The following is a 57,671-nucleotide window of genomic DNA, read 5'->3' on the forward strand; positions in this document are numbered from 1 at the left end:
CCAGATCCAGCTCGTCGAACACATCTGCCGCAATGTCGTCGGTGACGGCGGCGGTGGCGTCGGAAAGCACAACGCGCAGCGACCCAACGCCCTGGCGCACGAGAATAAAGTAATCGTCGTCGATATTGAGCATTCCGACAGCGGCGCGTTCCGAACGCAGATTGCGCAGCGCCTGTGCAGCGTCGGCGAGGGAATCGGTGGCGTCGTCCCCAAGATCGACGACGCGCCAACCGCGCTCCCCCATAGTTACGGCAACCGCGAAGGAGCGGTCGTCATCGGAGGTGTACCCTCCGGAAAAGGTCGTGCTCATAACCCACAACGCTAGTCGCTGTATGTCATGCTTGTCAGGTGAGCAATTTCGAGTCCCCCTCCCCTGCTTCGTCCTCCCTGTCAGCTGCACAACTACCCGCGGTATGCATCCTCGGTTTGGGCCTCATCGGTGGCTCCATGATGCGCGATCTGCGGGCCCATAACGTCGAATGCTTCGGTTGGAATCGCTCGTCTGCAACGGTCGAGGAAGCCACGAAGGAGGGATTCGATGCCAGCACGGATTTTCAGGCCACTCTCGAACGCGCTGAGGCCAGCGGCGCACTCATCGTTATCGGCACCCCCATGACGGTCGTCGGCGCGATGCTGGATGCCATCAACGAGCACGCCCCCAGCTGTGGCATCACGGATGTGGTCTCCGTGAAGGCCGCCGTCGCCGCCGAGGTCGCCGCGCGTGGCATGGAGGAACGCTTCGTCGGCGCGCACCCGATGGCGGGTTCTGCGCAGGCGGGCTGGTCCGCCACGCTCGAAGGGCTTTTCGACGGTGCCCCCTGGGTCATCACCTACGACCTGGCAGCTGCTACCGATGCTGCGGGCGAGCCCGTCCCGGAGCGCTGGATTGAAGTCTTTTCGCAGGTCGCCAACTTGGGAGCAGCTCTTGGCAGTCAACTCATTCCAGCGCTGAGCGATCACCACGATGCCAGCGTCGCCCGCATCTCCCACATGCCACACCTAGCGGCCTACGCAATTGCCGCCGCCGGTGAAGCCGGTGGCCCCCTGGCCATTTCGCTTGCAGCCGGCTCTTTCCGCGACTGCACCCGCGTCGCCGCCGCTGCTCCTGACATGGTCATGTCCTGGTGTGAGAACAACACCGAACCCGTGCTCACCGCGCTTGACGACGTCATCGAGCGCCTCACCGCCGCGCGCACCCAGTTGGCCACCGAGGGAACCGCTATGGACCTGGCCAAAACCGGTCAGATTGCCCGTGTCCGCTACGAGGCTCGCCCTGCTCACCGCCCGATTTTCCGACTGCGCGTCGGCGAGGGCGGCTGGATCAACCAGTTGAAGTTGGCCGAAAGCGTCGGCGGGCAGATAGATGTGTTCTAGTGTGGAACTATGTTTTCCCCCGAGCTGCACACCAGCCTCGCAGGCATCACTGTCGTCAACTTCGCCATTAACGTTCCGGGACCACTGGCCGCTCAGCACTTGGGCCAGCTAGGCGCCCGGGTGATTAAGGTCGAACCACCCACAGGCGACCCGCTCGGTTCCTTCGGCCGCCCTTGGTACGAAGCTATGTCCGCAGGTCACGAGATTATCCAGGCGAATCTGAAGAGCGATGAGGGCCGCGCACAGCTGAGCTCACTGATCGATGAGGCCGATGTGGTCATCACCTCGGTTCGCCCCTCCGCGCTGGAACGCATGGGACTGGCGGGTCTCCACGAGCGCCCGAATGGGCCGGTACATATCGACATTGTCGGTGATACCGAAGCTCCAGAAACGCCTGGCCATGACCTGACCTACCAGGCGGAGGCCGGAACCCTCACGCCTCCGGCCATGCCCCCGGTGCTGTTGGGCGACATTCTGGGCGCACACTTTGCGGTCACCGCTGCCCTTGCCGGGTTGATTAAGCGGGCAGGTGCTGGGGCGGACGTCGTAAAGCAGTCTGGACTGCACTGCCGCATCGGCCTGAAGCAGGCTGGTGAGACCGGTGCCGCGCCGCTGAAGTACGGCATGACGGCGCCCGGCGGACTACTCGGTGGCGGCCTGTGGACGTACGGCCTCTACCCCAGCGCCGATGGCTACGCGGCCGTGGCAGCGCTGGAGCCGCACTTTGCCGCCGCCCTGACCGAGGCCACTGGCGCGAGCAACCGCGAGGAACTCGCAGCCTTCCTCAGCGAGCGCACCAATGCCGAAATAATGCAGTTTGCCAGCGAAAAAGCGCTACCGCTGGCTGCAGTGGAGTAAGCGGAAAGCTAAAGCCCCGCGCCTCGAGGCGCCGGGGGCCTGGAGCCTTACGCGCTCAGCCCCACGGCCTCCGCGGTGAGCTCTACCGAACGCAGTCGGTCAGGAACCTTCAACGACTGATGAGCCACGATTAGCTCATCCGCCGTCGAGTACTCACCGAACTGCGCAATCTGCTCACGCACCTGCGCCACCGTGCCGACTGCCGTATGACGGAACATATTCTGCACCTGGCGCCCCTGCGGAGTATCCATCAGAATCTCCGCCTCATCGTCAGTGAGATGATGCCCACCGCGGCTGAGGAAACGCCTGACCATGTTCCTGCGGGTAGCGAAGTACTGCTGGTGCGCATCCTCTTCGCTTTCCGACGCAATCACATTCATAGCCGCAAAAGCGTACGGCTTATCCAGCTGCTCCGAAGGCTGGAACTGCTCGCGGTAGACCGCAATGGCATCGCGAAGCGCGTCCGGAGCGAAGTGCGAAGCAAATGCATACGGCAAGCCGAGTGCGGCTGCGAGCTGAGCACCAAAGAGAGAGGAGCCCAGAATGTACAGCGGCACATGCGTGCCACGACCCGGGATTGCGTTGATGCCCTTGATCAGCGACTCATCGGAGAGGTAACCGCGCAGCTCCTGCACATCCTGCGGGAAGGAATCGGAAGAGCGCGGGTCACGGCGCAGCGCGCGCATAGTGGCCTGGTCAGTGCCCGGTGCGCGACCCAGCCCAAGCTCGATGCGATCCGGGTACAGGTTCGCGAGAGTTCCGAACTGCTCCGCGACCGTCAGCGGTGCGTGATTCGGCAGCATGACGCCGCCGGAGCCGAGGGTGATGCTCTCAGTTTTTGCAGCCACGGCTGCGATAAGAACGGCCGGCGACGAGGACGCGATGGAGTTCATATTGTGGTGTTCTGCGTACCAAATACGCTGATAACTGGCCTTTTCCGCAGTCTGTGCCAAATCAATGGAGCCTTGCAGGGCGTCAGCGTGGGACTGCCCCGAGGCTACGGTAGCAAGGTCAAGAATGGACTCAGTACGAATCATGGTTCCACTGTAGACCGTTAGGCAGATATTGCGAGTTTGAGATGTTTCGAATACTGAGGCGCTGGGGTTTGGGGTTTGAGGGTTTGGGGTGGCTCGTGGGTGGACGGGCTCATGGGTGCGGGTGGCAGGTGGCGGTTTGCGGGTGGGCGGTGGCCGTTTGCGGGTGCGGGTGGGCGGAAATGCGAACTTCGTGTCGACTTCACTTACGAAAAAGGCACGAATATTCTAGTTCCCTGCTTGATTCTCCGCTCCGCCCCTCACCTGTCAATTCCGCCCCTCACCTGTCGATGAGATATTCACATATCGATGAGCTATAGCCTGGCCACAAGTGAATAGCTCATCGACATGAGCGCAGGCAGAGCCAATACCGCGCGCATAAGTGCCCGAAAACCATCGACAAGTCGGGCAGACAAAAAGACCCGCACTTTATCGGTGCGGGTCTGCTTTGTGCGCCCGAAGGGATTCGAACCCCTAACCTTCTGATCCGTAGTCAGATGCTCTATCCGTTGAGCTACGGGCGCATTTTGTTGTTATTCAGCGGCTCTGGGGTAATTCCCTCGGCCCCTGCAACGAATAGATACTTTACTCATCCTGCGAAGTTTTACAAAATCGCCTGTTCACGCAACCTTTTTGGGCACTTATTCAAGTACATATTCGTTGCACATTAACAACAGGTTTCGTTGCGGTTACCCCGGTCTAACCGACCCCGAGGCCAGCACCGGCGCGGACCGGAGAAACCGAGGAACTACTCGCCGCGGACCCAGCGGACAGCGTTGCCGAAGATGTCCTGCTCACCAATGCCCGGAATGTTGCGCATCAGGCCCTCGCGGAAACGCTCCGGGTGGCCCATCTTGCCCAGGATCCTGCCGTCGGCACTGACAATGCCCTCAATGGCGTAGGAGGAACCGTTCGGGTTGGCTGGCGCTGCCATCGTCGGCACGCCCTCGGCACCACCGTCGGCATCGCCACCAGTATCGACGTACTGGAAAGCGACCTGACCGGCCTCAAACAGTCGGCGAGCCTCGTCCTCGGAAACCACGAAACGGCCCTCACCGTGAGAAACCGGCATGAGGTGGGTCTGGCCCGGCTCGAAACCGCGCAGCCACGGGGAATTCACGGTTGCCACGCGGGTGGTGGCGATGCGGGAAACGTGGCGCAGCTGGCGATTGTGGGCCAGGGTCGGCGAGTCCTCGCGGAGCTGCGCCGGGTCACCATACGGCAGGAAACCGGACTTGACCAGCGCCTGGAAACCGTTACAAATACCGAGCACGAGACCGTTTCCGGCCACGAACTCCTTGACGGCGGCTGCGACATCGTCGGAACGCAGGAACGCGGCGATGAACTTAGCCGATCCGTCCGGCTCATCACCCAGGGAGAAGCCACCGGAGAACGCCAGGATGTCAGCGTCCTTGAGCTTCTCGATGAACGCCTTCGTGTCCTCCGCCAGCATTGCCGGGGTCAGGTTGCGGATCACGTGGAACTCGTAGGTAGCGCCAGCTGCGACGAATGCCTCGGCCATGTCGTATTCGGAGTTGGTACCCGGGAAGACCGGCAGCAGTACGTGGACATCCTTCTTGCCCGGGCTCTGCAGGTCGGTCTCGGTCTCGTTGACCTGGTTGGCGAACTCCGGCAGGGGCTCGCCCTCGTACTCATTGAGCGGGAAGACCTCGCGGTAACCGGACTCCATCGCCTCCAGGGCCTCCGAAACAGTGAAGGACTCCGCACCGAAGCGCAGCGTGCCCGACTCGTCGGTGGCACCGATCTTCACGGCCCCCGCACCAGCCCCCGCACCAGCACCCTCAACAGCCTGACCAGCCGGAACAGCCACAACGATGGAACCCAGCGGAGCCTCCGTCAGCGATACCTCAAGGCCCACGCCATTGCCCACAGCCATGTTGACCAGAGTCGCGGCCAGATCCGCGTTGGTAACAGCCGAGGCCGCAGCCGGACGCAGCTCACGCACAGCGGCAAATAGTTCGTTGAGCTGCTCGTAGTTCGGTTCCCCGGACTCGAGCGGCTTGTGCGCAAACAGGTAGAGGTCGAAGTTACCGGCCGGGATTGCAGCGGATATGGCGTCGGTCTCGTCCATCGCGGCAACTGCGAAGGTCACCAGTGTCGCCGGCACGTGCAGGTCCTCGCCGTAGGTGCCGGACATGGAGTCCTTACCGCCAATGGCCGCAACCTGGAAGCCATCCTGAGCCTCGAGCAGACCGAGCAGAGCCTGCGCAACTTCGCCCCAGCGCTGCGGATCCTGGTCCAGGCGCTGGAAGTACTCCTGCACACTCAGCCAGGCACCGCGCGGATCGCCACCGGCCGCTGCGAGCTTAGCCAGTGCCTCCACGACGGAGTAGGAGCCCATGAGGTACGGGGACTCGTCGGCAAGCGATGGCGAGTAACCCCAAGTCATGACGGACGCGGTGCTCGTGCCGCCATCGACCGGCAGCGTCTGGATCGACGCCTGCTCGTCGGTTTTCTGCGTCGCACCACCGTATGGCATGAGCACGGTGGAGCGGCCGACGGTCGAGTCGAACTGCTCGATCATGCCCTCCTGGGAGCCCGCCGTCGCCGCACGCAGCGACTCCAGCACGCTCGCCGGTGCCTGCTTTACGACGCCGCCCTCCGCAGCAACCATCTCGACGTTCTGGGCACGGTCAGCGCCGTTGGTGTCGATGAACTCACGGGAGAGGTCGAAGACAACCTCGTCGCCCATGAACATGCGCAGCCGACCGGTGTCGGTGATATCTGCCAGCGCGACTGCCTCGATGTTCTCTTCGGCAGCGGCGGCGATGATGAAGTCGGCGTCCTCCGGGCGCACGACCAGCGCCATGCGCTCCTGGGACTCGGAAATTGCAATCTCGCGAGCATTCAGACCGGCGTACTTCAGTGGCACGCGCTCGAGGTGAATGTCAATGGAGTCAGCCAGCTCACCGACCGCAACGGACACGCCACCAGCGCCGAAGTCATTACAGCGGACAATCTTGGTAGCGACATCCTCGCGGCGGAACAGGCGCTGAATCTTGCGCTCGTTGACCGGGTTACCCTTCTGCACCTCGGCGCCGGAGCGGCCCAGCGAGTCCTCATCGTGGGCCTTCGACGAGCCGGTCGCACCGCCGACGCCGTCACGGCCGGTGCGGCCACCGAGCATGATCACCACATCGCCCGGCGCAGGCTCAAGGCGCTTGACGTTGTCTGCCGGGGCAGCGGCGACGACGGCACCGAGTTCCATTCGCTTAGCGACGTATCCCGGGTGGACCAGCTCGCGCACACCAGTGGTGGCCAGACCGATCTGGTTGCCGTAAGAGGAGTAGCCGGCTGCGGCACGAGAGGAAATATCGCGCTGTGGCAGCTTGCCCTCGAGGGTCTGCTCGCGCGGGGTGTTGATGTCACCTGCGCCGGACAGACGCATGGCCTGGTAGACCCAGGAACGGCCTGACAGCGGGTCACGGATCGCGCCGCCGAGACAGGTGGAGGCACCACCGAACGGCTCGATCTCGGTCGGGTGGTTGTGGGTCTCGTTCTTGAACATGAGGAGCCACTTGCGGTCATCGCCCTCGACGTCGACATAGACGGAGCAGGCGTTGATTTCCTCGGAAACTTCCTGGTCATCCATAACGCCCGTGCGACGCAGTTCGCGGCCCATGATGGTGCCCATATCCATCAGGGTGCGTGGCTTGTGAGTGCGGCCGTTGAGTTCACGCAGCTCGTCGTAGCGACGCAGCGCGCGATCCAACTGCGCGGCAAAGCGCGGCTCGTTGTTCTCGATGGAGGTCAGCTCGGTGTTGAAGGTGGTGTGGCGGCAGTGGTCTGACCAGTAGGTATCCAGTGCGGACAGCTCCACCTCGGTCGGAGTGCGGCCCTCGGAGCGGAAGTAGTCCTGGATGGTCTTCAGATCGGCCAGCGACATGGCCATGCCGTCGGCTGCGAGCAGCTCGGCCAGGCCTTCGTCATCCAGCTCTGTGAAGCCCGGGTACTCCTTCAGCGGCTCAATCTCGCCCATGCTCGGACGGCGCAGGACGCTCAGGTTCTTCTCCCCCGACTCGACCGGGTTAATGAGGAAGGAGCGTACGGCGTCATTCACCGGAGAGTCGAAAACATACAGCGTTGCCGAGGTGATCTGCGCGCGGGTTTCCGGGCGGAGTAGACGCAGGGCCTGCTCGGCGGCATCGGCACGCTGGTCGTACTGGCCAGGAAGAGGCTCGACAGCAAGGTAGTTCCCCAGCTCGGCGGGGGCCGGGAGCTCGACCAGCTCGTCGACACGCGAATCAGCAACTACCGACTCACGCAGCGCGACGAGGTCCTCCTCCGTCGCATCGAAAGCATCGTAGAGATAGTAGATTGCCACCTCACCGTCCTGGCCGATCGAGGACAGCAGCGTAGCTTCCTCATTGCGGAACTCGGGCTTACGGCGAACGGCTAGACGGGCGTCCATCAAGGCTCCTATCGAAATACGGGGAGGGCAACCGGGGTCTAAGTCTATTGCAACTGTTCAGGATAGGAAAATGTCCCCCGGTGTGCGAGGCGGCGCGGGGCGGAAGCCCCGATTGACCAAGTACAAGGCCAGGCTAATCGGATTCGGCCAGGCAAAGGCTGCGCGGGGGTGTTGGAGGTACGGCCGTGGCGGCTCAGGGAGGTGGTGAGTCGGGCGGCAGGTCCGCGTTGCTACCTGTTGCTGCGCGTTGCTACCTGTTGCTGCGCGTTGCTGAAGCAAGGGAGCTGGTTCGTTGTCTTATCGATGCATAGTTCACCCATCGATTCGCTATAGCCTGGCCACAAGTGAACAGCGCATCGACAAGTGCACACGTAGCACCCACAGCGCGCGCATAAGTGGCGCAAAACCATCGACAGGTCACGAGAAACCATCGATAAGTGACCGAACCCTGGCCACAAGTGAAGGATCGCGCTGCCCCGCCCCGCAATGCCTCGGCTCGCGCTGCACTGCCAGGTAATAAAAACAAAAAGACCCGCACCTACAAGGTGCGGGTCTACGTGGTGCGCCCGAAGGGATTCGAACCCCTAACCTTCTGATCCGTAGTCAGATGCTCTATCCGTTGAGCTACGGGCGCGTGTGGCGGAGGCGAGAGGATTCGAACCTCCGGCCCGTCGCAAGACAGGCAACTCCTTAGCAGGGAGCCCCATTCGGCCGCTCTGGCACGCCTCCAAAACCACTGGCATCGATCCCGCTTCAGCAAAGCTGTTCGCCATTGCGTTGGCAAGACCAAATAACCGCAGCCAATCCTACAGAACACAAGAATTGAAAAGCAAAACACCCGCGAAGCCACCGAATACGGCACCACAAATAGCGACCACACCTTGGGATTTTGCGGGGATTTTGTACTGCCCAATCCGGACCATGTTCTACAGTTAGGCCTATGACCAACGATGCATCTTCAGTTCAGCCCAAAACCCGTGCCGACCTCGAACAGGTTCCGGCCTATGTTCCGGGCAAGACTGTGCCCGGCGCGCTGAAGATTGCGTCCAATGAAATGACCCAACCGCCGCTACCCTCGGTGGTGGAGGCCATCTCGCAGACCATCTCTGACCCAACTACCAGTCCGAACCGCTACCCGGACATGGGCGCGGTTGACCTGCGCATTAAGCTCGGCGAACACCTGCGCCTGCCCATGGAGCAGGTCGCGGTCGGCTGCGGCTCCTCCGCTCTGTGCCTGCAGCTTGTGCAGGCCACCTGTGCGGATGGGGATGAGGTCGTGTTCCCGTGGCGCAGTTTCGAGGCCTACCCCATTCTCGCTCGCGTCGCCGGGGCTACTCCGGTGCCGGTGCCGCTGGATGCGCAGGGTCGCAATGACCTCTCAGCTATGGCTGCCGCTATCACCGACCGCACACGTCTGGTTTTCGTCTGTAACCCCAACAACCCAACGGGCACGACCGTCACTCGCGAGGCATTTGCGGAGTTTATGGCGCAGGTTCCGGGCGATGTTGTGGTTGCTCTCGACGAGGCCTACATCGAGCTGGTGGACGAGGCCACTCACGCCGCTACCCCGTTGGCTCATGAGCTGCTGGATACCTACCCCAACCTGGTTGGCTTGCGCACATTCTCCAAGGTCTACGGCCTGGCCGGGCTCCGCGTGGGCTACATGTTCGGTCCGGAGAAGCTTGTGGAGGCCGTGAATAAGGTCGCTATCCCCTTCTCCGTAAACACTCTTGCGCAGATCGCCGCGCTCACCTCGCTAGACGCACAGGAAGAGCTCACCGCCCGCATCGCCGAGGTCCGCGCACAGCGCGTCGCTGTCACCGAGGCCATCAACGCCGCCACCGGCCGCGAGACGGTGCTGCCGAACTCGCAGGCCAACTTCATTTGGATTGGTGAGGATCGGATTGCCGATCTCTCTTTGCTTGACGACGTCTCGGTGGCCACCACCACGGATCTCGGTGACTTCTTGGCGCAGCGCAACATTCTCATCCGCTGCTTTGCCGGCGAAGGTGCTCGCATCACCATCACTACCGAGGAAGAGACCTCGCAGCTGCTGGCTGCGCTAGGAATTGAGCACTAGCAGCTATCGCTCAGCTAGCAGGTGCCGGCGCGGCCAGTGGTTGCGCCACCACTGCGCTCAATCGCCTTTGCGATGCGGTCGAGCATCTGCTGGCCGGTCTCATAGGTGCCGTCGTCAGGCTGGGCTGCGATAGCGACACCAACGAAGGTGCCCGGCTTCTTGCCCGGCAGATAGCCGAACTGCCGCACAAGGTAGACGCCTTCATCATCGGGGCCCCAACCGCCCTTGAAGTGGGCACCGCGGATGCGTCCGAGGCCGTAGGACTGCTCGTCGGCAATCTGCCCCATGAGGTCAGCAACCTTTGGGCCCTCCTCGATGCACTGCAAATTGGCGCCGAAAACGGCTTGGTCGCGCAAATCCCACTGCGTCTGTCCGAAGACGGTGTATTGCGCGCGGATGCGGTCAGTGCCCATGACGGTGCGGGTGTCGTGGCCCTCTCGAAGGATTTTATTGGTGGTCTCGCCTGCGGTCGCGTCATCTCCCAGGGAGTACCACATGGACTCAGCCGCGTCGTTGTCGGAAACCGTGATTGCAGATTCCACCTGCGCGTCCACGCCCAATTGGCGCACATAAGCCACTGCGATTGGCACCTTGGAGGTAGACCAGGCCGGACCAGTTTTGAAATCCCCCGTGGAAACCACTTCGGAATCTTTATCCGGCGTTGCCAGAGCGGCGCCGGCCAAACCACCGAATTCCTTTTGCGCGGACTTCACGGCCTCGACAACTTCGCGAGGCATCTCACCGGGCACAACTTTCCCGCCGGAGGATGCGCCTCCGGGGCCGTCGTCAAGCGAATTGGACAGCGTCGGCGAGGGCATCGACGAGTCGGAGTTGGTGCCGATGGTGCAGGCGCTAAGACCGAGCGTGACGACGGCGGTTGCGGCCAGAGCTACTCGGAGACGTTTAGACAATGTGCACCGTCGCATTCGTACCGCCGGTGCAGGTGACAACCTCACCGTTATCGCGGCAGGTCATGGTGTAAGTCTTGCCAGTTGTTGGGCTGCTAGCGGTGACAGTACCGTTGAGCTTCTTCGTAAGTTGGTACTGCTCAACGAAGGAATTGCGCACGTTGGTGGCAAACGGGCAGGTTGTCGTGTTACCTCCGACATTTTCTGCATATACCAAGTTCAAATCACCCGAATCACCCGAGCCGGAGCAGTGGCGCCAACTCGATGGCGGCTGGAATCCCTCAGCGCGACGCTTCTTCTCAGCGGTCGACGACGTGGAGGAATCCTCAGTTCTAGCGGACTGAACCGACTGGGATGAGTTGCTGCCGGCTGAATTCACTCCCTTCGAATCGGAGAAGTAGAAGAAGGCCATTGCGCCGGCGAGGAGGGAAACCGCAACGAGCGCCAGGACAATAACCGCGATGGTCAGCCCCTTATTGTCATTGCTCGGTGCAGCAGCCGGCCCAGCTTGCGGGCCAGGGACATAGGGGGCGGGGCGGTACGGTTCAGGCTGCTGGGACTGTTGATACTGCTGCAGATACTGCGTTTGCCCCTCAGCCTGCTCCCACTGTGCCCCATCCACAGCGCTCCACGCATTTGCCGGCGTATCTGCAGAGGGCTGATCATCTGACGCGTCCGGATTTATGCTCCACTCACCGAACGAGTCGTCCGAGTGGTTGCTCCGATTCGTTGCCATTGTTCGACCTTTTCCCTCAATACCGTCCGCCAGTTTGACGCTGGGTTTGTATTACAGCAAGACCGAGCTTACCGGTTTTGGCAAATTGCCCGTATTGTTTCAGGCCACAACGGTTTCGGGTCCATGTCATGCAGCTTTTCCACCGAGTGCCCCGGGTTGAAGTGGATTTCAGTTCCTGTATTCAACGAACCGTCGGCAATCGCGTCGGCGCCCCCTTGGCGATGGTGTCATTGACCACCAGTTCCTGAGCATGTGCGATACTGCCGAATCCCGCACATGTCCGCGCATGTCATACCTGCGGCCGGAGAGAATGCAGCAATGCGCGCAATACCGCGGTTACGTACGGTACGACTATCCGTCGCTGACCCCACCACATACGCCAATTTTGAAGACAAATGAAGAAACCCCCCAGTAGAACAACTACCGAGGGTTTCCATCTGCGGAAGCAGGGGGATTTGAACCCCCGGAGGTGTGACCCTCGCTGGTTTTCAAGACCAGTGCATTCGGCCGCTCTGCCATACTTCCAACGACAACATCATAACCGCATACCGCCGTGAGGCAGCAAACGCCCTCATAACACCCCTTGCCAGCACCTTTCGCTAGTCTTCTCATCCCAAACCACACCCCAAGCATCCACCTCTACAGACATAACTATTTTTGCTAATTGCAAAAGAGCTTGAAATACCGCGTGCATAACCAGTTTTTGCATTACCTTTGAAGACTATGAAGGCAATCATTCAGACTGATCTTTCCAACCCCCGCGCCCTGGAATGGGCCGATGCTCCGGAACCGACTCTCGAGGATGGGCAGGTGCTGGTCAAGGTCAAGGCCGCTGGAGTAAACCGCGCTGACCTGCTGCAGGCCGCTGGCCACTACCCGCCACCGAAAGGCGTGACCGACACCCTCGGCCTGGAGTGCGCGGGTGTCATTGAAGAGGTCAAGGGCGACTCTCAGGGCTGGAAAGTCGGCGACGAGGTCTGCTGCCTTCTCTCCGGTGGCGCTTACGCCGAAAAGGTCGCAGTCCCGGCCGGCCAGATTCTCCCACTGCCACATGGCTACTCCTTCACCGAGGCCGCATCTATCGTCGAGGTTGCCTGCACGGTGTTCTCGAATGTCGTGATGATTGCCGGCCTAAAGGAAGGCGATCTACTACTGGTTCACGGTGGCGCGGGTGGCATCGGCACTTTCGCTATTCAGATGGCCAAGCAGCTGGGCGCTCGCGTCGCAGTCACCGCCGGGTCGGCGGAGAAGCTGGCTAAGTGCAAAGAGCTCGGCGCCGACATCCTCATCAATTACAAAGAAGAGGACTTCGAGGAAATCGTCACAGCTGAGGGCGGTGCCAATGTCATTCTGGACATCATGGGCGCAAAGTACCTCGACCGAAACGTCAAGGCCCTGGCGAAGGACGGCCACCTGGTCATCATCGGCATGCAGGGCGGCGTAAAGGGCGAGCTCAACATCGGCCGCCTGCTGAGCAAGCGCGGCTCCATTACCGCCACCGGCCTGCGCTACCGCGATCTAGCTGACAAGGCTCGCATCGTCAACGCCACAGAGGACACCATCTGGCCAATGCTTGCCGACGGCACCGTCACCCCTCAAATTCATGAGGTCATGGATATGCGCGACGCGGCCAAGGCCCACGAACTGCTCGACAGTGGCGCGGTCAGCGGCAAGATTGTGCTGACCGTCTAGTTAGCTGACCGCCTAGTTAACCGAGCGAGGCAACTGCGCGCACAAGCTGGTCAATGTCGTGCGGTGTATTGAACGGCTGGAGGCCGACTCTCACGGCACCTCCAGCCTCAGCGATGCCCATGGCCTCCAGCAGTGGCGATTCGTATGCATCAACAATGCTGGTCACCAGGCCATTATCCAGCAGCCTATCCACGACCACCTTCGCCGACACCCCATCGACGAGGAAGCTAACGCGCGGAATGTGCTGTGCTCGCGACACACTCGCGAAAGAATCATCTTCGGTATCCATGCCGATGATGTACACCCGCGGCAGGGTCATCAGCGCCGCAATCAGGCGCTCCGACAACGTCGTCAAGTAGCGAGAAACCTGCGGCATCGCCGTTTCAATGCGGTGCCTACGCGACCCCCTCGCCGTGCTATCCAGCGATGCCAGGTGCAGCACCGATTCCGACACCCCACCGAGCAGTGCCGGCGACACCGGGGAAACCTCAATCCGCTCGACGCCGCGCGCATTCGGCACATAGCTTAACGACGTCATGCGCTCGAACATCTCGGGATCCTTGAACACCAAAGCTGCGACCTCAGGCCCGCCCAGCACGGAGGCGTCAACCAGCATGATGTCGGCGCCCAGCTTGCTCATCGACACGTCGCGGTAGGCAACAATATCCGAGACATCGACCAACACCCAGGCGTTGGAGTGCTCATGCACCCGCCGAGAAATGTCAGCTACCGGCGCAATGGTGCCAACGAATGGATCCGCGGCCGGGACGACAACAAGGCGAGTGCCCTCGTCTACAAGTTCGTCGAACTGCCAGGAGGGCAACGTACCCGAGGACAAGTCAGCCTCAGCAATGCGGACTTGAGCCCCGTAGAGATTGGCTGCCCGGCGTAGTGGTGCGTGTACGACCTGCGAACCGATGCGAGAAATCACCAGGTTAGAGCCGAGCGTCAAGCGTCGACTCATTGCGGAGGTGAACTGCTCCATGAGCACCTCACGCGAAGAACCCAACACCACACCGGCGACCGGACCGCCAGTGAGGTCTGCAAAAGCCCGGCGCGCACTGGCGGTTAGTTCCGCTGCAGCGGGCACCCCCGAGCTGCGCGACTGGCCATGAGCCCCCGCCCCAGTCTCACCTGGAAGGGACTTCTGCGCATTGCGAAATGCAGAAATCATCGCAGCCTGAACACGTTCGGGCACCTGGGTGCGTTGACCCGCATTGAGGTATGTCCACCCGTCGGAAAGCGACGAGTAAGCACCCCTGGTTGTAGGCACATCGAAGGCCATGAAAACCCTTTCCCGGTTTTGAATTCAAGCTGCGATATCTATTTCAGAATTAACCGTGCAATCACCCACGAATCGAGTGTCCATGCCTCGAACCGTGTATCGCTTGCACATCTTAGTTGGAGCCAATTCTATCGAAGCAACCCCCTATAGGATAATCTTTATCCCTTTTTAGTAGTTGCTTAAAATTGGCTGAACTTTTCCTGCCTGTAGCCATGCGCAAGCACTCCCGATGCGTGAATCATATGCACCAGCCGCAGACCATAAAGCAGTTACAGCGGCGATTGTATGTAAGTTTTCCAGAGTCACATAACCAATCACATAACCAGTTGTGAAACCAGCCTCAGAAGCACCACGTAACCACCAATGACAACCATCCCACGCGACCGTCGTTCGCCGTCATGACGTGGAATAATGGCTCGCCCGGCGCTGTCGGTATTCAATCTAATCCGCCCTTGCTAGTAGTTTGGAGACGTGACTAACGCAGAAAATGATTGCCAATCCGCAGACGCAGCCGACCAGTCTGCCGATACTGTGCGCAATGGCTCCGCTCTCCGCACGGAGGAAACCCTCCGCCGCGACATTGCGCGAATGGTTGACGCAACGGGTGAGGCACCGGCTTTCAAGTCGCGTTCCCGTACCATGGGCGCTGCCTGGCGGGATCTGGCTACCGGCTTTGGCCAGCGCGAACTGTGGCTGCAACTGGGCTGGCAGGACATCAAGCAGCGGTACCGTCGCTCCACGCTTGGCCCGCTGTGGATCACCATTGCCACCGGCGCAATGGCCCTGGCTCTCGGCCTGCTGTACTCGCTGCTGTTCCAGCAGGACCTGGCGTTCTTCCTGCCGCACGTGACCGTTGGTCTGATTATCTGGGGCTTCATCTCCGGCTGCGTGCGCGAGGGCGCAACCGTCTTCATTGAAAATGAAGGCCTCATCAAACAGTTGCCCAGTGCGCTGAGTGTTCACGTCTACAGGCTGGTGTGGCGTCAGTTGCTTTTCCTGGCCCACAACATGGTGATCTGGCTGATTCTCGTGCTGGTCTTCCGTCCGGATTTGGGCTGGAACTTCTTCCTGGTCATCCCCGCGATGGCGCTGCTGGTGGTCAACGGTGTGTGGGTGACGATGTTCTTCGGCATCATCGCTACGCGCTACCGCGACGTGGCACCACTGCTGGATTCCCTAATTCAGCTGGTGTTTTACATGACTCCGATTGTGTGGACCACCAAGACACTGGAGGAACAGGGCGGTGCCGTCGCCGAACGCGCACGCATCGCAGAGATCAATCCCCTGTTCCACTACCTGGAAATCATCCGCGCCCCACTGACCGGCCAGCCGGTGGATACCTACCACTGGTGGGTCGTCCTTGCCTGCACCGCAGTTGGCCTGCTGCTGGCACTCGGGGCCATGCGCCTGTGGCGCTCCCGCGTGAGCTACTGGGTTTAGGCCGCAAAGGCCGTCGTAAAGCGAATAGAACTAGCAAGGGATAAGCATGGTCAGCATTGATACTTACAACGCGTGCGTTGACTTCCCCATTTTCGACGCCAAATCGCGGTCGATGAAGAAGGCGTTCCTCGGCGCCGCGGGTGGTGCGATTGGCCGCAATGACTCCAATGTCGTGGTCATTGAGGCGCTGAAGGACATCAACATCCATCTGCGTGAGGGCGACCGCGTCGGCTTGGTAGGCCACAACGGAGCGGGTAAGTCCACGCTGCTGCGACTACTGTCGGGAATCTATGAGCCCACGCGCGGTGCCGCCGATGTGCGCGGGCGTGTGGCTCCGGTGTTCGACCTCGGTGTCGGCATGGACCCGGAGATCTCCGGCCTGGAAAACATCATCATCCGTGGCCTGTTCCTGGGGCAGACGCGCAAGCAGATGAAATCCAAGCTCGACGAAATCGCAGAATTCACCGAACTCGGCGATTACCTGCACATGCCCTTGCGCACTTACTCCACCGGTATGCGCGTGCGTCTGGCGCTCGGTGTGGTCACGTCCATTGAGCCGGAGATTCTGCTTCTCGACGAAGGCATCGGAGCCGTCGACGCCGCATTCATGGCGAAGGCCCGAACGAAGTTGACCGAATTGGTCGACCGCTCCGGTCTGCTGGTGTTTGCGTCGCACTCGAATGAATTCCTGGCGCAGCTGTGTGACACGGCACTGTGGATTGATCACGGTACGGTTCGACAGGCAGGGCTTGTCGACGAAGTGGTCGAAGCCTACGAAGGTAAAGAGGCCGCCGACCAGGTGCGCAACGTGCTCGCGCAGCGCAGGTAGCAGCTTCGCGGGGAGCTGGGCGCGGGTCCATAGTGGCCAAGCGGGCGGCTCGCGAGCAGATTGCGGGCGGAGCGGGTGGTTGGCGAATTGCTCACCCGGAGCAACATGGCAAGATAGACAGCAATAAAAACAGTAATAAACGGTACGTCCCCGATGGAGAACGAAGTGAGCGAAAACTCGGCTGACCACCCAAAGCACGATGAGGCAGCAACGGCCGCAATCGTGGTGACTCACAACCGCATCGAGGACCTGCGTCAATCGCTTCCCATCGTTGCCAGCCAGACCCACATGCCGAAATGGCTCATCATCGTCGACAACGGCAACGACCCGAAGGTCAAGGAGCTCGCTGAGCAGGTGGCGGCGCAGCAGTCGTCGGAAAGCGGATCGGCGCCGGAAATTCACTACCTCGGCTCCAAGACGAACCTGGGCGGCGCTGGTGGTTTCGCACTGGGCATGCTGACTGCGCTGTCGCTGGGCGCGGAGTGGATTTGGTGCGCCGATGATGACGGGCGCCCGGAGGACTCCTACGTGCTGAAGGCGCTGCACAGCTGCGCGCGACGTCACCAGCTCGACGCTGTCTCGCCGGTGGTCTGCGACATTAAGGCCCCGAACAAGCTGGCATTCCCCCTGCGCCGCGGGCTGGTGTGGCGCCGTCATCGCGAAGAGCTTTTCGAAAGCGGCATCAACCCCAAACTCCCGGAAGTACGCGACTCCGAGGGCACGAAGTGGTTCACCAACTTCGCAGATCAGAAGGCTGCGACCGGGCTCGAACTGCCTAGCGACCTCGAGACCATCGACGGCAACCACGACCTCCTGCCCGGCATCGCATCCCTGTTCAACGGCGCGCTGTTTAGCGCCCGCTCGCTGGAACAGCTCGGCGTTCCCGACTACCGCCTATTCATCCGCGGCGACGAGGTCGAATTCCACCGCCGCCTGGTCCGCTCCGGCCTCCGGTTCGGCACATGCTTGACGACGGCCTACCTGCACCCCTCCGGCTCGGGTGAATTTGTGCCCATTCTCGGCGGCAAGATGCACACGCAGTACCCGACCAATGACTTCAAGCGCTACTTCACCTACCGCAACCGCGGCTACCTGATGAGCCAGCCCGGCATGCGCAAGCTCATGCCACAGGAGTTCCTGCGCTTCGGCTGGTTCTTCCTGGTCCAGCGTCGCGATGTCCGCGGCTTCTACCGCTGGTTCAAGCTTTTGAAGCAGGGGCGCGCAGAGAACTTCGAGCGCTTCGATCCGAAGTCGAAGTAGTTCGGGCTGGGGCGCTGGGGAGGGCGCTGGGGCTGCTTGCTGGGGGGCTGGCTGGGGGGCTGGCTGGCGTTGCGGCGCTGGGGCTGGTGGGGCCGAGGTTGCGCTGGCCTGCATATTTGACCTCGCCCGGGTCATCTAGTCCGCATTTCGAGTGCTCAGCTCGCAAAAGCGTTACCTAACCCCTGGTTCCCTTCTACTCCACTGACATATCGATGAGGTATTCACTCATCGATGCGCTACAGCCTGCGCATAAGTGAATAGTCCTACGATAAGTGCGCGGGCCAGGACAACAGCGTGGCCATAAGTCCTGAAATGTCATCGACAAGTGGCGGGAAGTTGGCCATAAGTGAGCACGACGGCCAAAAAGCGTCGATGAGTCTTGAAAACCGTCGATGAGTGAAGTGAAACTGGCTATAAGTCGCTGGAAATCCGAGCCAGCCCGCTCGAAATCGTTCCAAGTCCGGTCAGCACAATTGCGACAGGTCAGCAACTGAACCTAGCTGGAGTCGCGAGAGGTCGGTGCATTTTCCAGAAGCTGCAAACGCTGCTTACGCTGCTGGATTCTGGACTCACGGAGCTGCCGATCTTTATACGGGACAGTGGCTTGACGAAAACGCCCAACTTCGGACGAAAATACCAACCCACCTGCCTGAATGCGCTGCCTCTGCCGAATAGCGAACTGTCGCAAGACCTCCACGCAGTCCCCATTAATGACCTGTGACCATTGGAAGCGGAGTACATCTAAGTGGAGGTTCCTCAGACGCTTCTCACGAGCTTGCTCCTCCAGAAGTACAGTCTCCGTAGCCGCTACCCCACCACCGGAATACTTAGTCAGCCCATCGAACTCAATGATCAAATTCAGATGAGGCACATAGAAATCGACGCGCCCAATGAATCCTTCACTGTCATAGAACTCGACTTGCTGCATGAGCACGCATTTTTCGTCGTAAAGCGTGGCAATTCCTGAGTCGATTATGCATTTCTTTGTGATTGACTCACCGATGGTTTCGCTGTGTTCACTGGCAGTTCCGAGTAGCTCACGGGCACGACGGGTTCCCGGCGAGCGTGGGTAATTTGTGAGGACCGTATGCAATTCTTCGAGCTCACACCACTGCCGTAGTGCGGTGTCAACGATGATTGGCCCGTTTTCGGACTCGGCGGAGCGGCAGATATCGATGACGGTTTTCGGCACATCGGTAACGTAGCGCCCACCAATGCGAACGATGTCTTGTTCGAGAATCTTGCCACCGACATGGCGCAATCCGCCGCCGGGTCGGCGCAGGCCGGAATTGGCAAGCGCGATTGTGGCATTTCGAACAAGCAACGGGATGCCATGCAGCGCAGCGGCTGCTTCGCCTGTGATAACTGTCCCGGAGCCCGGTTTGACCAGTGCCTTTATCTGCAGTTGAAAACGTTCGAATGCTGACAAAGCATTCCAGCGAGAGCAATCAATGTAGGTGCCATACGCCAGCCTGAGCAGGGATTTATCTCGAATATTTGTGCTTTCGACGTGCCCGTGCAGATTATCCAGCTCTGACTTGGCACTGACATATTCACAAGGATGCTTGATTTGCTTCTGCGCAGCGGCCTGAATAAGGCCATCGGAATCGTAAGTCCAGGTAGGCATTGGTTTGGACACACTCCCCGAGGTCGGCTACAGGCATTCACACATTGGAATTAGTGCCTTCATTTATGGCCGACTCCGTGAAAATTGGCAGCAGAAAAGCCGCCGAATTGCCCTTATCTGTGGACAATTTGGCGACTGTGGATAACTGCGTAGAAGCTAATTCAGGCTAATTCCGCGGCGCATTCTCGAGGACGATTCCAGAAGGAACTCCCGGGTCAGATGGCCAGTAGTATTCGTCATCGGCGAAGGTAATTGTTGTGCGCTCACCATCGTTGTGCAGAGCGGGATTAATCACGGCTGTCTTAATCTCGCGCGTATCCGGCCCGCCTTGCCCAGATAGCTTCGCCGTTACCTCGGTCGGTTGATCCAAAACCAAGATGGCATAGGGGCCTTTATCCTGCGCACCAGGATTTGGGTCCTGTCGCTGCTCATAGGCAAGAACCTCCGCTCTGGTCTGAAACACTTTCACGGTTCCCGTGAGCGAATTGGCTCCAGACGTTGTCGCCGAAGAATCCGAGTCCGAAGTCCCGGACGCTCGCGAATGAGACCCCGAATCAGACCCAGACCCCGAGGCCTGCTGCCCCGACGTCGGATTCGGGCCACCATCGTCCCCAACACTGCCGCCAGCACCGTTGTCATCAGCAGCCACGGCATTGCTTTCGCTTGACGACGACACACTGCCCTCGGCAACCCCCGCACCACTATTTCGATCCCTGGAGACCTGGAGGGAAAGGAACAGCGCCAACCCCAGGACAATTAGGACCAACAACACCAATATGGCGATGAGCTGTTTGCGCGTCTTGTCACCTGGGTTAGACGTGGGCGAAGGCATAGTCATGACCGTAAAGCTACTCGCCTTGGAAGAACTTTTCCCAGTTGTCTTCGCTGGTCAAAGATGGCACGGCAGCACGCCACTGCTTCGCCAGGTCGTCCCACTTGGAGGACAGTTCGCGCATGAGGCTGATGGTCTCGGCACGCATGGACTTTTCCTTATCCAGGTCGCGGACCAGGTGACGCACACCGTTCTGGGAAGCATCGGTGACCCAGACATCGTCGAAGGTGGAAATGTGCCACCAGAAGGCGTCCTCGAAGGCCACAGCCACCGGACCCGGGCGCTTCTTGCCCATCTGGGTGTACGCAAGCCGCTTTGCCATCGTCTTGTTTTCGCTGGAGATTTCGTGTGACGGTGGGCGAACCGGAGTCAGACCACCCGGCATCTCGTGCATCGGCAGCAGCTCGGTCTCCGGGAAGTTCTTTCGACCAGCAGAAATGCGTGCGAAGTCGCCCTGCGATGCGTTCTTCAGCACCTCCGGGCCACGCAGCAGGTCACGAACAGCTTCCATCTGCGTCCAGGCCAGGCCGTAGCGCATAGAGACCAGGTTCGAGAGGATTCGTCGTGAAGCGACGTTGACCATGTCCTTCGCGGTGACGTCGCCGTGCATGGTGGCGGCGATGAGGGAGTTGCGCAGGCCGAAGTACTGGGCGGCGTTTTCGATGTCCTTCCAATAGAAATCGGCGTGCCAGACGGCTGCGCCCGGAATGGTGTCGGTCGGGTAACCGGCCTTGGCAGCACGGAAACCGTAGTCGATGTCGTCGTACTGGAAGAACAGCGGCAGCGCCAGGCCAATCTTTTTAATGACCTCGGACGGCACCAGGCAGGTCCACCAGGCGTTGTAGTCAACACCCAGGCGACGCAGCTGGTGGTACTTGCGCACGTCCACGTCGGCGTAACCGAACTTGGGGTCGTTCTCCTCGACGGTCAGCGCCTTCCAGTTGTAGGTCTCGCCGGTGCGGAAGAGACTGGTCGGGTTGAACAGGAAGAGCATCTGCGCGCCGAGCAGCATCGGCTTTTCCGCGCACACGGCCAGAGCGGATAGGCGCAGGGTGGTTTCGGGTTCGGGCCGGATGTCGTCGTCGGTAAGCAGCACCATGCAGTCGCCCGCAGCGGTGGCATCGCGCATGCCGCGGGAGAAACCGCCGGCGCCGCCGAGGTTCGGCTGGTGGACGACGTTCAGGCGCTCGCCGAGGATCTCCTTGGCCCAGATGAAGTCAGCTTCGTCGGCTGGGTGCTGTTCGCCCTGGTCAACGACACGGATGGTGCGAACGCGCTCAAGGGCTGGCAGGTCCTCAGCCAGCGTGGCGACGGTTCGAGCACAGTCAACCGGTCGGTTGTAAGAACAAATGACCAGGTCAGTCGGAATATCACGCTTGATAGCCGACTTGGGCACAACATAGCGGACATCGGAAATCTTTGCGCCTGCGTCCTCGGTGTCGAAGCGCAGGTGAATGGCACCGCCATCGGCGAAGCAGTCCAGCGGGACGGTCAGGCGCACCTCTTCATTGGCAGAACCCGACATCGGCGAGTGTTCACCGGTCCAGTTGCCGTCGGCATCCGAGCCGCCCGCTGCCCAGGAGTCCTCCAAGCGGAGGTGGCCCCCAATATCCTCGGTGTAGGCCAGCACACGCGCGGAACCGACCACGCGCGCGCGGATTTCGACCTGCTTAATTGAGGTCCAGCGCTGCCAGTAAGAGGCTCTGAAGCGACCGAAGTAGGTGTCAGTGCGCACTACGGTGTGGCGACCGAGCGTGATCGAGTTACGGGTGGCCTGCACCGAGCTGTCGTAGGCGCCAACGCCTTCGACTCGGTAGTACAAATCCGGCTCCACCCAGTCTGCGGGCGGAGCAAACAGCACGCGCTGAATAGTCAGCATGTCAACATCGGTTTCGGCGGTCAGCTGAGTGGATTCCTTATTAGAAGCAGTCGAAGTCACGTCCCCCAGCGTATCGCGCTATTTCACACGGAAGATGAATACACGCTGAATGATGAAGTTAATTACCGTCGCAACGCCCTGCGCGACAACGAATGCGCCGAACTGTGCCCACTGCGCGTTCCAGCCCCAGGATTCGACGAGCCAGGGCTGCAACACGTTGAAAATACCGACCTGCGTGGCGTAAGTGATCAGGTACAGCACCGCAACTGCCAGCACCTTCTTCGCCGAGGACTTCGCCTTGAAGGTCCAGCGGCTGTTAATGATGTACGCCGTAATCGTGCCGAAAACCCAGCCGACCGTCTTGCCCCAGAAGTTGGTCGCCCCGAAGACGTTGAGCATGATGAACGTCAGGCCGAAGTCCACCACCGCCGCGATGACGCCGGAGATGATAAAGCGCATCATCTGCACTTTCAGTCCGTGCTCGTCCTTGGTCTCCGTCGCCATCGGCACTGCGGCCGAGTCCTCTACGACAAAGCCATTTTCGTGGGAGCCGTTTCCGAGCTTGCCGTTTTCACGGTTCGTGTTTTCATTTGCTGTTTCATTCGCTGACACGCCTAGAAATTCTAGGCCACCGGCCAGCTAACAAACAGCCAGCGCGAACATGAAGAGGCAATAAAGAGGAGAAACGAACTAACGCCGCAGCGCCTCACGCAGCAGATCCAGCCGCTCCACTGGCGAGAGCGCATCCTCCCCAGCTAGGCCCAACGCACTCATCTCCGCCCAGCTAGCCGCCGCCAATTCCTCCACATCCTCGCCGGATAGCGGGATGCCCTCGTCGCTCTCCCAACCGAGGCGCTCCATGACATGCGCCGCCACATCATGCCGCAGCTCATCCGAGGTCAGCGCCGCCAAACACAGCAGCTCCACCAACGCCGCATCGTGCCCGGCTGGGTCTTTCTCGGCGTCCTCTATAGGCAATGCACGCAATCGCTTGACGACGCTCTCCCCCGCCTCCCCGGTCAATTCCAGCGCGGTTGATTCCGACCTCTGCAGGTCCAGAGCCTGTAACAGGGGCACGAATTCAAACACCCCCGACCTCTCGATGATGTCCACGACATCGGCACGAGCGGTGGCCAACGTATTTTGAATAGAGTCCCGTCCGGTCAATTCCCTATTGATTGCGGCAATATCTACCGGCTCCTCCGCGTCCACATCCCCCAGTGCGCGGATAGCACCCGAGCCACCGATGCACAGGGCATCCGGTGTGGCCTCATCGCGGGCAAAAGCTTCTCTGACCTGCAAGGTATGTTCCCACAGGCCCCACTGCCAGATAAGGGTATCGCCGGGACTTTGCAGCACCTCGGCAACTGTGGTGGATAAGGGAACATCGACGACTTCGCCCGCTGCGGGTCTGCCGCCAGTCACCAGCTGCGCCACAGACTCCACCGCAGAGCCGGGCAAATGGAACTTCGTCGGCACGCTTTCGTCGCCCCACCCAAAGATGACCGCTAACACGCGGGACAGGCTTCGCAGATCCATCTGGTCATTGACCCCGAAGACGCGGTGGGCACTGCACGGTTCTTCCTCTAAAGAGGCACCGATAATGAGCGTGGCCGGTTCCGTGGCCACGCGAACGCCTGGGAAGGCGACTACGTTATCGGTCTGTGCTGCCATACTTCACAGCGTACGCAGGAAAAACAAGGTGGCCTGGATAGCAAAAACTCGCTACAATGCGCGCGTTTTTACCAGCGGAATCTGGCGCGGCTCCGCGCCCCACGGCTCTGCCAAGTACTTGCGACGCAGGCGCTGCGACTCCACAGCCATCCACTGCGCCACCAGCTCTTCTACCCCGCGGGCAAGCCCCAGCACCGGTCCTGCGACTTTTTCGCCAACATGCGGAAAATCAATGACCTCCACGTCGTTGACCTTGGGAAACCGCGGCTCCGTCAGATTTCCCTTGCCGGGCTTGGCCTTCTCTTCCTTCGCGGCGGCGCGCAGCTGTCCGATGTGGTCACGAATACCGGCCACCGATGCTGGCAGGTCCACCACCGTGGCCCCCGCCTGCTCAATCGCCTGCGATAGCAGGTCCGCCCCCTCAGCCCCCTCAGCACTCTCAGCTGAAGCGTCACCGTCACCATCGCCCGCGGTCACAGTTGCAACAAAGCAACCGGTGAGCAGATTGGTGGCGGTCTCCAGGGCTCCGTCGTCAAGCGGATCCACCAGCCATGCACCCGACAACCTCTCGCCTGCAAAGGACGGCGAGAGCTCCACATGCCAAATGACAACGGGCGATGTGGAACTACATACGGCAAGGGTCTGCGGAGTAGCAGCGGGCGTGGACGTCATGAGGTTGATGGTATCGCGAGTGACGGATTCGAAGCGGGGTAGCCTGTATCGCATGTTCGACTTTTTTAAGAAGAAGCCGCGCGAAACCATCAACATGGCCGCCGAGTACACCAATACCCCGCTGTCGAACCAGATGGTCATGCTGTTCGCCGAGGAACTGCCCATCCTCGACAGCACAGAGCGCGCACAGGTCTACCGCGCACTCGAGGCCTACGACGGCCCGCAGATCACCTCGCAGGAAATGCTGCCGGAAGAGATCCGAAAAATTATGGATCTATAGCCCCTCCGTACATTTCGCTCGCTTTCCGACGGCCCGTGCGCGGCCTCAAGCGTGACCAACACCTCGGAGCGTCACGGGCGACGGAGCCGGTGCAAGGGGGTAGCCTAGCCTTGATGTCCACTAACACTAACGGCAAGTCCAGCACCGATGCTTCGAACGGTGCCTACGGAGCCGTACACACAGAAGCCAGGACCCTAACCGGTTGGGGTCGTACTGCCCCCGCTAAGTCCCAGGTGCTGTCGACGCCGGACTTGGATGAAATCGTTAACGCCGTCAAGGCTGTCGCAGACCAGAACTCCGACAAGCCTGCCCACCTGCGCCGCGGTGTGATTGCCCGCGGTATGGGCCGCTCCTACGGCGACCCCGCCCAGAACTCGGGCGGTCTTGTCATCGACATGCAGAAGCTCAACAAGATTCACTCCATTGATCAGGAGTCGGCGATTGTTGATGTCGACGGCGGTGTCACGCTGGATCAGCTGATGAAGGCTGCACTGCCCTACGGCCTGTGGGTACCGGTACTGCCGGGTACTCGCCAGGTGACCATCGGTGGTGCCATTGGTCCGGATATTCACGGTAAGAACCACCACTCCGCAGGTTCTTTCGGCAACCATGTGCTGTCGATGGAGCTGCTGGTCGCTGACGGCCGCATCCTGCACCTCGAGCCGGAGGGCTCCGCAGATGATCCGGACGGCAAGCTGTTCTGGGCAACTGTCGGCGGCATGGGCCTGACCGGCATTATTGTCCGCGCTCGGATCAAGATGACCAAGACCGAGACGGCCTACTTCATCGCCGATGGCGACATGACCCACACTCTGGACGAGACCATCGAGTTCCACTCCGATGGCTCCGAGGAGAACTTCACTTACTCCTCCGCGTGGTTCGATGCCATCTCGCCGGAGCCGAAGCTGGGACGCGCCGCAATCTCCCGCGGTTCGCTGGCAACCCTGGCTCAGCTGGAGGAATACGCCCCGAAGCTGGCCAAGGACCCGCTGAAGTTCAACGCTCCGCAGCTGGTGACCGTGCCGGATATCTTCCCGTCCTTCACCATGAACAAGCTGACCATGATCAGCATTGGTGAGCTGTGGTGGCTGAAGTCCGGTACCTACCGGAACCAGGTGCAGAACCTCACGCAGTTCTACCAGCCACTGGATCTCATCGGTGAGTGGAACCGCGGCTATGGCTCCAAGGGCTTCCTGCAGTACCAGTTCGTTGTTCCGCGCGAGGCCGTCGAGCCGTTCAAGGAGATTGTCCGCGATATCCAGCGCTCCGGCCACTACTCGGCACTGAATGTGTTCAAGCTGTTCGGCGAGGGTAACCGCGCTCCGCTGTCTTACCCGATGCCGGGTTGGAACGTCTGCGTGGACTTCCCAATCAAGCCGGGTCTCGGCCAGTTCCTGGACGACCTCGACCGTCGCGTCATGGAGTTCGGTGGCCGCCTCTACCTGGCCAAGGAGTCGCGCACTTCCGCCGCTAACTTCCACCAGATGTACCCCGAGATGCAGAGCTGGCTGGACACCCGCAATGAGATCGACCCGCACGGTGTCTTCGCCTCTGACATGTCTCGTCGCCTGGAACTGCACTAAGACAACCGAGAGGATTTGAGCCCCAATGATTAATGCTGTAGGCGCTGCCCAGTCCATCCTGCTGCTCGGCGGCACCAGTGAAATCGGTCTGGCGATCACCGCCGAGTTCCTGAAGAAGGGCCCGGCCAAGGTCATCCTGGCTTCCCTGCCCAACGATCCGCTGCGTGAGGCCTCCGCTGAGAAGATGAAGGCCGCCGGCGCTTCCGAGGTGGTCACCCTCGACTTCGACGCAACGGACTTCGACTCCCACCCGGAGGTCGTCGAGAAGGCATTTGCCGACGGCGACGTGGATATCTGCATCGTCGCGTTCGGCATGCTTGGCGACGCCGAGGAGCTCTGGCAGAACCAGCGCAAGGCCGTCCTGGCTGCGAACATCAACTACACCGGCGCGGTGTCGATGGGTGTTCTGGTTGGTCAGAAGTTCAAGGCGCAGGGCCACGGCCAGTTCATTGCCATGTCCTCCGTCGCTGGTGAGCGCGTGCGTCGCTCCAACTTTGTCTACGGTTCCACCAAGGCCGGCCTGGATGGTTTCTACCTGAACCTGGGTGAGGCCCTGGAGGAGTACGGCGTCAAGACCCTGGTTATCCGCCCGGGTCAGGTCCGTACCCGTATGTCCGCTGATGTGGACGAGGCGCCACTGACTGTGAATAAGGAAGATGTCGCCAAGCTCGCGGTGAAGTCCGTCGAGGCCGGCAAGACCCTGGTCTGGGCTCCGCCAGCATTCCAGCTGGTGATGATGGTGCTGAAGCACATTCCGCGCCCGATCTTCAAGAAGCTGCCGATTTAAAAGTGGGGTTCGAGGGACTTGATAGAACTCGGCGGGGCTTGACGGGCTGACGTACCCACCTTTAGCTCCGCCGTTCGTCGGAGTCCGGTTCCTGTGCAAAACTTGAGGGCATGGTAGACAAGCAGGCCGAAACCTCGAGCGCTGACACCACGGGTGCCGACAACACTAGCGCCAACACAACGGGCGAACGATCCTATAGTGAGCTGGTTGACGAAGATCGCTACGAGATCTTCAATGATGACCAGCTCTCCCTCAAGGCTGCCCTCCTCTACCTGGTCGCAGCGCTTGTGGGCGGTTCGGTTATCGCTCTAGCGTCCTGGTTTGTGTTCCACCGCCTGTCACTGCCGGCCTTTGGCGGCTCGCAGCTGACCAGAGCGGTCGCAACAGCGCTGATTGTCATCACGCTGACGCTCACCACCGTCCTGCTGTATTTCTTCGCCACCAAGGGCAAAGACAATCGCCCCAGGTGGCTAACGTGGTTGACGTACCTGATGGCTTACATGTCACCGGCCATTCTGGTGGTCTCTGCCGTCGGCCTGCCGCTGAGCTCGACCAAGCTGTGGCTGGACGGCCTTTCTGTCGACCAGGAGTTCCGCACTGAATACCTCACCAGGATGGCCGCGGAGCCTGGCCTGCATGACATGTCGTACATCGACATCCCGTCTTTCTACCCCGCTGGTTGGTTCTTCCTGGGCGGACGCCTGGCCAATATCCTGGGCATTGCCGGCTGGGAGGTCTTCCAGCTCTGGGCGTTGATGACACTCGCCGCTGCTGGCTGTGTTTTGATTCCGGTGTGGCAACGCCTGAGTGGCTCCCTGCCAGTAGCCACTGGCATTGCGCTGACAACCACGGCCGTCGCCCTGGCCACTGTCGCCGATGAGCCCTACGCCGCAGTCGTTGCTATGGGTCTTCCGGCGATGACCGTGATGGCCTGGCGCGGTCTCACCGGCGCTTGGTCCGCTATGTTTGGCGTGCTCGTCTTCCTGGGTATTTCTGCGACTTTCTACACTCTTTACACTGCCGTAGGCGCGCTTATTGTGGTCGTGTTGGCCGTGGTCGCGTGGACGTCGTCAAGCTCGTGGATGCCTGTAGTGCGCCTGATCATTATGGGCGTGGGATCGATGCTGATTGCGGCGACGGCGTGGGGTCCGTACATGCTGGCGGTTGCAACGGGGGCACCGCGCTCGGGCGCGACAGCGACGCATTACCTGCCGCCGGAGGGCGCGCAGCTGCCTTTGCCGATGCTCGCCGCCAGCGTGATCGGTGTGCTGTGTTTCATCGGTGTCGTGCGCATGCTGGTCAGCGCTACAGAGCCGGATGCGCGCGCGCTCGGCCTGGGCACGCTGGTGCTCTACGGCTGGGTAGTGGCCTCGATGGTGGCGACACTGCTCGGACGCACGCTGCTGGGGTTTCGCCTCACCGCACCGATTACGTTCATGTTGATTGCGGCTGGTGTGGTTGCGCTTGCCGACGCCCGTCTCAACGGCATCGAGAAGTACTGGCCGCAGGCGGCACCAGCTCACATTGCCAAGCGTGTTTCCGCGGTAATGGCGGCAGTCTTGCTGCTGGCGGGCATTGGCTACGCGCAGTCGATTCCGAATAAGTTGCATGGCGCCATCGACTTGGCGCATACCGACACCGACGGTAACGGCGAGCGCGCGGACCGCTTCCCACCGAATGCCGGGGCGTGGTACTCAGCGGTGGACCAAACGCTGAAGGAGGCTGGGCTCGATCCGGCCCAGACAGTGGTGCTGACGGATGAGAAGAATTTCCAGGCACTCTATCCCTGGTACGGATTCCAGGCACTGACCAGTCACTACGCTAACCCTCTGGGTGAGTTTGACCGCCGTAATCAGGCATTGGAGGAATGGTCGGAGATTCGCGACCCCGATGAGCTCGTGCAGGCAATGGACGAAACGCCGTGGCGCGGACCAGATGCCATTGTGCTGCGAGGCGAGGTTGAGACGCCTGATGGCGAGGATGCCGCTCCGCTGACGTTGGATATCGCGGATGATATCTATCCGAACAATCCGAATGTGGTCTTCCGGAGCCTGAATTTTGCCCGCTCTGCGTTTGAGAAGCACTGGGAGCTAAACCAGGTCGGCCCGTTTGTAGTGGCGGTTCGCAAGTAGGTATTGGCAAGTAGGTATTAGGCGGCTATTCCCTGTCGCAAACGTGATTCCTGTTACTAATGTGGAAACTGTGATGTAACTTTCGCGTTGCAAACTCAAAGAAAAAGGCCAATTACCGTAGTATCTTTCCTTGTGACTGCCGAAACTAAAGAAATCAAAGAAAGTGTCGACGGTTCACCCGAAGTGACCATCGACCGCGTGGAGAGACCGCCTATGGACGGCCCCTCTCCTACGACACTGACTCGTTGGACAGCGATTATCGCTGGAATCGTCGGTTTCATTTGCTTTGTCATCACACCGTTCCTCCCGGTCGTGAATACTCAGTCCTCCGTGTCTTGGCCTCAGCGCGACACACTGAACTCAGTGGATGCACCGCTTATGGCGCAGGCACCGTTGGATCTGAGTGTCGATCTTCCTCTGTCGCTGACGGATGAACTTTCCGACAAGCGGACAACCCTGTTGTCGACTATCCCGCCGACCGCGGATAAGCCGACCAAACGGGGCTTGATGGTGCGTTCGGGCAAGGACGGCCTCGACGTCATTCTGCGCGATAGCGTGGTGATGAGCCTGGATAAGAAGGAGCTTGCCAGCAACAAGGGCAAGATCCTGGAGATCCGCTCAAACGAGCATGAGACCACCGTCAATATCGACGGCGCCAAGAACTCAGATGGTGAGAAGCTCACCGCCACGACACACGGCGATTACCGTCCGCAGGTCACCGGTATCTACACTGACCTGCCCGCTGACGGCGACGTGGCCAAGGCCGTAGCCGATGGGCTCGATGTCCACATGAACATCGACTCCCGCTACACCTCACACCCGACAGTGGTGAAGTACATCGTCATGTACTTGGGCCTGCTTCTGACGCTGGCTTCCCTGGTCGCGTTGGCTCGCATTGACCGTATCGACGGTTCCCCCTTCACTCCGCTGTTCAAGCACGGTGCGTTGAAGCCAACTCCGCTGGACATCCTGGTTGGCACGATTTTGGTTGTTTGGCACTTCATCGGTGGCAACACCTCCGATGACGGTTACATCTTCACCATGGCGCGCGTCTCCGACGAGTCGGGCTACATGGCGAACTACTACCGTTGGTTCGGCGCGCCTGAGTCCCCGTTCGGCAGCCCTTACTACGACCTGCTGTCGCTGATGGTGAAGGTGTCCACCTCGTCTCTGTGGATGCGACTTCCTGCGCTGCTGTCCGCACTGCTGGTGTGGTTCATTATTTCCCGAATGGTTATCCCGCGCCTCGGCGAGAAGATTGCCCAGCGCCGGGTGGCCTACTGGTCTGCTGCTGGTGTGCTGTTGGCCTTCTGGCTGCCGTACAACAACGGGCTGCGCCCGGAGCCGGTCATTGCTCTGGGATCCCTGCTGACCTGGGTATTCATCGAGCGCGCAATTCTAACTCGACGCCTGCTGCCAGCTGCAGTCGCAGTGGTTATCGCCACGCTGGCACTGGGCTCGGGCCCAACGGGTCTAATGGCAGTTGCCGCCCTGCTCGCAGGCATCCCGATGCTGGTGCGCATTGTCGTTGAGCGCCATAAGGCTCTCGGTGGTGGTTGGCAGGCCCCACTAATGCAGATTGCACCGTTCCTGGCTGCGGGCACCGCGATCTTGGTCGGTGTCTTCGGCGACCAGACTTTGGCCACGGTCCGCGAGTCCATTCGCGTCCGCAGCATCATCGGCCCGTCGGAGCCTTGGTACAACGAGTACGTCCGCTACTACTGGCTGGTGCTGCAGTCCGTCGACGGCGCCTTCCCGCGTCGTTTCCCGGTTCTGATTGCACTGGCATGCTTGACCATCACGATTGCCGCGCTGCTTCGTCACCGCACCGTTCCGGGGGCTCTGGCCGGCCCGTCGGCACGTCTGGTGTTCATGTTCATCGGCACCATGTTCTTCCTGACCTTCACGCCGACAAAGTGGACGCACCACTTCGGCGTGTACGCGGGCATCGCGGCTTCCCTGGCAGCACTTGCCGCCATGGCCATTAGCCATTGGGTAGCAGGTAACCCACGCAATCAGCTGTTCTTTGCCGGTGGTATCACCTTCATCCTCGCTTTCTCGCTGATGGGTATTAACGGCTGGTGGTATGTGTCGTCCTACGGTGTGCCGTGGTTCGACAAGACCATTCAGTTGCGCGGCCACCAGCTGGGTTCAGCAGTATTGGCTCTGGCCTTGCTACTGCTGCTGGCTGGTGCCGTAATGAACTTCGTCCAGGAGTTCCGCACCAAGCCGAAGTCGCAGGAAAAGTCGGCACGCGCACGCCGCATCAATGCAGTTGCATCGTCCCCGATTGCGGTGACGACGCTGCTGGTGACGATGTTCATGGTGGCTTCACTGGGCAAGGGCGCAGTGTCGCAGTACCCGGCATACTCGGTCGCCGCGGGCAATATCCGCTCCTTGGCTGGTCAGACATGTAATCTGGCGAGCGATGTGCTGATGGAAACCGATCCGAACGATGGCTTCCTGAATACCGTCGATGGCAAGCCGCTGGCGGAATCGCTGCGCGGTGGCGGTAAGAACCGTGGCTTCGACCCGAACGGCGTTCCGTCAAACATGAAGGCCGAAGCTGTGGACACCAGCCAGAGCCAGGCAAGTACTGCCGACACTGATGATCAGTCTACTGATCCGGAAGCCACAGTTGAGGGCGGTTCCGCGTCAGGCACCGACGGCGGCAAGCGCGCCGACAAGGGTGTCAACGGCTCGCAGGTCGAGCTGCCATTTGGCTTGGATCCGGATAAGGTGCCGGTGCTCGGCTCTTACTCCGAGGACATTCAGCGTCCCGCAAACCTGGAAACTTCCTGGTTCCAGCTGCCTGAGATTGATGAGGACCACCCGCTAATCGCCGTATCGGCGGCCGGCCGTATCTTCCACCACGACATCAACGGTGTGGCTCAGCAGGGTCGCAAGCTGGTGGCACAGTACGGTCGCGAGGGCGGCGACGAGGATGGCTTCGAGGTTCTCTCCGAGGCGGAGCCGATTGATATCGGCCCTGCTCCGACCTGGCGTAACCTGCGCTTCCTGACCGAGGAGATCCCAGAGGGAGCCACCGCTGTGCGCCTGGTCGCGGAGGACAACGATGTCTCCGAGGATCAGTGGCTGGCACTGACCCCTCCTCGCCTGGCCGAGCTGCAGCCAATGACCGATGTCATTTCGCCGGAAACTGCGACTATCCCGGACTGGCCGGTTGCCTTCCAGTTCCCGTGCCAGCGTCCGTTCGACCACTACGCCGGTGTCGCAGAGCTTCCGGAGTACCGCATCACTCCGGACCGTGGTCTGAAGGTCGTCGGCGCAGATGTTTGGCAGTCGGTCGATGGCGGTGGCCCGCTCGGATTCTCCGACGCTGTGAATGAGGCTACGTCCGTACCGACTTACCTCAAGAACGACTGGCGCCGCGACTGGGGTTCCGTCGAGAAGCTCTCGCCGCGTCCGAATAAGGACAAGGTCAAGCCGGATGTCGCCGAAATTGAGTATGAAGATATCACTCGCTCGGGTCTATACTCGCCCGGGAAGATGATTGTGAAGGATCCCTAGGCGAAGGAGCCTCGGTGCGTCCTTCACCTAAGGAGCCCGAGTGACTGCACAAACCCGTTCCATCGTTGTCGCCGCAATGGTTGTGACTGACCCGGTGGGGCGGGTTTTGTGCGTTCGTAAGCGGGGCACGGATACGTTCATGCTGCCCGGCGGCAAGTTCGAGCCGGGTGAATCCGTCGATCACCCGGAGGTCACCGCCGCTCGCGAGGTCTCCGAGGAGCTCGGCGTGGACATCGAGCTATCGCAGTTGCGTCCGTGGAATATTGCCCGTGCAGCCGCTGCCAACGAGGCGGGCTTCGAGGTCGTCGGCCACCATGTGCGCTATGTCGGTGAGTTCACCGATGAGCTGGTGAACGTTCAGCCTCACGCCGAAATCGAAGAGGTACGCTGGCTCGATCCCTGGCTACCGACCGGGAGAATCGCGCCCATGCTGGTCGAAACCACGCTGCCGAAGCTCCGCGAAGAGCTGCCCCAGCTTGCCGCTGGCCGTGAGCAGCCACAGCGCGCACTATCGTCGCTGACTGTTTTCTGCGGCTCTGGCTTCGGCAACGACCCCGCCTGGCGCGTCACCGCCGAACGCCTCGGCCAGGCACTCGCGGAAAATCGGGTGGAGCTCGTCTACGGTGGCGCGGCGATTGGTCTTATGGGCACGGTTGCTAACGCGTCGCTTGACGACGGCGGCAGTGTCACCGGTGTCATCCCCGAGGTCCTGGTCAAGAAGGAAATCGCCCATCCGCGGCTGACTCACCTGGAAACTGTTGCGACTATGGCCGATCGAAAGTCGCGCATGTATGAACTCGGCGATGCTTTTGTTGCGCTCCCCGGCGGTGCGGGCACGCTGGAAGAGTTCTTCGAGGTGTGGACCCAGCAGCACCTGGGGATTCATGCCAAGCCGGTGGCGTTGCTGGGACCTTCGGGCTTCTGGGAGCCCCTGCTGGTGCTACTGCGCAATGTTGTGGATGCGGGCTTTGTGCGGCCGGAGCTTCTCGATGCGCTTATCGTCGTCGACGACGTCGACAAGCTCCTGCCGGCGTTGATTGCGTGGCGTGCGGGGCGGACGAAGTTTTAGCCTGTTCCCAGCCCCCCCCCACAACACACCACTAGTGAGCAGCAGCCAGCTGCTGCAGCTCGGCTTCGGTGCCGTTGAAGACATCCTCATCGACGATGGTCGGGATGCCATCGATGCGGCCGGTGGAGGAACGCTGCCAGAAGGTCATGCTCTCCCAACCGCCCGGCAGCGAGGTCGGAGCGCTGTCTTGGTAGGCGGCGAGCCACAACGGGTAGTCGGTGAAGTCGGTCGAGTTACCCATTGGGTTCTGCCAGAACCAACGGTAGGTGTAAATCATCGGGGTTTCGCCGGTCTTTTCCTCGACGCGCTCGAGGAAGTCCTTGGTCCACTTTTGCAGCTGGGTCGGGTTGAGGCCGTTGTCCAGCTCGATGTCCAGCACAGGTGGCAATGTCTTGTCCGTGGAGATTTGCTCATCGCGCTGCTGCAGTGCTTCCACATATTGATCGGCCTGCTCGGTTGCGGAGCGATCCGGATGCGCCTTGTGGTAGCTGCCCACGTACAGACCGGCCTTAGCTGCGGCGATGGAGTCCTCGAGGAAGTACTTCTGGTCGCCTTCGACACCATCAGTGGCCTTGATGAAAGCGAACTTCTGGCCGCTGGCTGCGACCTCGTCCCACTTCAGCGCGACACCACCTGGGCGCTGCCACTTGGAGACGTCCACACCAGTCGGCCCCATGTAGAAGCCGGTGCGCGCCGAGTTCGACGATGCGCTGGTGGCTGAACCGGTTGACGAACCGTTGGCATCAGAGCCCTGCGACTCCTGAACATCCGACGCAAGCGGCGCATCGGTGATGCTCGGTGATTCAGTCAAAAAGTCGAGCGACCCCTTGGAATCAGCAGCGGACGGGTTGGAGTGTGCAAATGCATCCTGGGGTTGCGCGTCAGCCGGTGCAATAACGCCCAAGGTCAGCGGCGCAACGGCCACGATACCCGCCAAAGTGGCGCGGCCCGGGCGTCGCTTCAGCACCGCGGTCGCGGAAAGTGGAAGAAATTTCATGGTTTGCACCTTACCCCCTAAACCACTTCCGCCCCATTCGTAAGCCTAAACTTATCCCACCCCTCCAGTCACAGCTTCAATCCGCCCTTGCCCCTAGACTGGCGGCATGACAAATAGCACTAATACTGAGACCCAGTCCGCAACGTCCCAATTCTCAACGGCTCCTCGCCCACAGGATGACCTCTACTTGGCCACCAACGGTGAGTGGGTTAGCAATCACGTCATCCCGGCTGACCGCCCCATCGATGGCGCCTTTTACAAGCTGAGGGATGAGGCGGAGGAAAACGTCCGCGAGCTCATCACCACTGCCGCCGATGCGGATCCGAATTCCCGCGTCGCTCGCTTGTACAACTCTTTCATGGACGAAGCCGCTATTAATAACGCCGGCGCTGCTCCGCTCGCGCAGGATTTAGAAATGATTGCCTCCGCCGAGAACGCGCATGAGCTGGCATTGGCACTCGGCCGCCTCGACCGCCTCGGTGTCGGTGGTGCGCTCGGGTACTGGGTAGAGAAGGATTCCGGCTCGGACCTGGATGCTCTCTACCTGCTGCAGTCGGGCCTCGGCCTCCCGGATGAGGCTTACTACCGCGAGCCTGGCCACGCCGACACTCTCGCCGCCTATGAGCAGCATGTTGCCGCTATGTTGAAGCTCCTCTCTTCGCATGACGACGGCGCGGGGGACCTCTCCACTGCACTTGCTGCATTCGAGTTGGTGGATCCGGCCGCTGCGGCGGCGCGCATCGTGGCTTTTGAAAAGCGCATTGCAGCTGGTCACTGGAATGTGGTCGATACCCGCGACGCACTGAAGACCTATAACAAGACCGCTATTGCTGACCTCCCCACCGGCTTCCCGGTCGCGGAGTGGCTCGCGGCCACCGGTGTCAATGAGACGAACCAGACTGCCATCGACACCATCGTGGTGATGATGCCGTCGTACTTCGAGCACTTGAGCAAGCTGTGGCAGGACACTGACCTGGCAGATCTGCGCCTGTGGGCGCTGTGGCGCGTTCTCCACCAGCGTGCTGCCTACCTGTCGAATGACTTCTCTGCGGAGAGCTTTAACTTCTACGGCCGCACCTTGCAGGGTTCGACCGAGCAGCGTGCACGCTGGAAGCGTGGTGTTGCCTTTGCCGACGGGGCGGTTGGACATGACGTCGGCAAGCTGTATGTGGAAAAGCACTTCCCGCCGGAGTACAAGGAGCAGGTCCTGGAACTGGTGGACTACCTGCTGGCGGCGTACCGGGAGCGCATTTCGGAGCTGCCGTGGATGACGAAGGCGACGCAAGAGCGAGCATTGGAGAAGCTGTCGCTGTTTAAGGCCAAGATTGGTTACCCGGAGCGTTGGCGTGATTACTCGGCGATGGAGCTCGGGGATTCACTGATGGCCAATGTCCGCGCCGCCAGTGCTTTTGCGCATGATTATGAGGTAACAAAGCTAGGTACTCCGGCCGATCGCGATGAGTGGCATGGCACTCCGCAGACGGTCAACGCCTTCTACAATCCGGTGGTCAATGACATCACGTTCCCGGCTGCGATTTTGCAGTCGCCGTTCTTCTCTCCGGACGCATCGCCAGCGGAGAACTTCGGTGGTATCGGTGCCGTTATTGGTCACGAGATTGGGCATGGTTTTGATGACCAGGGCTCACAGTATGACGGGCACGGCAACCTCCACCAGTGGTGGACCGATGAGGATCGCGCAGCTTTTGAGAACCTGACCGCCGCACTGGTGGATCAGTACGAGGGACTGGTGCCGCAGGCACTGCGCGAGCAGGCCGAGGAGGGCGCTGACCTGCCCGGTGTCAACGGTCGCTTCACCCTGGGCGAGAACATCGGCGACTTGGGCGGGCTCGGCATTGCCGTCGTCGCTTTCCGCCGTTTCCTCGCTGCCCGCGGTGAAGAACTTGGACTGGAGGACACCCCAGAGACCTACCGTGACCTGTTCAAGCAGTGGGCACTGGTCTGGCGTTCTAAGATTCGCCCGGAGTTTGCACGCCAGCTGCTTGCGATTGACCCGCACTCACCAGCGGAGTTCCGCTGCAACGTCATTGCCAGCAACATCGATGAATTCCATGAGGCCTTCGGCACTTCAGCTGGCGACGGCATGTGGCGTGAGCCGAGCGAGCGCGTGAATATCTGGTAGCGCTGCGGGAACCCAACCTGCGCTGCGTTCCCCTCCAACGCCTTCGGGAGGGCCCTCCGATGCCCTCCGACACCCTCCGGGGAAAGCCAACGCCTCACCGTTTACTACAAATGCAAAAGCTGACTTTTTGTTTTTGCAAACGTGGAACTAAAATCACAGGTGAGGCGCACGCTTTCCCGATGATCAAGTCGGGCAGGGCCACAATCAAGCGAGGTTCCTGTTACAAGTGCGCTTGCTAAGTGCTCTTGTTGGAGGAGGCCGCTGTGGACAGTCGCGACATCCAGGCACTCACCGCCGTCAAACTCTATTACGGCGAGGGGCTCACACAGTCTCAGGTTGCAACCGAACTCGGGGTTTCCCGCCCAACGGTTTCTAAACTGCTCAACCTTGGCCGTGAGCGCGGTTACGTGCGCATTGAGATCCATGATCCGCGCGAGGAAGCCTCAGAGACCGCTACGCAGATGCGGGATCGCTACAAGTTGAACGATGTGCGGCTGGCGCAACCGGCTCGCGCTGGCAACGCAGTCTTGCTCCGCGAGTTGGGGCGCGTGGGCGCCGAGCTTCTCGACGAGCTGGTGGTCGACGGTACCCTTCTCGGGGTTTCGTGGGGTAAGACCATGTACTCCGTATCCACGCAACTGAAGTCCAAGGATGTCTCGGGCGTGGAAATTGTGCAGCTCAAGGGAGGAATGAGCCACTCCGATAAGTCCACGAACGACATCCGCACTATTGGCGCTTTCTGCCACGCTTTCCACGCCTATGCCCGCACACTGCCGCTGCCGGTGATTTTCGATTCGGTCGAGACCAAGCGCATCGTGGAACAGGATCGGTTCATTGCCAGCGTTTTGGCTCTTGGCCGGACGGTGGACATTGCAGTTTTCACCGTCGGCGCCGTCGACCATGATTCGCTGGCCTTGAACTTGGGACAGCTGTCGGCAACCGAAAAGGACTTGCTCGTGGAGCGCGCAGTGGGCGATGCCTGCTCACGCTTCTACCGCGCTGACGGTGGCATTGCGCTGCCAGAGGTCGATGCCCGCACGGTAGGCATCAGTCTTTCTGACCTGCGCCGGATCCCCACTCGGGTACTTGTGGCCGGTGGCGCACACAAGGCCGCGGCCATCGACGTGGCCCTTCGAACAAATTTGGCTACTCACCTGGTCATCGACGATGCCACCGCTGAACGCCTGCTTGCGCTGGACTCACCGGCTGCACCGGCTGCACCGGCTTCACCGGGCTCGCCAGACTCCCCTGATAGCTCCACCCCTTCCCCTGCCACGGAATAACCGTCCCGAGACGCATCAGTACAAAGAACTGACACCCGGGCCCGAGAAGCGTCTTTGTCCTCTTCGACCGATAGACTTAAGCGAGCGCACATGTCCGCATATATGTTGCAGCCGCTGTCCGGTCGGAGAGGACGATTGTTTAGGTGTCACCAGCACAGCAAATCAGGCACACACTCCAGGCCTACGAGTCGGCAGACGCATCTTTTGCTCAGTCCGCAAAGAAGTTGCCACCCGTGGGGTGGAAAGGAGCGCTCTACGCTCTCAAGCGTGCGGGTATTGAGTTTTTCTTGGAGCTCGGTTTCGACGCTGCCGCGAAGTTGACCTATTACACGGTGTTGACCTTCGCGCCTGCACTGCTTGCGATTTATTCAATTGCCACGCTGATGCTGGCCGGCTATACAGAAGACCTCAACCGTCTGACCGAGGATTTCATCCGCAGCTACATTCCGGCTGAGTATGCCGAACCGATCCGCAATGTCATTTCAACGATTATCGGCTCCGCCACGGGCGGTCTTGTCGCACTGACTATCGGTATTGTCTTTGCACTGATTTCGTCCTCGGCCTACACGCGCGCTTTTTCGCGTACGGCAAACTCCATCTACGGCGTTTCCGAAGGTCGCACGCTGATTCGCTACCACCTGCTCATGGTCGCCATTACGCTGCAGCTGTTAATCGGCACTGTGGTGCTACTTATTGCGATTATTGTCAATGACCAGCTAGTTATCACCATTGTCGAACCGGTTGCCCGCCCATTGGGTATTGAATCGACCACGCGACAGGTCATTGACTTCTGCATCTCCGTCTGGAGTTGGCTGCGCTGGCCGGTGATTATCGTCATGTCGATGATTCTGATTGGCTCGCTGTACTACTTCACGCCGAACGTGCGCATGCGCAAATTCCGCTGGCTCAGCACAGGTTCGGCACTGGCAATTATTAGCTCGCTGATCATCGGCAAGGCGCTCCAGCTGTACTTATTCAACTTTGCGGCTTCGAATCCCTATGGCGCCATGGGTGCGGTTATCGCGCTGATGACCGCACTCTGGAGCATTAATGTGGTCGTGGTCTTCGGCTTTAAGCTGGATGCCGAGGTTGAGAGGATGCGCCAACTGCGCGCTGGCCTGCCCTCAGAGCGATACATCCAGCTTCCGCCTCGGGCTACCGCTGCCGCCGAGGGCGAGCAGAAAATCCATCAGAATCTAGAAAAGCAGGCGGCCGAATTCCGAACTGAGGAAGAGCTATAGCGCAATCACACCCACGATTGCTGCGTTGAGCAGGTTGGTGCACAGACCCGCGATTAGCGCCAGTGGACCGTTCTTGGCAATCTCACCGCGGCGCTCCGGCGACAGCGCGCCGAAGGAACCAATCTGAATCGCAATGGACGACAGGTTAGCGAAGCCGGCCAGGGCGAAGGTCGCCAGCATGATGGACTTCGGATCCAGCGAGTCGACGTGCTCAGAGAACGAGGTGTAGCCGACGAACTCGTTCAGAATCGTCTTCTCACCAATGAAGCTACCGACCAGCCCTGCGTTCTCCCACGGCACACCAATCAGCCATGCAATTGGCGCAAAGATTAGGCCGAACAGTCCTTCCAGAGACCAGTTATCCTGACCGAACCAGCCGCCAATGCCGCCGATCATCGCCGACAGCATCGCAATCACAGCGATGAACGCAATCAACAGACATGCCACAACCACAGCAATACGACCGCCGGCCAGCGCACCCGATCCAAGCGCATCAATGACGTTCTTCGACTCGGTATCGCGGACATCCTTCACCGACGCATCCAGATCAGATTCCTCTGTCTCCGGCCAGAAAGTTTTCGCAATCAGCAGCGAGCCCGGCGCGTTCATTACCGATGCCGCCAGCAGGTATTCCAACGGCGCACCGAGCAGGGAGTACCCGATCAAGGTCGATCCGGCCACCGACGCAAAACCGCCCGACATACATGCGAACAGCTCCGACTTGGTCAGTTTCGGAATATACGGCTTAACGACGAGTGGAGCCTCCGACTGCCCGAGGAAAATCACCGTGGAAGCGAAGACGGACTCCACCTTCGAGGTACCCATAATGAACTTCAGTGCGGAGCCCACATATTCGACGAAGTACTGCACTACCCGCAGGTAGTAGAGGGCACCGAGGACTGCGCCCAGGAAGATGATCACTGGCAACACGTTAAGCACGAAGACGAAGTTCTTACCCGTGTCGTCGAAAAGATTACCGAACACAAAAGAGGTGCCCTCATTTGTAAAATCGATCATCTTCTCAATGGCACCGGCCACACTCTTCAGCGCCTGGAAGCCAGGTTCCCACTTCAGCACTACCAGCGCGAATACCGCTTGCAGCAGCAGGCCAACGCCGAGTGTGCGCCAGTTAATGGCTTTCCTGTTCTTTGAGATAGCAATGGCAAATCCGATGACGAGGATGATGCCCAGTAAGCCTTGCAGTCTATCCATGACTAAGGTCTTCTTTCTTGATAAAAGAGGCTGTGGTGATGATGCCTACAGGTCCTCGGGACCAAAGGAGTAAGGGAGAATTTTTTCGAAGTCAATGCTGGACGGAGCGCCCAAACCACCATTTTCCGGGCGCTCGGACTCCACTATGACGCGCTTGCACCCAAATTCGTGCAGGACTTGCCGACAGGCGCCACAGGGGTGGCACGGTGCCGCCTTTCGCCCGACGATGGCGCAGGCCGCAATCTTATGGTTGCCGCCGTGCTCCGCGACCATGCGAAATACGGCTGTGCGCTCTGCGCAGTTGGTCAACCCATAGGATGCATTTTCTACGTTGCAGCCTGTGACCACCGTGCCGTCGTCAAGCAGAAGTGCGGCACCGACCGGAAAACCTGAATAGGGGACGTACGAGTTTTCCGTGGCTGCGTAGGCCTTAGCCAGCAGTTCTTCGTCTGAGATGTGGGACATTGTGCTCTCCCTCTCCGAACCTGTTCGAGGTATTTATGCAAACATACTTATGTGGGTACAAATGGAAAGTTACCTATTGACATTTGTTCTAGTGCTGATGATAATCGGAATCAGCAGAGTTCACAAGACCAATATCGCTAAGCACAATCGCCTATAAAAGGAGCGAACAATGGCTGAAAAGTTCGATGTAGTTGACGTCATCAAGGTAAAGCGTGATGGCGGTGAGCTCAATCCGGAGGAGATTTCCTGGGTCATTGACGCCTACACCCGCGGCGTCGTGGGCGATGAGCAGATGGCGGCGCTGAACATGGCCATCTTCATCCGCGGCATGAACCGCCGCGAGATTGTGGATTGGACTCAGGCGATGATTGACTCGGGCGAGACCATGAGCTTCGCATCGCTGAGCAAGCCCACCACGGACAAGCACTCCACAGGTGGTGTCGGTGACAAGATCACGCTGCCGCTGGGCCCACTGGTGTCCTCCTACGGCGTGGCCGTCCCACAGCTGTCCGGTCGCGGCCTCGGACACACCGGCGGCACCTTGGACAAGCTGGAATCCATTCCAGGCTGGCAGGCGGATGTTCCGAATGATCGCTTGATGCAGATTCTGGAGAATTCCGGTGCGGTCGTCGCAGCAGCCGGTGCGGGCCTGGCACCTGCGGACAAGAAGATTTACGCGCTGCGTGACATCACCTCGACGGTGGACTGCATTCCGCTGATTGCCTCGTCAATCATGTCCAAGAAGATTGCGGAGGGCACTTCCAACTTGGTGCTGGATGTCAAGGTCGGTTCGGGCGCCTTCATGAAGGACCTGGATCAGGCTCGTGAGCTGGCTCGCACCATGGTTGACCTGGGCAACGACGCGGGTGTGAACACCCGCGCACTGCTGACGGACATGTCCACTCCGCTGGGTCTGACCATCGGCAATGCCCTCGAGGTCCGCGAATCGGTGGAAGTTCTCGCAGGTGGTGGCCCCGCAGATGTCGTGGAGCTGACCTGTGAGCTGGCCCGAAACATGCTGGAGCTGGCCGGCGTACACGATGCCGACGTGGAGAAGGCACTGAAGGACGGCCGCGCTATGGACTCGTGGAAGAAGATGATCCGCGCTCAGGGTGGCGATCCGGATGCCGCTTTGCCGGTGGCACCTCACACGCACGATGTGGTTGCGCAGGCTGACGGTTACCTGACCAAGCTGGATGCACTGGCTCTCGGCGTTGGTTCCTGGCGCTTGGGCGCGGGACGTGCTCGTAAGGATGATCCGGTGCAGGCCACTGCCGGTATTGAGATTTTTGCCAAGCCGGGAGACAAGGTGGTCAAGGGCCAGAAGCTGCTCACGCTGCACACTGAAACTCCGGATAAGTTCGAGCGCGCCCTCGAGTCCATCGAGCCGGGCATTGAAATCGGCGACACCGCGCCGACAGCCGAGCGCGAGATTATCCTCGATCGCGTGTCCTAGAAAATCTCTGACGGGCTCGCGCCGGCGCCACTTCCCCGCCCCGAGCCCGCCACCTCCCTACTTTTAAGCACCTACTTTTAAGCTCTCTCCCAAATTTCCGAAAGGACTTGATTTCTCCCATGACTTCCCGCGCTGATGTTGCCAAGATGATTGACCACACCCTCCTCAAGCCAGAAGCCACCTCTGACCAGGTCAAGGCTCTTATCGACGAGGCCGCCAAGCTCGGCACCTACTCCATCTGCATCTCCCCTTCGCAGCTCCCAGTCGAGGTGCCAGAGGGCCTGCATATCGCCACTGTCGTCGGTTTCCCCTCCGGCGCGGTAAAGGCCGAGGTCAAGGCTGCTGAAGCTGCTCGCGCTGTGGCCGATGGTGCTGAAGAAGTCGACATGGTCATCAACATCGCCTTCGCCAAGGAGCACCGCTTCGACGACCTCGAGGCCGAAATCAAGACTGTTCGCGATGCCATTCCGGGCAAGATCTTGAAGGTCATCATCGAGTCGGCCGCCCTGACCGATGAGGAAATCATCGCAGCCTGCAAGGCCTCCGAGTCCGCAGGCGCAGACTTCGTCAAGACCTCCACAGGCTTCCACCCGGCCGGCGGCGCTTCCGCTCACGCTGTGAAGCTCATGCGCGAAACCGTCGGCGACCGCCTGGGTGTCAAGGCTTCTGGCGGTATCCGCGATGCCGCTGCCGCCGAGGAAATGATTGCTGCGGGCGCCTCCCGCCTGGGCCTTTCCTCCTCCGCCGCTGTCCTCGATGGTCTGAAGTAGGCGAACACCGATGCTCTCCGAACAGCTACAAGCCACCATCACCGATTGGATCGCCCACGATCCGGACAAGGCCACCGCCGCCGAACTCTCCTCGCTTTACGACGAAGCCAAGGCCGCCAACCCCGATGCGATTGCCGAGCTGGAAAGCCGTTTTGCCGGGCCACTCGAATTCGGCACTGCAGGTCTTCGCGGTGTCGTTGCAGCTGGCCAGTCCCGCATGAACCGTGCCACGGTCATCCGTGCCACCGCTGGCTTGGTTGCGCATCTGAAGAACATTGTGGGCGATGACTTCACCGTGGTCATTGGTTGCGATGCCCGCCACGGCTCCGCTGACTTTCACCGCGATGCCGCAGCGGTTGTCGCCGCAGCCGGTGGCATGGCCCTGGCTCTGCCACAGCAGCTGCCCACACCGGTGACTGCCTTTGCCGTGCGCCACCTCAATGCCGATGCCGGTATTATGGTCACGGCCAGCCACAATCCGCCGAAGGACAATGGCTACAAGGTTTATCTCGGTGGCCGCGTGGTGGAGTCGGATTCCCGCCGAGGCGTCCAGATTATCGCGCCCCATGACAAGCAAATTGCGGAAGCCATCGCCGCTGCTCCACCAGCTGATGAAGTCCCGCGTGACTTCGATGCCGTCGAGCAGGTTGGTCCTGAACTGCTGGACGCCTATGTGAAACGGGCGGCTGCGCTCGCAACGACGTCGTCAAACGAAGAGAAGCAGGCAGCGAAGATTGTCCTCACCCCGATGCATGGCGTCGGCGGCGAGACCATCGTGCGCACACTGAACGCGGCAGGTTTCTCGAATGTCAGCGTGGTCGAGAAGCAGTTCGCGCCGGATCCGGAGTTCCCGACGGTATCGTTCCCGAACCCGGAGGAAGCCGGTGCTTTGGATCTTGCGTTTGAGCTGGCTCGTGCCGAAGACGCGGATGTCATCATCGCGGCTGACCCGGATGCGGACCGTTGCTCGGTGGCTATTCCGGATAGCAGCGTCGACGGTGGCTGGCGACAGCTCTCCGGCGATGACATCGGTGCGTTTCTGGGTGAAGTCATCGGTGCGGACGCCGAGGCCCGTGGGACTGCGACCGTGACCAATGATGAGGGCGCGGAGTTTCCGGCCACGATGGCTAACTCGATTGTGTCTTCGCGCCTGCTGGGTAAGATTGCCGCAGGTCACGGACTGAATTATCGCGCTACTCTGACCGGCTTTAAGTGGATTGCTGGTGTGGATGGGCTCATCTTCGGCTACGAGGAGGCCATTGGCTACTGCACCGATCCGGCAGTCGTGCGAGACAAGGACGGCGTATCTGCGGCGGTGCGTGTCGCCGACGCGGTGGCGCGGTTGAAGGGCCAGGGGCTGGGCATTCAGGACCTGCTGGATGAGGTCACCTGCGCCCACGGCCTCTACAAGACCGCCCCGTTGACCTTCCGAGTCGAGGACCGCTCGCTGATTACCAAGGGCATGGACACTCTACGCGCCAACCCGCCTGCACAGCTGGCCGGATCGGAGGTCACGCAGGTCACGGACATGAATGACGGCCTAGACATGGTCGACGCCAAGGGCGAGAGCTATCACATCCCGCCTACCGACGGCATTCTCATTCTCACCGAGGCCAACGACCGCGTCATTGCCCGGCCTTCCGGCACGGAGCCGAAGCTGAAGTGCTACTTGGAGGTCGTGCTGCCGGCCGCGCCGGCTGCGATTCCACACGCCGCCGCTGCCGAACGCCTCGACCAGATCAAGGCCGAGCTCAAGGAAATCCTGGGGATGTAGCCACTGAGCAGCTACTAGCTACACCTCGCAACAAACTGGGGTGCGCATGAACGAAACGGTCAAAAAGGCCGTGAAGTCTCATGCGCACCCCAGTTTCGCATGTGCAGCCCGGAGTCTTGGGCCGGCTCATGAGTTACTGACTAGGTTTATGACAAAAACAAGCAGAAATTAGTGCCGAAACTGCCATAAACTTAAGCAGTTTCTCGATGGTCACAACCTCATTTGAAGCTCACCACCACATTTCGGGTCTAGCTAAACCCGTCCTTGCCGCATTTTGCGGACGACATGCGTCTCCTAATATGCTTTACAGTTTTCCCAGTAATACAATAAAAGACGTTAACCGTGTCCCCAGGGGGATGGAACACCATTCGCTACGCGGGTTAGGCCCATCACAGGGGGAACACTTCCTCCTCGCGATTGGTACGTCCAGCATGTCGTATAACGAGTTCCCCAGCTCAGACCCCAACTACAATTCGAATCCTTCCACCGGTTCTTTCGGCCCCGTGTACCCGAACCAGCCAGCCCAACCCACCGGTCACGCAGACTGAGACCGTGGTCGTTCCGAACTCCGCGAGCTCCGGTGGCTCTGCTGGGTCCTCGAACTCGTCACGTGGTCTGGCTGGCGGCAACCTCTCCAGCGCATGGAAGGGCACGTCCTCAACGAGCGATCCGTTCGTTCGAAATGTCCACAGCGCCTACGTCCGCTATCGCAATTCCACCGGTGCGGAATCCGGCACCATCTCGGCCTACAGCCCAACGACTGGCCTGACCTACAACATGTGGTGCCGTCCTGCTGGCGGCAACATCAAGTGCACGGGTGGCCGTAACGCAGTGGTGTACATCGGCTAAGCCCCCCACAGCCAAGGTCACAACATTCCAGTCCACGACCTACGCCACCACGTCGTCCAGACCACCAGCTAGGTCGTGGAAGATCGCTCGGTTGAGACGAAATGCCTTCTTCGCCTCGTCGACCACGGCATCTTTATCGGCATCCGAAATGCCCAGCTCAGACAGACTCCGTCGGTAGCCGTCGCGGTAGGGCTTAATTTTTCCGATCGCGGAGAAGTCATAGAATCGGGTTCCCTCCGCACCGATGCCGTAGTGCTTGGCCAGCATGGACGCAATCACCTGACCACCAGAAAGATCACCCAAGTAGCGAACATAATGGTGCGCCAATGCGGCGTTGGCGTTGCCGTTGCTTTCGATTTCACGAAGCTCGGCCACGTAGTTCTTTGTCGCCTCCACAGGCGAGATCTTTTCCCGCCAATCAGGCCCCACCAAGTGCTCAAGGTCGGCTGCCAGTGCTTCCAGGCGCTCCAGCTGCGCATCGTAGACCGCGCTGACCTGCTCTGACTCCGCAGTGGACCGCACTGCCTGCTCCAACGCTTCGTACACAAAGTAGAGCTGACCGGTTAAATCGATGGCCGCCTGCGCATCCAGTTCACCCGCGAGCAGTCTCGACATGAAGTCGGAGTTTTCCGCTTCACTGTGGACACCGGAAGTCTCCACTTTGAGCCGCTCTGCCAAGGGCTGAGCAGCCAGCTTGTCACCTTCTTTAATCGCGTTTTCAACCATGGTTTTCTTCTTTCTCTGTGGGGTTTTGGAGACTAGGGTGAGAGGTATTGTCCGCGCTGAGGCACCAGCACGGGGTTGCCCGCGGAGTCCTGAAGCACTTCCACGCCGATGCCGTAGACTTCGCTGACGGTCTGTGCATCCAGGGTTTCCGCAGGCGGGCCTTGCTTTACGACGCGCCCCTGCGCCACCACCACAACGTGATCGGCATACGCCGCTGCGGCGGACAAATCGTGCAGGACCACGACCACGGCTTTGCCCGCCTCCGCGCGGGCGCGCATCATTCCCATGATTTTTTCGGCGTGGTGGAGGTCCAGGGCCGCGGTTGGTTCGTCGAGAAGCACGACGGGAGTGTCCTGGTAGAAGACGCGCGCGCTGTGGACGCGGGCGCGCTCACCTCCGGAGAGGGTCGGGACTTCCCGGTCAAGGAGGTGCGCGACGTCGCATTCAGCGATGACTTCCGCGAGCAGCTCCTCGTTCGGGCAGCCCCAGGGGTTGCGTCCGAAGTCGATGACTTCGCGGCTGGTGAATGGTACGGACAGTTCTTGGCTCTGCACCAGGACGGCGCGGTAGCGAGCCAGGTCGGCAATGGAGAGCTCGGTAATGGAATGCTCGCCAATCCGGACGTCGCCGCCGCTGAGCTCATGGTCGCCGGAAAGCGCTGCGAGCAGTGTCGACTTTCCGGCACCATTCGGGCCGACCAGCGCGGTGACTTTTCCGGGCTCGGCGACCACGGAAATATCGTTGAGGATGCGGTGACCATCCAGGGTGATGCTGACATTTTCGGCAGAAATGCCCAGACCAGAGTGGATTTCCATTAGTGCACCGCCCTCTTCGAACGCAGGAGCAGCCAGAAGAACAGCGGGCCACCGACAATCGAGGTGAGCATTCCCAGCGGCAAGTCCGCACCGGTAATCATGGTGCGAGCCGCGAGGTCGGCCAGCGTTGTGGCCAGCGCGCCGCCGAGGATGCATGCGGGAATCAACGTGCGATGCGCTGGTCCCAACAGCAGTCGTGCAGCATGCGGCACGACCAGACCGATGAAGACGATGATGCCGGAAAATGCCACTCCAGCCGCCACGACCAGGGACGTGCCAAAAATGATGGCGCGACGCAGCGTGACGACGTTAATACCCAGGTGACGGGCTTGCGCTTCACCAAGACTCAGAATGTCCAGCTTGCGGTAGCTGACCCACATGGCAATTACGGCTGGAACTGTCACCAGCGTAATGATGACAACCTGCGTCCAGGTGGCGCTGGCAAACGAGCCCATCTGCCAGAACACAATGCGGTCGCGGGCCGCCGTGGAGGCTACGAATGTCAGGAGCGACACCAGACCACCGCAGATGGAGTTCACAGCCACACCGACCAGAATGATTCGGGCGATGTCGCGGCCACCGTGCGCATTGGCGGCCACAATAGCCGTGGCCACCGCACCACCAATAAAAGCTGAGACCGCAATAGCCCAGCTGCTGGCGAAGACACTCAACACTCCGCCAAGCACCCCGGAAAGCCCGGCGGCGGTGCCCAAAACTGTGGCGGTAGCAGCGCCGACGGCAGCGCCGGAGGAAACACCGATGAGGCCGGGTTCAGCGAGCGGGTTGCCGAACACCGCTTGCAGCGCCACACCCGCGAGGGCTAGCCCCGCGCCTACGAGGCAGGCCAGCGCGATGCGCGGTAGTCGCACTTGCCACAGCACGGTGTCGATGGGCTCTGGCGCGTCACCGAGACCGCCATTGAACACTAGCCTCACCATTGAGCTCAGTGATTCGCCGATGGTGGCGCCGAACTGCCCCACGGAGGCCGACCAGCCTATTGCCAGCACCAGCGCTAGGGCGAGCCCGATGAAAACGGTCGCCTGTCTGAACGGAATAGTTTTGTTCGCGGTTGTCTGCATTGCTCAGCCAGTCACTTCCCCGCAGTCTTGTCTGCACTCGCATCAGCACTCGCATCAGAGCCTGCACCAGAACCAGAACCAGCACCGCCACCGTAGAGAGCATCCGCAATGGCGCGGATGGCACGCGGCGACTGCGAGTCAAAGGACAGCAGCTGCGAATCCGGCACATCCACAACGGACTCATTCTGGCCCGCCGGGGTCTGCGCGATGCCCGGGATCTCCTTCAGACCTTCAATCCCGCCGACGGACTCCAGGCCACCGGTCATCACCAAGATGGTGTCGGGAGCCGCAGCGATCAGGGACTCCGGAGTAATCGGCGTGAACGCGCCCTGAATACCAACGCCCTCGCCGGCATCAACACCGCCCAGACGAGTAATCAGAGAACGCCCACCCGAGTCCGGCCCTGCAATCATGGCCACACCGGTTCCGCGCACGTAGAGGATCATCATCTTGCGGCCATCGGCCTTGGCGTGCGCGTACTCGGTCGCAGCCGCCAGCTCCTTGTCCAGGTGCTCCTTCACTGGGCCAACTTGGTCAGCCAGGCCGACTGCGGCCGCAACTTCGTCGATAAGCGTGTTGATGGTCTCGGGAGTGCGCTCGTCCGACACATGGACGACGGTGATCCCCGCTTTTTCAAACGTGTCGAACACGCGGCTGGGGCCAATCGAGCCATCGGTAATGATGAGCTCCGGCTTTAGCTTCATCACCGACTCAGCATTGACCGCATGCCCGCCGATAGTGAGGTTTGGCAGATCCTTTACCGCCGGGAAATCGGAGGCAGAGTCGCGCCCCACCAAACGGTCTCCAAGACCAAGTGTGTAGACCGAACGACTGAGTGCTCCCGCCCGGTCAAGCGTGAGAATACGCTGGTAGTCCTTACCTTCTGCCGGCTTCGGATCCTTTAGCAGCACTTCGGGGTTTTCCGAAGGCAGGTTCGCATGCGCGGCACCGTGAGCGGAAATGTTGTCGGCGCGCGGTACCGTCGTCACGCCAGCGCTTGACGACGATCCCTCTTCCCTCGCGGCATCATCGGAACCACAGGCGACTAGTCCTGCGACCAGGACAACACTCAGCAGTGTCCCGGCAAGGCTGCGAACGCGACAGGCAGGCACGGTGAACATATTCCCCCTCTGTGAGCTGACGCTGCACGGAGATAGACGACAAAAGAATGACTAAATAACGACTAACACTAGTAACAAAGAGCTTAGAAAGGACTTTGCTCTACTCACCCAAAGAATCTTAGGCTATCTTTTAGTTCTAGGTTAGCCTACCCTTAAATAAACATAGTAATTTCTACAGTTTTTCGGAAGGACGTTACCTCCTATGACTACTCGCACATTCCAGCGTCGCGCGGCTTTCCTGGCTATTCCGGCCGTCGCCGCACTTCCACTTCTCGCCGCCTGTGGCTCAGATGACCCAGACGGTGCCGCGCAGGATGCTGCCAACGCCTCGGAAACCACCAGTTCGGCTGAGGCTCAAGAAACCGACGCCCCCGCCCGTGAAGTAACCATGGAGGCCGAGCCGGTCAACGACCTGTCCGAGGGCGATGTCATCACCGTCGACCTCGCTGGCCTCGACCCCGACTACGGCTACTACGCCGCACTCTGCGCCGCAGAGAAGGCTCCAGGCAACCCCGTCCCGGACTGCACCGGTGACCGCAGTGCCGGCACCCAGTCGCAGCAGTGGATTACCAAGAAGTCCGGTGGCACCACCACCATCGCCGACGACAACACTGCGCACTTCGAGCTCAGCGTCGTCCCCACCGGTGAGGCCGTGGACTGTACTCAGCAGGAGTGCGTGCTGAAGCTCTTCGGCGACCACAGCGAGGGTTTCGAGGACATCACCGAAATCCCGGTTACTTTCGCAAAGTAGCCAAACCACACACGCGCAGGTGTCGCAGACCTAGGCTAAGAGCCATGGAAACCGACCAGCCTGCGACTGCCAAAGAGGCGGCACCGCGCCGCATCACACTCCTGCCCGGCGACGGCATCGGCCCCGAAATCACCGATGCCTGCCGAGGACTCATCACCGGCGTCTTCCCCCACTGGGAACTGAAAGAGGCACAAATTGGCTGGTCACAATGGTGCGCGCACGGCAATCCCATCCCACAGGAGACCTGGGAAACACTAGAGCGCAGCGATGCCGCTCTCCTCGCGGCGATTACCTCCAAGCCCGCTCGCGAGGCCGAGGAAGAACTAGCACCGCATCTGAGCGGTACCGGCCTGACTTACCGCTCCCCTGTTCTCCAGCTGCGCCAACGCCTCGATCTTTTCGCCAACATCCGTCCGGTCACCCTGCCCGGCGCGGCTGCCGACTTCACCATCGTCCGCGAAAACACCGAGGGCCTCTACAGTCACGACTATCTCCTTCCGCCTCACGACGCCCCGGCCGACTCCTCGCACCACCACCTGTGGGCAGAGGTGGTGGAGGACTCGACGGTGGCTCGCGCCGTCGATAAGCATGGCGAAGTTGCGGTTTCTTTGCGCGTGACGACGTCCTTTGCGTGGCACCGCCTTGCGCGACAGGCGGCTAAGTTGGCTCTCGCGCGGCAGGCGGCAAACCCCGATTCGGAGGCCACGCCGACGGTGACGGTGGCGGACAAGCCGAATATCCTGCGGGACTCTGCGCATGTGATTCGCGGGGCGGTTGAGCAGGTTGCGGAGGAGTATCCGCAGGTCGCATTCGATTTTGCCAATGCGGATGCCGTGGCAATGCAGCTGGTGACCGACCCGGCGCGCTTTGATGTCATCATCGCGGAGAACCTTATCGGCGACATTCTCAGTGACATCGGCGCTGGGCTGATTGGCGGGCTGGGGCTGGCGGCGTCGGCGAATGTGGGCGATAACTTCGCGGTTTTCGAGCCGGTGCACGGTTCGGCACCTGACATTGCGGGTCGCGGCGTTGCTAACCCGGCTGCGTTTTTGCTCTCAGCGGCAATGTGCGCGGAACATCTTGGGCATCCGACCTCAGAGCTCGCACCGGCCGCCAAGCTGCACCAGGCCGTCTACGCCGCGACTCGCACCGCGCCGACGCTGGACCTCGGCGGCACCGCAACTACCAGCGACTTTGTGGCTGCAGTGCGGGCAGAGTTGGGGTTGTAGGCCCCTCAGCTCCTACTGGAACTGGCTGAGGTCAATACCTTCCAGCGGATCGGACTCGCGGATGTCTTCCTCCGGCGGCAGCGGCACCTCGCAGAGTACAACTGCCGCACCACAGGGGTCCTGCACGGTTGCCAGCGGACCAAACTCGGTGGCCTGCGGGGCAACGAGCACGGAACCGCCCAGTTCCTCAGCCTTGGCGACAGCGGTGTCGATGTTCTCCACGCCGAGGTACGCCAGCCAGCCGACGAAGCTCTTGTCGGCAGCATCGGTCTGCGCGGCAACCGAGCTGGCTACCAAACCTGCAAATGGTGCCCCGTCTTCCATCGCGACTGCGAAGGTGCCGTGCTCGTTCTTGTTGCGCACTGCGATTTCCCAGCCAAAGAAGTTGTGGTAGAAGTCCGCGACCTGCTCAAAGGTCTCCTCCGGGCCTGCAACCAGCTCGAACCACACCGGGGTGCCGGGCTCGCCCGCTGCAATGAAGGCCTGCTCACCCGGCTGTTCCAGCAGCCCAATGAGGCCGCCTGCGGGGTCGGAAACGACGGCCATCGTGGATCCGTCGACAAGCGGGGTCGGTTCCTGGAAGACCTCGGCGCCGAGCTCACGCGCCTTGTCGACGGCACCAGCGGCGGAGTCGACATGGAAGTTCACGCGCCACTGGTTGACGAAGGCATCCTCCGCGTCCTTATCGGCCTCAAGCAGTACCGACACCGGCATTCCGGACAGCATGGCAACACGGCGACCAGCGGAGGCCTCGCGGGCATCCTCATGGATTGGTGCGGTGTTGCGGTAGGCCCACCCGAGAACGCCGCGGTAGAAGCGCTCGGTCTTACGCGGTGCGGCGGAGAGCAGATCTACGCGCAGGGGCATGCCAAATTCGGCGGGAAATGCGGGCATGAGTTACAGGTTCCTCCACTTTTCAGGATCAAAGTCATCATCGGCGGTGGCCTCATCAAAGTAGTCATCATCGACTTCATCGGCAGTGGCCACGCGTGCCGACATACCAGCAACAGAGACGACGTCCCCTGGACGCAGCACCTTGCCACGACGAGTGTCGACCTCACCGTCCACGCTGACCTGGCCCTCAGCAATGAGTTCTTTGGCCAGACCGCCCGTTTCCACCAGGTTTGCCAACTTCAGGAATTGCCCGAGACGGATGGACTCATCCCGGATTGCGACATCGATAGGCTCCATGCCCTTAAGTGTGTCATATCCGGTAATAATCTCGAACCGCTACGGAGATGAGGCAGCGCACCCTAACATCGTTCTCATGTCTAATTCACGGTCTCCGAAGTGGCCCCGGATCGCCAGCGAAGCGCCACCCCGCCCGCCGCTGCGTCATATTGTCGCCGCTTCAGTGGCTGTGAGTTTGCCGCTTATGACCTTGGCGCTCATCTCAAACTCCATTTCCGACCTGCTGTTTTTGCCCCCTATTGGGGCCGCCATGGCCCTTATCGTCGGCGCACCGAACTTGCCCCTGGCACAACCGCGAAATGTTGTGGTTGGACACCTGATCGGCTGCATCACTGGCATCCTGCTCTCGCGACTTTTTGGTGTCTCCATCATCACCGCAGCAATCGCCGCCGGTATCGCATTCGCACTTATGCTCATTGCTCGGGCAGCTCACTCCCCAGCGACCGCTACCGCGATTGTCACCGCGCTGATGCCACACGGCCCCGGCATCAGCAACGACTTCCGTCTCCTTGGCTTCGTTTTCGCCTCTTCAATCATGATTGTGGCGTTGGGGATTCTCGCCAACCGGCTGCGCCGCCTTCGGTATCCGACGTACTGGTGGTAGGCGGATTCTGGGGCACGCACTCCGGCTAAATACGGCTATCAGTGGGATAATGACACTCATGCCAAAGCAGTGGATTAACAACACGACGACCGAAAAGATTGTCATCGTCGGCGCTGGTGGTTTTGGGCGCAACGTGGTCAGCTTCATCAAGGACATCAATGACTACGCAGCAGCCAACGGCCTACCAGCGCAGTGGGAAATCCTAGGCATTATCGATGATGGCGCCCCGGACATGACATTTTTCCACAAAATGGGCGTGCAGTTTTTAGGTAAGACCGACATCTTCGCGGACTTGCCCGAGGGGGTCTACTACACAGTCGCAATCGGCAGCGGTGCTGCTCGACGCTCGATTGCGCAACGCGCAGATGCCGCGGAGCTCGTGCCCGCGACTCTGGTTCACCCAGACACCAGCATTGGTGCGCTGGTCACGCTCGGCGAGGGCACGGTCATCTGCCCCGGAACACGTCTGACCTGCAATATTGAGGTAGGCAAGCACGCCCAAATCAATATGAATGTCACGATCGGCCACGATGCGGTGCTGCGAGACTACTGCACAATCTTCCCGCTCAATGCCGTGTCGGGCTTTGTCACGCTTGGCGAAGCCTGCACCCTAGGCGCCAACTCCGTAATCAACCCCGGCCTCACCGTCGGCGAGGGAGCGTACATCGGATCCGGAGCCGCAGTTACCAGAGACGTCGATGACTACTCCGTTGTCGCCGGTGTTCCCGCAAGTGTGATTAAGAATCTTCGTTAGCGGAGACGTCCTTATCCGACGACCCATTGTTCGACGAACCGGTGAACTCAGTCATGGTCGCTTGACCCTCTTCTGAGATGCCTTCGCGCCTCAGCACCACCAAGATCGTGTCGAGCAGGATCTTTGCATCGAGCAGTAGCGACCAATTATCCACGTACTGCACGTCGTACTCGAAACGCTCTTCCCAGGTGATGCCATTGCGGCCCGAGACCTGGGCAAGCCCCGTAATTCCCGGTGGCACCTCATGGCGGCGTGCTTGGCGCGGCGAATAACGTTCTAGATACTTCATGCGCAGCGGACGCGGACCAACGAGGCTCATATCGCCACGCAGAACGTTAAAGAGCTCCGGGAGCTCATCCAAGCTTGTGGACCGAAGGAATTTTCCTACCTGCGTGAGGCGGGACGCATCGTCGACAAACCCCTTTGCCGGATTGACGTGGTGCATCGTCCGGAACTTGAGGATATTAAACGGCTCACCATCCTGGCCCGGGCGTTCCTGGCGGAATAGGACTGGCTTCCCCATGGAAAGCCGTACTGCCAGCGCCGTAGCACCCATAACTGGCGACAGCACAATCAGGCCTGCTGCAGACGCCGCGACGTCGATGCCACGCTTAATTACCCGTTGCGCGCGGATGCTTAGTGAATCCATTGGTCATCTCCTACTTTTCGTTGAACATTTCGCGCAGAAGCTTTTCGGCACGCGCATCGACTTCCGCATTTGAACGGTTTCTGACCAACCAACCGATCGCACCCGCTGCACCAGCCGCAGCAAACGACGCTGCCGCAACGCGCAGTTTCTTGTTGTCATTCTTGTTGTCAGGCGCACTTTGCTTGACGACGGCCACCGCTGGCTCCAGCTCCGGCACAACCGGCTCCGCGGTATCGGTGACCATGACTGGTTCGGGCTCGGCTGCGGGTTCTGGTTGCGGCTCCAGCTCTGGTTCTACCGATGCTGTGTCCTGCGCGCGGCACCGTAGGCTCAGCATTGCAAATGCTGCTGCAAAGCCAAATAGCCATAGCGAACGGGAATCGTAGTAGTAGCCGGAAAAAACCTGTGCCACAAGAACCGCTAACGCCACAGCTACGGTCAGACCAGCTTGAAGAAACTTGAATAGGTGGCGACAAGCGATTGCCAACACAACCAGCACAATCACAAACAGACCGATTCCTATGACACCCGCTTCAGATCCGACTGTGTAGAAGATATTGTGCGGATGCTCCAGTGGACGTGAAGACCTCGGTGTCGACAGCACAACGAAGCTGTGCAGACCACCACCAAAGATGCGGTGTTCACCCATGATTCGGAAAGCTTCATCGTGAAGATAACTACGCCCAGAATCATGTTCTTTTTCGAAGGTCAACTGGATAAAGCGCGTCTTAAAGTACTCTTCAATCTCGGTACCTGCGATGAATCGCGAGTATCCATACGCGACCGCTGCGGCGACAGCGACGTAAAAAACAGTCGCCCACTTCCAACCCCAGTGAAAAAACACAGCTATTGCGGTAAAGAGGACTACCACGGTGGTAGCAACCAGTACACCGCGGCTTCCCGACGCAACGAGACCGTAAGCAAATGGTGCAGCGAACAAGAGAGCTGCCCACATGAACTTACGCCACAGCATAAAAAACACAGCTGCCGCGATGCCGTACAGCATGAAACGGGCAAAGACATTCGGGCCACCGCCGAACGCAGTCATACGTCCGACATATTTCGGACCAGTAATGCCGCCGTAGAGAAAAATAAGCGAGCAAATGGCTATTGCTAACCACAGCCACACCAGTGCCTGAGGATGCAAATAGAACAGTATCGCTGCCATCGTGGCGATGAGTCCGAGCGTTATCAACGCAGTAACGACGGGAGCGACTTCGGCAGCTTCAGGAGCCCATAGTCCGGACAGCATCATCCATAACAGCCAGACATAGAACGCCACTAATGCCCACGCTGCAATCGGCCACTGTTTTACATTGCCAGCGCCTTTCATCGCGTTCAACCAACTCTGGCGCTGAGATTGAGGCGTGCCAACGGCGGTAAGGATTGCAACGATCACCAAAATCGACAATGCCAAAGATAAATCAGGAAGCGCTGCGGAGACATCCTTCATCGTCATGTCGCCAACGTAGAGAACACCAGCAAACATTCCTGCGGCCACCACAATAAATAGCGACTGCAGTATTGGTTTTCGCTGTTTTACAGCTTCTCCAGCTACCTCAGTAGAAGTCATCCCAGCACTTCCTTCAAAACACCTATCACCCGCGCGACGTCGTCATCGTCCAGCGCCGGACCACTAGGAAGAGTAATGCCGCGGGAGAAAAGATTCTCAGCGGTACCGTTGATGGTCGCTCGCGCGCCCTCATACACCGGCTGCAGGTGCATCGGCTTCCACAGGTGACGAGCCTCGATGTTGGACTCACCCAGCGCCGCAATCACGCTGTCCGGGCTCAGCACGCCCTTATCGACGGCATCCTGTGGCAGCACAATCGAGGTCAGCCAGCAGTTCTCGGTGAACCGCTCGTCGGAGTCAGAGAGCAAGCGGGTACCTTTACCAGGGGCATCGTCGTCAAGCGAGGCGAGCAAATCTAGGTACGCGTCGCGAATCTGGCGGCGGCGAGCAATCATGTCGTCCAGACGCGAGTGCTGCGCCCGCCCCAGCGCGGCAAGCAGATTGGAAAGACGGTAGTTGTAGCCGATTTCGGTGTGTTCGTACCAAGCGACGGGCTGACGCGCCTGCGTGGACAGGTAGCGCGCGCGGGCGATGAGATCAGCATCGTTGGACAGCAGCATGCCACCGCCGGAGGTGGTCATGATTTTGTTGCCGTTGAAAGACAGCGCGGCGGCACGACCAAAGCTGCCGGCCGGCTGACCATCGACGCTAGCACCGAGCGCCTCGGCGGCGTCCTCGATGAGCGCGATGCCGAGTTCTTCCAGGCGTGGCGCGAAGGCCGGGTAGTCGGCGCAGCGGCCGAAGAGGTCCACAATCATCACGGCAGGAACGCTCTTGCCCTCGGCAAGCAGTTCATCGACGGTGCAGAGCAGCAGCTCAGGGTCGATGTTGCCGTCCTCTGCGGCATCGATAAACACTGGCGTAGCGCCGACGTAAGCGATGGCGTTGGTCGTGGCCGCGAAGGTCATGGTGGAAACCGGGATGTAGTCACCTTCACCAATCCCCAGCGCGAGCAGCGCCAAGTGCAGGCCAGCAGTACCAGACGACAGTGCGAGCGC

48 protein-coding genes and 4 tRNA genes (2 of these 52 only partly in view) are annotated in these 57,671 nt (G+C 60.3%); 24 read left to right on the forward strand and 28 right to left on the reverse strand.

Annotated elements, in window-relative coordinates; all coding sequences use genetic code 11:
- On the reverse strand, positions 1-310 hold the 5' portion of the coding sequence (locus I6J19_RS02340) for a tRNA adenosine deaminase-associated protein (RefSeq protein WP_005510946.1). 248 nt of this gene lie to the left of the window's left edge; the window shows 310 of its 558 coding nt (coding positions 1-310); the start codon lies at positions 308-310; the stop codon falls past the left edge of the window.
- Positions 311-348: 38 nt separating this feature from the next.
- Here I6J19_RS02340 and I6J19_RS02345 point away from each other — a divergent pair, with 38 nt between their 5' ends.
- Complete coding sequence (locus tag I6J19_RS02345; protein WP_038627304.1) at positions 349-1,374, forward strand: prephenate dehydrogenase; 1,026 nt, start codon at positions 349-351, stop codon at positions 1,372-1,374.
- A 9-nt stretch (positions 1,375-1,383) separates the two neighbouring features.
- Positions 1,384-2,232 (forward strand): CoA transferase, encoded by an 849-nt coding sequence (locus I6J19_RS02350; protein WP_038627302.1) that lies wholly within the window; start codon positions 1,384-1,386, stop codon positions 2,230-2,232.
- A 47-nt stretch (positions 2,233-2,279) separates the two neighbouring features.
- Here I6J19_RS02350 and I6J19_RS02355 read toward each other — a convergent pair whose 3' ends face one another.
- The 5 genes from I6J19_RS02355 to I6J19_RS02375 all read right to left on the reverse strand — a co-directional run bounded on the left by I6J19_RS02355 (position 2,280) and on the right by I6J19_RS02375 (position 8,427).
- The gene (locus tag I6J19_RS02355) at positions 2,280-3,269 is read right to left on the reverse strand and encodes an LLM class flavin-dependent oxidoreductase (protein ID WP_038627300.1); all 990 of its coding nucleotides are present in this window, start codon (positions 3,267-3,269) and stop codon (positions 2,280-2,282) included.
- A 448-nt stretch (positions 3,270-3,717) separates the two neighbouring features.
- Positions 3,718-3,790 (reverse strand) — tRNA-Arg (locus tag I6J19_RS02360).
- Positions 3,791-4,014: 224 nt separating this feature from the next.
- Positions 4,015-7,698 (reverse strand): phosphoribosylformylglycinamidine synthase, encoded by a 3,684-nt coding sequence (locus tag I6J19_RS02365; RefSeq protein ID WP_038627298.1) that lies wholly within the window; start codon positions 7,696-7,698, stop codon positions 4,015-4,017.
- Between the two features lie 558 nt (positions 7,699-8,256).
- Positions 8,257-8,332, reverse strand: a tRNA-Arg gene (locus I6J19_RS02370).
- Positions 8,333-8,335: 3 nt separating this feature from the next.
- Positions 8,336-8,427, reverse strand: a tRNA-Ser gene (locus tag I6J19_RS02375).
- A gap of 211 nt (positions 8,428-8,638) precedes the next feature.
- On the opposite strand from I6J19_RS02375, the gene I6J19_RS02380 reads away from it, so the two are divergent.
- Positions 8,639-9,778 carry a histidinol-phosphate transaminase gene (locus I6J19_RS02380; protein ID WP_038627297.1) on the forward strand — a complete coding sequence of 380 codons (1,140 nt, stop codon included), beginning with the start codon at positions 8,639-8,641 and terminating at the stop codon, positions 9,776-9,778.
- Between the two features lie 14 nt (positions 9,779-9,792).
- Here I6J19_RS02380 and I6J19_RS02385 read toward each other — a convergent pair whose 3' ends face one another.
- From I6J19_RS02385 to I6J19_RS02395, 3 genes are all read right to left on the reverse strand, one after another.
- On the reverse strand, positions 9,793-10,689 hold the full coding sequence (locus tag I6J19_RS02385) for a hypothetical protein (protein WP_038627288.1): 897 nt from the start codon (positions 10,687-10,689) through the stop codon (positions 9,793-9,795).
- The gene (locus I6J19_RS02390) at positions 10,682-11,422 is read right to left on the reverse strand and encodes a hypothetical protein (RefSeq protein WP_038627286.1); all 741 of its coding nucleotides are present in this window, start codon (positions 11,420-11,422) and stop codon (positions 10,682-10,684) included. Before I6J19_RS02390 ends, I6J19_RS02385 begins: the two co-directional genes overlap by 8 nt.
- Before the next feature lie 440 nt (positions 11,423-11,862).
- A tRNA-Ser gene (locus I6J19_RS02395) sits at positions 11,863-11,947 on the reverse strand.
- Positions 11,948-12,145: 198 nt separating this feature from the next.
- On the opposite strand from I6J19_RS02395, the gene I6J19_RS02400 reads away from it, so the two are divergent.
- Positions 12,146-13,114, forward strand: coding sequence for an NAD(P)H-quinone oxidoreductase (locus tag I6J19_RS02400; protein ID WP_038627285.1), 969 nt, complete (start codon positions 12,146-12,148; stop codon positions 13,112-13,114).
- Between the two features lie 16 nt (positions 13,115-13,130).
- Here the strand turns inward: I6J19_RS02400 and I6J19_RS02405 are convergent, their stop codons facing one another.
- Positions 13,131-14,399, reverse strand: coding sequence for an aminotransferase class V-fold PLP-dependent enzyme (locus I6J19_RS02405; protein WP_038627283.1), 1,269 nt, complete (start codon positions 14,397-14,399; stop codon positions 13,131-13,133).
- A 471-nt stretch (positions 14,400-14,870) separates the two neighbouring features.
- Here I6J19_RS02405 and wzm point away from each other — a divergent pair, with 471 nt between their 5' ends.
- From wzm to I6J19_RS02420, 3 genes are all read left to right on the forward strand, one after another.
- Positions 14,871-15,839 (forward strand): galactan export ABC transporter permease subunit Wzm/RfbD, encoded by a 969-nt coding sequence (gene wzm, locus I6J19_RS02410; protein WP_038627281.1) that lies wholly within the window; start codon positions 14,871-14,873, stop codon positions 15,837-15,839.
- 46 nt (positions 15,840-15,885) lie between these two features.
- Entirely contained in the window at positions 15,886-16,668 is a 783-nt protein-coding gene (wzt, locus tag I6J19_RS02415) for a galactan export ABC transporter ATP-binding subunit Wzt/RfbE (protein ID WP_038627279.1), read from the forward strand.
- Positions 16,669-16,821: 153 nt separating this feature from the next.
- Positions 16,822-17,928: a glycosyltransferase gene (locus I6J19_RS02420; RefSeq protein WP_049181268.1), complete on the forward strand. Its 1,107-nt coding sequence runs from the start codon at positions 16,822-16,824 to the stop codon at positions 17,926-17,928.
- 496 nt (positions 17,929-18,424) lie between these two features.
- Here I6J19_RS02420 and I6J19_RS02425 read toward each other — a convergent pair whose 3' ends face one another.
- From I6J19_RS02425 to I6J19_RS02450, 6 genes are all read right to left on the reverse strand, one after another.
- Positions 18,425-19,555 carry a PDDEXK family nuclease gene (locus I6J19_RS02425; RefSeq protein ID WP_038627277.1) on the reverse strand — a complete coding sequence of 377 codons (1,131 nt, stop codon included), beginning with the start codon at positions 19,553-19,555 and terminating at the stop codon, positions 18,425-18,427.
- A 166-nt stretch (positions 19,556-19,721) separates the two neighbouring features.
- Positions 19,722-20,393: a hypothetical protein gene (locus I6J19_RS02430; protein WP_038627275.1), complete on the reverse strand. Its 672-nt coding sequence runs from the start codon at positions 20,391-20,393 to the stop codon at positions 19,722-19,724.
- Between the two features lie 10 nt (positions 20,394-20,403).
- A complete protein-coding gene (locus I6J19_RS02435; protein ID WP_187402529.1) occupies positions 20,404-22,326 on the reverse strand; it encodes a glycosyltransferase in 1,923 nt (640 codons plus the stop codon).
- A gap of 18 nt (positions 22,327-22,344) precedes the next feature.
- Positions 22,345-22,878, reverse strand: coding sequence for a GtrA family protein (locus tag I6J19_RS02440; RefSeq protein WP_038627272.1), 534 nt, complete (start codon positions 22,876-22,878; stop codon positions 22,345-22,347).
- A gap of 78 nt (positions 22,879-22,956) precedes the next feature.
- Positions 22,957-23,940 carry a plasmid pRiA4b ORF-3 family protein gene (locus I6J19_RS02445; RefSeq protein ID WP_038627270.1) on the reverse strand — a complete coding sequence of 328 codons (984 nt, stop codon included), beginning with the start codon at positions 23,938-23,940 and terminating at the stop codon, positions 22,957-22,959.
- Between the two features lie 51 nt (positions 23,941-23,991).
- A complete protein-coding gene (locus I6J19_RS02450; RefSeq protein WP_235191222.1) occupies positions 23,992-24,612 on the reverse strand; it encodes a hypothetical protein in 621 nt (206 codons plus the stop codon).
- A 52-nt stretch (positions 24,613-24,664) separates the two neighbouring features.
- Here I6J19_RS02450 and I6J19_RS02455 point away from each other — a divergent pair, with 52 nt between their 5' ends.
- The 6 genes from I6J19_RS02455 (at position 24,665) to I6J19_RS02480 (ending at position 33,994) form a co-directional block, all read left to right on the forward strand.
- On the forward strand, positions 24,665-24,892 hold the full coding sequence (locus I6J19_RS02455; RefSeq protein ID WP_038627265.1) for a hypothetical protein: 228 nt from the start codon (positions 24,665-24,667) through the stop codon (positions 24,890-24,892).
- A 113-nt stretch (positions 24,893-25,005) separates the two neighbouring features.
- Entirely contained in the window at positions 25,006-26,475 is a 1,470-nt protein-coding gene (locus I6J19_RS02460) for a decaprenylphosphoryl-beta-D-ribose oxidase (RefSeq protein WP_005510894.1), read from the forward strand.
- 25 nt (positions 26,476-26,500) lie between these two features.
- Positions 26,501-27,262: a decaprenylphospho-beta-D-erythro-pentofuranosid-2-ulose 2-reductase gene (locus tag I6J19_RS02465; RefSeq protein ID WP_038627263.1), complete on the forward strand. Its 762-nt coding sequence runs from the start codon at positions 26,501-26,503 to the stop codon at positions 27,260-27,262.
- Between the two features lie 110 nt (positions 27,263-27,372).
- A complete protein-coding gene (locus tag I6J19_RS02470; protein WP_038627261.1) occupies positions 27,373-29,394 on the forward strand; it encodes a galactan 5-O-arabinofuranosyltransferase in 2,022 nt (673 codons plus the stop codon).
- 132 nt (positions 29,395-29,526) lie between these two features.
- Complete coding sequence (locus I6J19_RS02475) at positions 29,527-32,925, forward strand: arabinosyltransferase domain-containing protein (protein ID WP_038627258.1); 3,399 nt, start codon at positions 29,527-29,529, stop codon at positions 32,923-32,925.
- A gap of 40 nt (positions 32,926-32,965) precedes the next feature.
- A complete protein-coding gene (locus I6J19_RS02480; RefSeq protein ID WP_038627257.1) occupies positions 32,966-33,994 on the forward strand; it encodes a TIGR00730 family Rossman fold protein in 1,029 nt (342 codons plus the stop codon).
- A gap of 31 nt (positions 33,995-34,025) precedes the next feature.
- Here I6J19_RS02480 and I6J19_RS02485 read toward each other — a convergent pair whose 3' ends face one another.
- Positions 34,026-34,991, reverse strand: a complete 966-nt coding sequence (locus I6J19_RS02485) for a glycoside hydrolase family 25 protein (RefSeq protein WP_038627255.1) — start codon at positions 34,989-34,991, stop codon at positions 34,026-34,028.
- 106 nt (positions 34,992-35,097) lie between these two features.
- Between I6J19_RS02485 and I6J19_RS02490 the strand changes: the two genes are divergently transcribed.
- The 3 genes from I6J19_RS02490 (at position 35,098) to I6J19_RS02500 (ending at position 39,655) form a co-directional block, all read left to right on the forward strand.
- Positions 35,098-37,131, forward strand: coding sequence for a M13 family metallopeptidase (locus tag I6J19_RS02490; RefSeq protein WP_038627253.1), 2,034 nt, complete (start codon positions 35,098-35,100; stop codon positions 37,129-37,131).
- Between the two features lie 263 nt (positions 37,132-37,394).
- Positions 37,395-38,414 (forward strand): sugar-binding transcriptional regulator, encoded by a 1,020-nt coding sequence (locus tag I6J19_RS02495; protein WP_038629271.1) that lies wholly within the window; start codon positions 37,395-37,397, stop codon positions 38,412-38,414.
- Positions 38,415-38,647: 233 nt separating this feature from the next.
- The gene (locus I6J19_RS02500) at positions 38,648-39,655 is read left to right on the forward strand and encodes a YihY/virulence factor BrkB family protein (protein ID WP_224786663.1); all 1,008 of its coding nucleotides are present in this window, start codon (positions 38,648-38,650) and stop codon (positions 39,653-39,655) included.
- Here I6J19_RS02500 and I6J19_RS02505 read toward each other — a convergent pair.
- Complete coding sequence (locus I6J19_RS02505) at positions 39,650-40,867, reverse strand: NupC/NupG family nucleoside CNT transporter (RefSeq protein WP_038627249.1); 1,218 nt, start codon at positions 40,865-40,867, stop codon at positions 39,650-39,652. The genes I6J19_RS02500 and I6J19_RS02505 overlap by 6 nt on opposite strands.
- Positions 40,868-40,912: 45 nt before the next feature.
- Positions 40,913-41,332, reverse strand: coding sequence for a cytidine deaminase (locus tag I6J19_RS02510; RefSeq protein ID WP_038627247.1), 420 nt, complete (start codon positions 41,330-41,332; stop codon positions 40,913-40,915).
- A gap of 169 nt (positions 41,333-41,501) precedes the next feature.
- On the opposite strand from I6J19_RS02510, the gene I6J19_RS02515 reads away from it, so the two are divergent.
- The 4 genes from I6J19_RS02515 to I6J19_RS10850 all read left to right on the forward strand — a co-directional run bounded on the left by I6J19_RS02515 (position 41,502) and on the right by I6J19_RS10850 (position 46,181).
- Positions 41,502-42,788: a thymidine phosphorylase gene (locus tag I6J19_RS02515; RefSeq protein WP_038627245.1), complete on the forward strand. Its 1,287-nt coding sequence runs from the start codon at positions 41,502-41,504 to the stop codon at positions 42,786-42,788.
- A gap of 119 nt (positions 42,789-42,907) precedes the next feature.
- On the forward strand, positions 42,908-43,558 hold the full coding sequence (gene deoC, locus I6J19_RS02520; RefSeq protein WP_038627243.1) for a deoxyribose-phosphate aldolase: 651 nt from the start codon (positions 42,908-42,910) through the stop codon (positions 43,556-43,558).
- Positions 43,559-43,568: 10 nt separating this feature from the next.
- The gene (locus I6J19_RS02525) at positions 43,569-45,332 is read left to right on the forward strand and encodes a phospho-sugar mutase (protein WP_038627241.1); all 1,764 of its coding nucleotides are present in this window, start codon (positions 43,569-43,571) and stop codon (positions 45,330-45,332) included.
- 552 nt (positions 45,333-45,884) lie between these two features.
- Complete coding sequence (locus tag I6J19_RS10850) at positions 45,885-46,181, forward strand: hypothetical protein (protein ID WP_235191221.1); 297 nt, start codon at positions 45,885-45,887, stop codon at positions 46,179-46,181.
- Positions 46,182-46,220: 39 nt separating this feature from the next.
- On the opposite strand, the gene I6J19_RS02535 is transcribed toward I6J19_RS10850, so the two are convergent.
- Genes I6J19_RS02535 through I6J19_RS02550 form a run of 4 tightly spaced genes read right to left on the reverse strand, consistent with a single transcriptional unit; the run spans position 46,221 to position 49,922 of the window.
- Positions 46,221-46,907, reverse strand: a complete 687-nt coding sequence (locus I6J19_RS02535) for a biliverdin-producing heme oxygenase (protein ID WP_038627236.1) — start codon at positions 46,905-46,907, stop codon at positions 46,221-46,223.
- A 32-nt stretch (positions 46,908-46,939) separates the two neighbouring features.
- Entirely contained in the window at positions 46,940-47,722 is a 783-nt protein-coding gene (locus I6J19_RS02540; RefSeq protein ID WP_038627234.1) for a heme ABC transporter ATP-binding protein, read from the reverse strand.
- On the reverse strand, positions 47,722-48,801 hold the full coding sequence (locus I6J19_RS02545) for a FecCD family ABC transporter permease (RefSeq protein WP_049181259.1): 1,080 nt from the start codon (positions 48,799-48,801) through the stop codon (positions 47,722-47,724). Before I6J19_RS02545 ends, I6J19_RS02540 begins: the two co-directional genes overlap by 1 nt.
- A gap of 11 nt (positions 48,802-48,812) precedes the next feature.
- Positions 48,813-49,922, reverse strand: a complete 1,110-nt coding sequence (locus I6J19_RS02550) for a heme/hemin ABC transporter substrate-binding protein (protein ID WP_052155565.1) — start codon at positions 49,920-49,922, stop codon at positions 48,813-48,815.
- 202 nt (positions 49,923-50,124) lie between these two features.
- On the opposite strand from I6J19_RS02550, the gene I6J19_RS02555 reads away from it, so the two are divergent.
- Both I6J19_RS02555 and I6J19_RS02560 read left to right on the forward strand, forming a co-directional pair.
- Positions 50,125-50,673, forward strand: coding sequence for a neocarzinostatin apoprotein domain-containing protein (locus I6J19_RS02555; RefSeq protein WP_038627230.1), 549 nt, complete (start codon positions 50,125-50,127; stop codon positions 50,671-50,673).
- Between the two features lie 44 nt (positions 50,674-50,717).
- Entirely contained in the window at positions 50,718-51,902 is a 1,185-nt protein-coding gene (locus I6J19_RS02560) for an isocitrate/isopropylmalate family dehydrogenase (RefSeq protein ID WP_187402528.1), read from the forward strand.
- 12 nt (positions 51,903-51,914) lie between these two features.
- Here I6J19_RS02560 and I6J19_RS02565 read toward each other — a convergent pair whose 3' ends face one another.
- On the reverse strand, positions 51,915-52,796 hold the full coding sequence (locus tag I6J19_RS02565; RefSeq protein WP_038627226.1) for a VOC family protein: 882 nt from the start codon (positions 52,794-52,796) through the stop codon (positions 51,915-51,917).
- A 3-nt stretch (positions 52,797-52,799) separates the two neighbouring features.
- Positions 52,800-53,093 (reverse strand): RNA-binding S4 domain-containing protein, encoded by a 294-nt coding sequence (locus I6J19_RS02570; RefSeq protein ID WP_038627224.1) that lies wholly within the window; start codon positions 53,091-53,093, stop codon positions 52,800-52,802.
- A 76-nt stretch (positions 53,094-53,169) separates the two neighbouring features.
- Between I6J19_RS02570 and I6J19_RS02575 the strand changes: the two genes are divergently transcribed.
- On the forward strand, positions 53,170-53,697 hold the full coding sequence (locus I6J19_RS02575) for an HPP family protein (RefSeq protein ID WP_038627222.1): 528 nt from the start codon (positions 53,170-53,172) through the stop codon (positions 53,695-53,697).
- 58 nt (positions 53,698-53,755) lie between these two features.
- Positions 53,756-54,451, forward strand: a complete 696-nt coding sequence (locus tag I6J19_RS02580; RefSeq protein WP_038627220.1) for a NeuD/PglB/VioB family sugar acetyltransferase — start codon at positions 53,756-53,758, stop codon at positions 54,449-54,451.
- On the opposite strand, the gene I6J19_RS02585 is transcribed toward I6J19_RS02580, so the two are convergent.
- The 3 genes in view from I6J19_RS02585 to I6J19_RS02595 are tightly spaced (at most 10 nt apart) and all read right to left on the reverse strand, a layout consistent with a single transcriptional unit that may run on beyond the window.
- On the reverse strand, positions 54,435-55,100 hold the full coding sequence (locus tag I6J19_RS02585) for a sugar transferase (RefSeq protein ID WP_038627219.1): 666 nt from the start codon (positions 55,098-55,100) through the stop codon (positions 54,435-54,437). The genes I6J19_RS02580 and I6J19_RS02585 overlap by 17 nt on opposite strands.
- Before the next feature lie 10 nt (positions 55,101-55,110).
- Positions 55,111-56,673: an O-antigen ligase family protein gene (locus I6J19_RS02590; protein WP_038627217.1), complete on the reverse strand. Its 1,563-nt coding sequence runs from the start codon at positions 56,671-56,673 to the stop codon at positions 55,111-55,113.
- Positions 56,670-57,671 carry the 3' portion of a DegT/DnrJ/EryC1/StrS family aminotransferase gene (locus I6J19_RS02595; RefSeq protein ID WP_038627215.1) on the reverse strand. The gene runs 177 nt beyond the window's last position, so 1,002 of the gene's 1,179 nt are visible here — the last part of the coding sequence; its start codon lies off the right edge, out of view; the stop codon is at positions 56,670-56,672. Before I6J19_RS02595 ends, I6J19_RS02590 begins: the two co-directional genes overlap by 4 nt.

It is taken from the genome of Corynebacterium amycolatum (assembly GCF_016889425.1).
Classification (GTDB): domain Bacteria; phylum Actinomycetota; class Actinomycetes; order Mycobacteriales; family Mycobacteriaceae; genus Corynebacterium; species Corynebacterium amycolatum.

Coding starts and splice junctions, on each gene's coding strand:
- I6J19_RS02350 (WP_038627302.1), top strand. CDS start 1,384: ATGTTTTCCCCCGAGCTGCACACCAGCCTCGCAGGCATCACTGTCGTC.
- I6J19_RS02355 (WP_038627300.1), bottom strand. CDS start 3,269: ATGATTCGTACTGAGTCCATTCTTGACCTTGCTACCGTAGCCTCGGGG.
- I6J19_RS02365 (WP_038627298.1), bottom strand. CDS start 7,698: ATGGACGCCCGTCTAGCCGTTCGCCGTAAGCCCGAGTTCCGCAATGAG.
- I6J19_RS02380 (WP_038627297.1), top strand. CDS start 8,639: ATGACCAACGATGCATCTTCAGTTCAGCCCAAAACCCGTGCCGACCTC.
- I6J19_RS02390 (WP_038627286.1), bottom strand. CDS start 11,422: ATGGCAACGAATCGGAGCAACCACTCGGACGACTCGTTCGGTGAGTGG.
- I6J19_RS02400 (WP_038627285.1), top strand. CDS start 12,146: ATGAAGGCAATCATTCAGACTGATCTTTCCAACCCCCGCGCCCTGGAA.
- I6J19_RS02405 (WP_038627283.1), bottom strand. CDS start 14,399: ATGGCCTTCGATGTGCCTACAACCAGGGGTGCTTACTCGTCGCTTTCC.
- wzt (WP_038627279.1), top strand. CDS start 15,886: ATGGTCAGCATTGATACTTACAACGCGTGCGTTGACTTCCCCATTTTC.
- I6J19_RS02420 (WP_049181268.1), top strand. CDS start 16,822: ATGGAGAACGAAGTGAGCGAAAACTCGGCTGACCACCCAAAGCACGAT.
- I6J19_RS02425 (WP_038627277.1), bottom strand. CDS start 19,555: ATGCCTACCTGGACTTACGATTCCGATGGCCTTATTCAGGCCGCTGCG.
- I6J19_RS02430 (WP_038627275.1), bottom strand. CDS start 20,393: ATGACTATGCCTTCGCCCACGTCTAACCCAGGTGACAAGACGCGCAAA.
- I6J19_RS02445 (WP_038627270.1), bottom strand. CDS start 23,940: ATGGCAGCACAGACCGATAACGTAGTCGCCTTCCCAGGCGTTCGCGTG.
- I6J19_RS02450 (WP_235191222.1), bottom strand. CDS start 24,612: ATGACGTCCACGCCCGCTGCTACTCCGCAGACCCTTGCCGTATGTAGT.
- I6J19_RS02455 (WP_038627265.1), top strand. CDS start 24,665: ATGTTCGACTTTTTTAAGAAGAAGCCGCGCGAAACCATCAACATGGCC.
- I6J19_RS02460 (WP_005510894.1), top strand. CDS start 25,006: ATGTCCACTAACACTAACGGCAAGTCCAGCACCGATGCTTCGAACGGT.
- I6J19_RS02465 (WP_038627263.1), top strand. CDS start 26,501: ATGATTAATGCTGTAGGCGCTGCCCAGTCCATCCTGCTGCTCGGCGGC.
- I6J19_RS02470 (WP_038627261.1), top strand. CDS start 27,373: ATGGTAGACAAGCAGGCCGAAACCTCGAGCGCTGACACCACGGGTGCC.
- I6J19_RS02485 (WP_038627255.1), bottom strand. CDS start 34,991: ATGAAATTTCTTCCACTTTCCGCGACCGCGGTGCTGAAGCGACGCCCG.
- I6J19_RS02490 (WP_038627253.1), top strand. CDS start 35,098: ATGACAAATAGCACTAATACTGAGACCCAGTCCGCAACGTCCCAATTC.
- I6J19_RS02505 (WP_038627249.1), bottom strand. CDS start 40,867: ATGGATAGACTGCAAGGCTTACTGGGCATCATCCTCGTCATCGGATTT.
- I6J19_RS02510 (WP_038627247.1), bottom strand. CDS start 41,332: ATGTCCCACATCTCAGACGAAGAACTGCTGGCTAAGGCCTACGCAGCC.
- I6J19_RS02515 (WP_038627245.1), top strand. CDS start 41,502: ATGGCTGAAAAGTTCGATGTAGTTGACGTCATCAAGGTAAAGCGTGAT.
- deoC (WP_038627243.1), top strand. CDS start 42,908: ATGACTTCCCGCGCTGATGTTGCCAAGATGATTGACCACACCCTCCTC.
- I6J19_RS02525 (WP_038627241.1), top strand. CDS start 43,569: ATGCTCTCCGAACAGCTACAAGCCACCATCACCGATTGGATCGCCCAC.
- I6J19_RS02535 (WP_038627236.1), bottom strand. CDS start 46,907: ATGGTTGAAAACGCGATTAAAGAAGGTGACAAGCTGGCTGCTCAGCCC.
- I6J19_RS02540 (WP_038627234.1), bottom strand. CDS start 47,722: ATGGAAATCCACTCTGGTCTGGGCATTTCTGCCGAAAATGTCAGCATC.
- I6J19_RS02545 (WP_049181259.1), bottom strand. CDS start 48,801: ATGCAGACAACCGCGAACAAAACTATTCCGTTCAGACAGGCGACCGTT.
- I6J19_RS02550 (WP_052155565.1), bottom strand. CDS start 49,922: ATGTTCACCGTGCCTGCCTGTCGCGTTCGCAGCCTTGCCGGGACACTG.
- I6J19_RS02555 (WP_038627230.1), top strand. CDS start 50,125: ATGACTACTCGCACATTCCAGCGTCGCGCGGCTTTCCTGGCTATTCCG.
- I6J19_RS02560 (WP_187402528.1), top strand. CDS start 50,718: ATGGAAACCGACCAGCCTGCGACTGCCAAAGAGGCGGCACCGCGCCGC.
- I6J19_RS02565 (WP_038627226.1), bottom strand. CDS start 52,796: ATGCCCGCATTTCCCGCCGAATTTGGCATGCCCCTGCGCGTAGATCTG.
- I6J19_RS02570 (WP_038627224.1), bottom strand. CDS start 53,093: ATGGAGCCTATCGATGTCGCAATCCGGGATGAGTCCATCCGTCTCGGG.
- I6J19_RS02575 (WP_038627222.1), top strand. CDS start 53,170: ATGTCTAATTCACGGTCTCCGAAGTGGCCCCGGATCGCCAGCGAAGCG.
- I6J19_RS02580 (WP_038627220.1), top strand. CDS start 53,756: ATGCCAAAGCAGTGGATTAACAACACGACGACCGAAAAGATTGTCATC.
- I6J19_RS02585 (WP_038627219.1), bottom strand. CDS start 55,100: ATGGATTCACTAAGCATCCGCGCGCAACGGGTAATTAAGCGTGGCATC.
- I6J19_RS02590 (WP_038627217.1), bottom strand. CDS start 56,673: ATGACTTCTACTGAGGTAGCTGGAGAAGCTGTAAAACAGCGAAAACCA.